We start from the raw sequence: 57,671 nt of genomic DNA on the forward strand, positions 1-57,671 counted from the left end.
AAAAAAAAATCGAGTGTGATTTTCTCTTTGCTGTAGAGATAAGCGTCGGAGTCGAACAGTCCTGCACGGAACTTATATCTCAGCACGTCTTTCACTGCACGCTCAAAGGCTTTTTTGTCAACCTTGCCATTGTCGAGCCCCTCTTGCAGGAACTTGTAGTTGGCTCCATGGGGGAAGTCGACATCGTTGCCGGCATTGATGGCGGCAGCAGCTTTCTCGAGCGGGGTCTCAAGGCCTGGTATCTGGTCGATGGCGGTATAGTCGCTCACCACCATTCCGTCAAATCCGAGATAGCCACGCAGTATGTCGGTGAGGATCCAATGGTTTGCCACGCAGTTGGTGTCTCTCACGGCATGGTAGCCAGGCATGAGGGCACGGCAATTCTCAAGTCTTATCATTGTCTCGTGAGGCAGTATTATCTCTTCCATGAGTTCTTTTTCCTCAGCGTCGCCTCCTCCGCCATATCCGAGATAGTGTTTTGCACAAGCACCCACACCCTTCTTCAGGTCGCCTTGCTGTAGTCCACGCACGAAGGCTGTTCCCATCATGGCTGAGAGGTATGCGTCTTCGCCGTAAGACTCTTCAAGCCTGTTGAAGCCAGGATTCTTCACCACGTCGACCATTGGCGACAGCGACAGCACTCCTCCCATCTTTCTGAGGTTGGTGGCCGTCTGCCGTGTCTTCTTCTCTGCCAGAACATGGTTGAAGGAGCAGGCTTGTCCTATCTGTTGTGGATAGATGGTGGCATCCTTGGTGTTGATGCCCGAGAGCACCTCTTCGTGAAAGAGAGCCGGTATGCCGTTGGGGGTGTTATGTATTAGCCAGTCTTGCACTGCCGCCACACGGTCGCGGAGCACATTGGCATCAGTAGGTTTTTGGCTTGCATACTGCGAGAAATGCCCAATGCCGTATGGAATGAGTTTTCGGCATTGTACGGTGTCCAACTGTCCTTTTTCGTTGAACAGCTTGTCCATGTATGTGCTTCTCAGTTGTGCTACACGCTCCTCTTGAGACATTTTTTCGTAGAGAGCGTCCACTTGTTGTTCTATTGTCATATTATTGTCACAATTAGTCAGGAACACTGAAGAAAACATGATTAACGCGACTCTACGCACTTTAAGCGCAAGTCGTCTTCCGGTTAAGTTTCTATACATAATTTGGTTCATTATAATTAAAATTTATTCGTGGCAAAAATAATACTTTATTCTTAAATAGCCAAAAATAATGCAGGAAATTAAGAAAAGCATAATATTTTTTTAATAAAGTAACAAAATTCTTTGTCAAATTAAACAAATTGTATACCTTTGTACCAAAATTACATAATAGTGAATATCCTATATTAAGCATTTATGGCAGAAAATAACATATTCAATTCACGTTCGCTTGAAGCACTCGACTCAAACGACGACATATTTGAATCGGCAAGAGTGACAAAGCCGTCGCTCACTATCGTTCTATGCGCCATGGTGGTGATGTGTGCCGTGGTAGCGTATTGGTGCATCTTCGGCACCATGAACTACAAGGTTTCGGCACAGGGGGTGGTGTTCCCTCACGGTGAGCCTACACCAATGGCACTGCCCTATGAAGGTACGGTGGAACGCGTGGTGACTGCCCACGGCAGACAGGTGAAGGCGGGAGAGACCCTCATGGAAGTGAGGAGCGACCTTGCCGCCACTGACGTGAAGGCGGCCAACGACGGAGTGGTGCTGACCTACAAGCAGGAAGGCGAACAGTTTAAGGCTCACGAGGCTGTGGTGTGGATGATGCCACAGGCAAGCGAGCGCCTCAACCGCGAGATGCTCGTCTATGCTTCGTTCAACGATGTGCGAAAGCTGAAGATAGGACAACAGGCACAGGTGACACCGGCAAACATGGAGCGAGAGAAATGGGGATATGCCAGCGGAAAGATTATCAGTATCGAACGCTATCCCACTGCACGGAAGGAAGTGGCACAGAAGGTGAAGATGGAAGCCCTCGCTGCGTTCCTGCCTGCCGACGACGCCATCTACGAGGTGAAGGTGCTGCTCGACAAGGCCCCTACCCCATCAGGACTGAGATGGAGCCGACAGAAGGCTGAAAAGATTGAGATTCCTACTGGCACGTTCTGCAACGTACAGGTGATCACGTCGAGAAAGAAGGTATACGAGGTGCTCATAGGCAATATTGAAGACGGTGTTGACAATTTCATAGGAGAGTGACTCTATGGCGATATTCAAGAGAAGCACAGTAAAGAAAGTACCGGTGGTAATACAGATGGAATCGGTGGAATGTGGCGCCGCCTCACTCGACATGATACTCGCTTACTACGGCAAATGGCTGCCTCTGGAGGAGGTGAGGACGGCATGCGGAGTGTCGAGAGACGGTAGCTCTGCCAAAAGCATACTCAGGGCGGCAAGGGGGTATGGTCTCGATGCCGCCGGATACAAGGTGGAGCCAGAGCATCTCGAAGGCATGCAGCCTTGCATCATACACTGGAACTTCGAGCACTTCGTGGTGTTCCGCGGTTTCAAGAGAGGCAAGGCCTGCCTCAACGACCCTGCAATGGGACCTGTGGAAGTGCCCATGGACGAGTTTTGCAAGTCGTTCACCGGTATTGCACTCGAATTCTCTCCTACAGAGAAATTTGAGAAAGGAGGAAGCAAGACCAGCATACTGAAATACGTAAGACACCATCTTAAAGGGGCGGCAGGGGCTTTCTGGCTCACGATGACCTTCGGACTGCTCACAGCCGCCGTGTCGATAGCCGTGCCGATGTTCACACGCATCTTTGCCGACGAGATACTCTCGGGAAGAAACAGCGACTGGCAGACAAAGTTTCTCATTGCCATTGCTGCCGTGGCCTTGTTCAACTTCGTGCTCGTAATGCTACAGGAGAGATACAACAAACGCATAGCAGGACTGCTGGCACTGAAAGGCAACATCAGTTTCCTCAAGCATCTGCTCGCACTGCCCATGCCATTCTTCGCCATGAGATATGTGGGAGACCTGCAGCAGAGGCAGCATCTCAATCAGAGCATCACCCACAGCCTTGTCTCCGTGCTTGCGCCTCAGATAATAAACGTGGGACTGCTGTTGCTGTATCTATTCCTGATGATTACCTACAGCATGCCCTTGACCATCATAGGTATAGTGGCAGTGGTGGTAAACCTCGTGCTGCTGCAATATTATTCCGAGCGGAGAGTGAACCTTGAAAGAAGCCAACAACGCACGCTCGCACAATACTACAACACCACGGTGTCGTGCATCGACAACATGGAAAGCATAAAGGCGGCGGGAGCTGAAACAGGATTCTTCGAATACTGGAGCGGACTGTGGAGCAAGAAGTTCAATGTGGAAGGTGACGCCACGGTGCAAGAGCTGAAGATGGGACTACTGCCCACACTCGTACTCACATTAGTTAACTCCACCGTGCTCATACTCGGTGCATACTTCATACTCACCGGCGACCTTACCATAGGTATGCTCCTTGCCTTCCAGGGATTCATGACCTCGTTTATGACTCCAGTGAACTCTGTGGTCACGGCAAGCCAACAACTCATAGAGATGCGCTCACAGATGGAAAGCATAGAAGACGTGATGAAATATCCGGAGGACAAACGCGACACAAACGGTAGCGTGGCGGAAGGAAAACTACGCGGCGAAGTGGAACTCAGAAACGTGACCTTCGGCTACAACCCGCTGCAGCCACCGCTGATACAAGACTTCAACCTACACCTTATGCCAGGAAAGAGCGTGGCTTTCGTGGGGTCAAGCGGATGCGGAAAGTCTACTCTCGCTAAACTCATATCAGGACTATACAAGCCTTGGAGCGGTGAGATACTGTTCGACGGACGTCCAATAGACACCATAAGCAAGGAAGAGATGACAAACTCGGTGGCTGTAGTAGACCAAAACGTGGTGCTATTCGACGACACCGTAGCACAGAACATTAAGATGTGGGACCAGTCGATAGAGGACTTCACAATGGTGATGGCATGCAACGACGCACAGATAAGAAAAGACATCGTAAGCAGACCGGAAGGATTCGCCACACGTCTCGTAAAAGGCGGACAGAACTTCAGCGGCGGACAACGACAGAGAATGGAAATAGCCACAGCACTGGCCAAGGAGCCTGTGGTGCTGATAATGGACGAGGCCACCAGCGCCCTCGACCCAACCACAGAGGAACAGGTGATGGAGGCTGTGAGAATGATGGGGGCAACGCAGATAATAGTAGCCCACCGACTCTCTACCATTAGAGACTGCGACGAGATAATCGTGATGGACCAAGGCAAGATAATGCAACGGGGGACACACGACGAACTGATAGAACAAGAAGGTATGTATAAGGAATTGATGAAGAGCGTATAGTATTATGTCAATATTCTTAGACCAAATAGAAAAAAGAAAGCGACTGGAGGAAGCTACCTTAGTCGAGACTTTCGAAAAAGGCGCCCGACGCTTAGGCATCGAGGGCAAGAAAAAACATGCCGTACCGCCTACAGACCATACTGCCGTGAGAAGAGTACTCGACGCACTCGGAGTTACGGGATATGAACTATCAGACGACGGAATGACAACTCCATTTGAACAGTTATCGACAATACTCAGCCCTAAAGGCATCATGATGAGAAAGGTGAGACTGAAAGACAACTGGTGGAAAAATTCTGTGGGACCTATGCTCGGATATGACAAGGAGGGTAACGTGACGGCTCTCATTCCCACACGATGGGGATTCGGATACACCTTCATCGACAAAGACGGCAATAACCAGAAAGTGAACAAAAAGGCCATGAACTCTGCACTGAGCCGACACGCTGTGGCGTTCTGCATGCCATTGCCTAACAGGGTGCTGACCATTGCCGACCTGATGAAATATGCCGCAAAAGCCATGTCGGTGCCTAACGCACTGCTGCTGTTCGCCACAGCGCTGGTGCTCGCCCTATTCGGCATGTTCACACCAATGGCAAACAAGATGATATTCGACATGGTGATACCTACAGGCGAGGCGCGCGACCTTCTGCCCATCTTCGGACTGCTCGCCGGTGCCGGCATAGGCACGATGCTTTTCTCACTCACCCGCAACCTCTGTACCGAGCGCATCAGGAGAGTGGTGGAAATGCAGGTGCAGAACGCCATAATGGCAAGGACGTTCTTCCTAAGCCCCAACTTCTTCTCCAAGATTTCGTCGGGTGAGTTGGCAATGAGGATAAACAACGTGTGGAACGTGTGCAACCACATAAACGACACCTTGGTTGGAGCCCTGCTCACACTCTTGTTCTCTACTGTATACCTCGTACAGGTATTCATCTACGCGAAATCGCTCCTCGTGCCCACACTGCTCATCATTGCCGTGGAGCTCACCGCCCTCGCCATCTACTACCACAGCATAGTGAAAGCCCAAGAGGAGTATACCGAGAAGTCGGGAAAACTCAGCGGTATAGAATACGGCATGCTGGCTGGTATACAAAAGCTGAAACTCACCGGAAGCGAACGAAGGGCTCAGACTCTTTGGTTAGACAAATATACCGACGCCACCAAGTCGATATACAATCCTACACTCGACAGAATACTGATGCCGGCACTGCTACAGCTGTGCAATGTGGGCGGCTTGGGAGTCATCTTCTACTTCATCATGGCAAACGGAGTGACCACCAGCGACTATATCGCATTCTCTTCTGCCTACGGCATGATATCAGCAGCCATCACCACACTCATATCCATCATACCCGAAATAGCACAGCTGAAACCGCAGATAAACAGTCTGAAACCAATTCTCGAGGAAAAACCGGAGATGGAACAGAACGCGCCACAGGTGGACGAGCTGTTCGGCAGCATAGAGATGACCGACGTCTCGTTCCGTTATGCCAACGACGGACCAATGGTGCTGGAAGACATCAATCTCTCAATAGCTCCAGGAGAATATGTGGGAATAGTGGGAAAGTCGGGATGCGGCAAGTCTACACTCATGAGACTGCTTTTAGGATTCGAAAAGCCCATAAAGGGAAGCATCTACTACGACAACCACGACCTCTCGAAGGTGGACAAGACAAGCCTCAGACGAAAAATAGGATGCTGCCTACAGAACGGAAGCCTCTTCACCGGCGACCTCTTCCACAACATCACCATCACAGCCCCATGGGCTACACACGAAGACGCTTGGGAGGCGCTGAGAATGGCTGACATGGAGAAGGACGTGAAACGAATGCCGATGGGACTGCACACCGTGGTGGTGGAAGGAAGCGCGGGATTCAGCGGCGGACAAAAGCAACGACTACTCATTGCACGTGCTCTGATAGGACACCCGCAGATAATATTCTTTGACGAGGCAACCTCTGCACTCGACAACATCTCACAAAAGCAGGTAAGCGACAACCTCGACTCGCTCAACTGCACACGACTCGTCATTGCACACAGGCTCTCAACCATACGACATTGCGACCGCATAATCGTACTCGACAAAGGTCGCATAGCCGAAGAAGGCAACTTCGATGAACTAATGGCAAAAAAAGGATTGTTCTACGAAATGAGCCTGAGGCAGATGTAGGGGAGGAAAGGAGTTAACTTCTGAAAAGAGCACATAATAATATATAAGGTATGAAGATAAAAACAATGATAATAGCTGCAGCAGTCACCGTCATGACAGCTTGCTCTAACGGGAACAAAGCTGACAACAGCGACAACACAGCAGACACCGTGACAGTGGAGGCGCTGAAACGTGGCACCTTCGACGAGCCTTTCATGGCTAAAGGCAAGGTGAAAGCAAGCAAATATGCCGACGTGGCCTTTGAACAGGCACTGCCGGTAAAGGCGGTATATGTACACAACGGACAGACCGTGGCAAAAGGACAACGCATAGCTGAACTCGAAGTATTCAAACTCCAAAACGCTATCGACCAGGCAAAGAAAAACGTGGAACAGGCAAGGCTGAACATGCAGGACGTGATAATATCTCAAGGATACGACCCTGACCACATAAACTCCGTGCCGGCAAACATCAGACAGTTAGCCGAGGTGAAAAGCGGTTATAGCCTCGCCATCAGCCAACTGGAGGCTGCCCGACACGAGATAAGCGTAGGAACAGCCACAGCTCCCTTCGCAGGAGTGATTGCCAACCTCAATATTCAGCATCAGACCATAGCACAACCCGGGGTGGCCATCTGCCGAGTGATCTCCACAGACGAGATGGAGGTGGAATTTAAGGTGATGGAAGCTGACCTCGCCATGATAAAGACAGGAACGGAAGTGAACGTCACACCTACTGCCACCAAAGCCAACACTTATATCGCAAAGGTGATGGACATCAACCCACTGGTGGAAGAAAACGGGTCGGTAAGCGTAAGGGCAAAGCTAAAGGCCGACAAGAACCTCTTCGACGGCATGAATGTGGAAGTGAGCTTCAACAGACATCTCGACAATGTCACCATAGTGCCAAAGGCTGCCATAATGATAAGAAACGGACACCATGTCGTATTCTCTTTCAACAACGGCATTGCCAAACAGCATAACGTCTCGATAAGAAACGAGGCTAAGGGACTTTGCGTTGTGGAAACCGACGACAACTTAGACAACAAAACACTTATCATTACCTCCGGACACGAAACAGTGACAGATGGAGGGAGAGTGGTGAAGAAAAATTAATTGCACAAAAAATGAGAATTAATTTCATTATATTAGCACTTGCGGCATCTATACTTACAGCCACAGCACAACGGAAGGTCACACTCGACCTCGACCGTACGGTGGCTCTCGCCACAGACAGTTCACTCTCCGTGGAGAAATACCGCAGTGTGCTCGACACGTGGCGCTTCGCCTTCCTCTCCTGGAAGGCAAGCCTCAAGCCACAGCTTTCACTGGAGTCTACTCCCTTGGATTACGAACAGTATATGGTGCAACGATACATCAGCGACGAAGACCGAGACATCTACCGCGAACAACAGATGGTTTACGCAGAAGCTGCCGTGGCACTTACACAGGACATAGAGGCCCTCGGCGGTACACTGTATGCATCGACAGGACTCGGACTTCTGCATACCTTCGGAGGAGACATCAACTACGACCAGTTTACCACCATACCAATAAAGGTGGGATACAGACAAGACCTGTTGGGCTTCAACCAACTGAAATGGAACAAACTGTTGCAACCCATGAAACTGCAACAGGCTGAGAAGACATACGCCTACAACGTGGAAGCTACGGCAGGACAGGCTGTCAGCCTATTCTTCCAACTCGCCCTCGCACAAGACCTGTTGCGCATGGCTGAGGAAAACCTACAGACATGCGACACCATCTACGCCATAGGATGCCGAAGGTTTAAGATTGCAAGCATATCGAAGGCGGAACTGAGCATACTCGACCTGCAACGTGCAAATGCACTGAACGCTCTCGAAAACGCAAGGATTTCGCAAAGCGAAGCGGCAAAAAGCCTCGCCTCATACCTCGGAATGGAACGCAACACTGACATAGAACTCATAATACCTACCGTCTACTCACCAATGAAGGTGAACGCTGAAGAGGCTGTGGCATTCGCAAGGGAAAACAACCCTGCATTCATCGAGACAAGACAAGCTGTGGAAGAGGCGCGCATGAACATGGAAAAGGCGAAGGTGGAAAGACGACTCAGCATGAACATCGACGCAAGCATCGGTCTGAACCAAGTGGCCAGCAACTTCTTCGACGCTTACCATAATCCCCTGACACAAAAAAAGGCAATGGTAACCGTGTCTGTTCCTCTGAAAGACTGGGGAAAGAGAAAAAACAACTATCTGCAGGCTAAAAGCCAACTCGAAGAGGCGGAAAAAAACCGCGACGAAACCATAAGGGACACGGAACTCGACGTGGTGCTTTGTGTGGACGACTTCAACAAACGGCATGACATCACCGAGAACTCACGCCGTTCGCTCAACATCGCGCAAGAGGCATACGACGCCATGCTCACAAGGTTTATTAAGGGACAGGCCACCGTCAACGACCTCTCTCTTGCACAAAACTACTGGCAGACGGCACGCCAAAACTATACACAAAGCCTCCAAAACTACTGGACTGCTTTCTACAAGCTGCGTCAGCTCACTCTCTACGACTTCAACAAGCGGAAGACAATAGAACATAACAAACAATAAACACAAAACATAGATTATTATGGACATAACAGTTTACATAGCAGTAGCACTGGCACTATTGTCTGCCATAGCCATTCTTCTCGTGGTTCGCTCACGAAAAGTGTTTGAACAGAAAACAACAACACTTACCACCCTCGTAGACACCTGGGCAGAGCAAAAGCAACAGGAGAGCGAGACGGTGGCAAAAGAAGCCGAAGAAGAAGAGCCACAGACCGACACACAGGAAAAGTCAAATGAGCTATTCTCGAGAATAGTAAAACTCATGGAAGATGAAAAACTATACACCAACGAGGAACTCTCGCGCGACATGCTTGCAGGTAAACTGTGCACTAACTACAAATATGTGGTGAAGGCAATAAAAGACTCCACCGGAAACTCCATAACCATATTTATCAACGACTACCGACTGGGGCACGCCAGCCGACTACTGCGTGAAACAGACGAAAGCATAGCAATAGTAGCGGAGCTTTCCGGTTTTTCCCACCGCTCGCTGACACGCCATTTTCAGGCAAAATTCGGCATCACCCCTTCTGAATATAGGCGAAACCACAGAAAATAGTGGCCAAAACGGGGAAAAAGCACTTTTTTCCCGAATTGACCATCATTTTTCCCGTTTTGTCTCGTCGATTTGAAAAAATAAGCATAATTTTGCAGCAGAATTCAAAACAACATGTCTAACATTAAAAAATTACAATTATGGAAAACAAAGAAAAGATCGTTCTCAACGAAGAACAATTGAAAGAGGCTAACGGCGGTAGCTTGCGTAAAAATCGAGTAGCTACTAATGACGACGAACTCGACAGCGTATGTGGTGGAGCTGGTAAAAGATGCGAACTTAAGAAGGAGAATCTCAGTATTCTTTGATTTAGTAACATACAACGACAAGAAAGCCACATTAATAAAAAGCATCAGTATGATTTCAGTCATTTTCATCTTATCATTCGTTACAATGGCAGCTATCGCAACCCTTGCATACTACCATAGGCGTATCGCACAGGCGGATAAGGCCATCAGGCGACTTGAGGCTGACATTGCAGAGATGGACGCCAAAACTGCAAAAAGGAAGCATGCTGATAGCTCGTGCAAGAAGATTTGCCTCAACGACTCGTCACTGTCTATGGCTGCAGCTGCCGGCGTTTTCAACAAAGGCAAAGATTTTATTAACAACAACGATAAAACTATTTGATTATGACAGACAACAAGAATTTTGACGAAAAGAAAAAAGTTCTCAACGAGGAAGCTCTTGACGAAGTGGCTGGTGGTAAGGTTGTTTTGGCAGGACTTAACACAGGTGCAAAAAAAGTACCGCAACCAGAAATCCTCAAGACAATAAAAGTTTAACCATTTACACAAAGAAGCGGGAAAAGCACTTTCCGCTTCTTTTTTTATAAATAAACCTTGCACAAAGTATAAGTTTTGTGCACAATTTTTTATCGAATGTGCATAAAACATCTCTTTTTCTTTGCCAATTGAAAAAAAATCAGTAATTTTGCAACCAATTGTGTAGAAGCAAATAACAAATAACAATCAATTATATCAATAATGAGTTTAAAAATCGTTGTACTTGCCAAGCAAGTACCTGACACAAGAAATGTGGGCAAGGACGCCATGACTGCCGAAGGCACTGTCAATCGCGCCGCTTTGCCTGCCATCTTCAATCCCGAAGACTTGAACGCTCTCGAACAGGCTCTTCGCCTGAAAGAGCAGAACCCTGGTTCCACCGTCGGCATTCTGACGATGGGTCCTCCCCGTGCAGCTGAGATAATCCGCCAGGGTCTCTATCGTGGTGCCGACACCGGTTGGCTTCTGACTGACCGTCTCTTCGCTGGAGCCGACACTCTCGCCACTTCATACGCTCTCGCCACCGCCATCAAGAAGATTGGTGATGTGGACATCGTAATTGGTGGTCGTCAGGCTATCGACGGCGACACAGCACAGGTAGGTCCGCAGGTGGCACAGAAACTTGGTCTCAACCAAGTGACTTATGCTGAGAACATCGAGAAATGTGAAGACGGAAAGCTCACCATCCGCCGACTAATCGATGGTGGTGCCGAGACTGTTGAGGCTCCGATGCCTGTCGTAGTTACAGTAAACGGAAGTGCTGCACCATGCCGCCCATGCAACGCCAAGCTGGTAATGAAATACAAGCGTGCCACAGCACCAATGGAGCGCACGGAGGACATGCCATACAAGAACCTCTACGAAGAGCGTCCTTACCTGACTCTCAACCAGTGGTCGGTGGCTGACGTTGACGGCGACCCACAGCAGTGCGGTCTCAACGGCTCGCCAACAAAGGTTAAGGCCGTTAAGAACATCGTCTTCCAGGCAAAGGAGAGCAAGACTCTCACTGGCAGCGACACTGATGTTGAAGAGCTCATAAAGGAATTGTTGAACGAGAAGATAATTGGCTAAGGAAATATGAACAACGTTTTTGTATATTGCGAAATCGAAGGCACACTGGTGCAGGAGGTTTCACAGGAACTTTTAACAAAGGGCCGCAAACTGGCCAATGAACTTGGTGTTGAGCTGCATGCTATAGTAGCAGGAACGGACATAAAGGGCAAGGTGGAAGAGCAAATCCTACCATACGGAGTTGACAAACTCTTCGTCTTCGACGGAGAAGGTCTCTTCCCTTATACCTCTGCTCCCCACACCGACATTCTCGTAAACCTCTTCAAGGAGGAACAGCCACAGATCTGCCTTATGGGAGCTACGGTCATCGGTCGCGACCTCGGTCCACGTGTGTCGTCTTCACTCACCAGTGGATTGACCGCCGACTGTACCGAGCTTGAGATTGGACCGTATGAGGACAAGAAGAACCAGAAGACCTACGACAACCTGCTCTATCAGATTCGTCCTGCATTCGGTGGTAACATCGTGGCTACCATCGTCAACCCCGACCACCGTCCACAGATGGCTACCGTGCGCTCAGGCGTGATGCAGAAAGCCATTTATGAAGGACAGGCTAAGGGAGAGGTAGTTTATCCCGAGGTATCAAAGTATGTATCTGCCGAGGCTTACGTCGTTAAGGTTCTCGACCACCACGTGGAGGCTGCCAAGCACAACCTCAAGGGCGCGCCAATAGTTGTTGCTGGTGGATATGGTGTAGGTTCGAAGGAAGGTTTCGACCAGCTATTCCAGTTGGCAAAGGTACTTCACGGCGAAGTAGGTGGCTCGCGTGCCGCCGTAGATGCCGGATGGATTGACCACGACCGTCAGATAGGCCAGACCGGTGTCACCGTACATCCAAAGGTATACATCGCCTGCGGCATCAGCGGTCAGATTCAGCACATCGCCGGTATGCAGGACTCAGGCATCATCATCTCAGTGAACAGCGACCCCGAGGCTCCAATCAACAAAATAGCCGACTACGTGATAGTAGGCACCGTTGAGGAAGTGGTACCGAAACTGATAAAGTATTATAAGCAGAATAATAAATAACTCAACTTTCGGAAGTTATTTTAAACCACAGAGTTTAAGAGATATAGAGTATTTATACTAATGAAAGAGGTTGAATGCCAAGGCATTTAGAGCTCATAGAGAGCTGCGCATTATGTTTGCCGTATGGAAACTCTGTGTCCTCTGTCGCTTGCGACCTACTCTATAAAACTACAAATCTCTTTTTCTCTTTAACTCTGTGGTTTAAATAAAACCCTTATACATTGAGAATTTTCACATGCGAAACTTAAGTAAATAAAAAACATGGCAAACTATTATAGTGACCATCCGGAATTTGAATTCTATTTGAATCACCCGGAAATGAAACGTATCGTTGAACTCAAGGAACGTGGATTTGTGGATGCTGCAGAATATCCCGACGCTCCCGTTGACTTCGACGACGCTATAGAGAACTACAAGCGTATGCTCGAGATTACTGGCGACATCGCCGCTAACATCATCGAGCCTAACTCGGAGGATGTTGACCTCGAAGGACCACACCTCGTGGACGGACGTATGGTTTATGCTTCCAAAACTTTCGAAAACCTCGACGCCACACGCAAGGCTGGTCTTTGGGGTGTTTCGATGCCTCGCCGCTACGGTGGCCTGAACATGCCTATCACTCCGTATTCTATGGCTTCGGAGATTGTTTCGGCTGCCGACGCCGGTTTCCAGAACATCTGGAGCCTTCAGGACTGTATTGAGACACTATATGAGTTTGGCGACGAGGAACAGCGCAAGAAGTACATTCCTCGTGTTTGTGCTGGCGAGACTATGTCGATGGACCTCACCGAGCCTGATGCTGGTTCTGACCTCCAGCGCGTAATGCTCAAGGCTAGCTATGACGAGGAGAACAAATGCTGGCGACTGAACGGTGTGAAGCGATTCATCACAAACGGTGATTCTGACATACACCTCGTGCTCGCCCGTTCTGAGGAGGGCACTCACGACGGACGTGGTCTCTCAATGTTCATCTACGACAAGCGCGACGGTGGTGTGACCGTTAGACATATTGAGCACAAGCTTGGTATACACGGCTCTCCTACATGCGAGCTCGTATACAAGAACGCCAAGTGTGAACTGTGCGGTAGCACTCGCTTGGGTCTTATCAAGTATGTGATGGCTCTTATGAACGGTGCCCGCTTGGGTATTGCCGCACAGTCAGTGGGTGTGAGCCAGGCTGCATACAACGAAGGACTGGCATACGCCAAGGAGCGCAAGCAGTTTGACACTGCCATCATCGACTTCCCTGCCGTTTACGACATGCTCTCACGCATGAAGGCAAAGCTCGATGCCGGTCGTGCCATACTCTATCAGACAGCTCGCTACGTGGATATCTACAAGGCTCTCGACGACATAGCACGCGAGCGCAAGCTTACTCCAGAAGAGCGCGCCGAGCAGAAGAAATACACTCGTCTGGCTGATGCCTTCACACCGTTGGCAAAGGGTATGAACTCTGAGTATGCCAACCAGAACGCATACGACGCCATACAGATTCATGGTGGTTCGGGCTTCATCATGGAATACAAGAGCCAGCGACTCTACCGCGACGCACGTATCTTCTCCATCTACGAGGGTACCACACAGCTGCAGGTGGTTGCTGCTATCCGCTACATCACCAACGGCACCTATCTCTCAATAATGAAGGAGATGATGGAACGTCCTATATGCGAGTGTGCACAGCCAATGCGTGAGCGTATAGCAAAACTCATCACCATGTATGAGGATGCCATCAACTATGTCAAGGAGCAGAATGACCAAGCTCTGCAAGACTTCCTCGCACGCCGCCTCTACGAGATGACAGCCGACATCATCATGTCTATCCTGCTTCTCGAGGATGCCACACGCGCCCCGGAACTCTTCAAGAAGAGCATCAACGTCTTCATGCGTCATGCCGAGGCAGAGTGCACAGCTCATCACGCCTATATCAAGGCTATGAAGGCTGAAGACCTGGAGAATTTTAAAGCAACTCTTTAAATGAAGAATGAAGAATGAAGAATGAAGAATGGGCTGCGCATAATCAGCGTTTATCTTATTCTTCATTCTTCATTCTTCATTCTTCATTCTTCATTCTTCATTCTTCATTAATAAATAATCATGGAATGTCTCAACTGCCACACCGAATTCATCGGCAACTACTGCCCATCCTGCGGACAACCAGCATCAACAAAGCGGTTTACGGTAAAAAACGCTCTCATGTCGACACTCGAAGTGTGGGGTATGGGCAATCGCAGCCTTCCACGCACTCTGTTTAATCTCTTCACCCGACCGGGACAGATGATAGGAGAGTATCTCGACGGAAAGAGAATACCGTTCTTCCCGCCGGTGAAGATGCTCTTCGTATTGTGCGTGTTCATCACTGTGGAAAATATGCTCATTGGTAGGGAAACAGTGAAAGACGAAGTGGCAAAGATGGACGTATTTGACAATAATGCCACACCCGAACAGAAGAAAGCCCAAAAAGAGCAAACTGTCATAGATTTCAACGGAATGAAGGTGTCGGCGGGAGATGCTATCGAAGGTCTTAAGAAAACCGTAGAGTGGTTTGAAGAGCATAAGGCTATAGAACTCATCTGCCTACACTCTTTCTTTATGTTTTTCACATGGATGCTGTTCAGAAAGTCGCCATTACGACCAAGGAGCACTCTGGCAGAAAATTTCTATGCGCAGGTGTTGATTAGTTCTCAGATGGTGGCTCTCTCTATCATCTACCTGCCATTTGCCAACAACGAGACTTATACGTTCTATCCCCTACCCTCATGGATTCTCTTTGCCCTTTTGGTTTGGGACCTGAAATATCTCTTTGGGTTTAAATGGCGCAAGACCATCCGCCTCACCATTTTACTCCACCTATTGTGTCTTTTCTCTTTCATCCTCATTCTTTCCTTAACCATAGGCTTGATAGGATTCTTTACTGGACTATTTGAAAACCTGCCCAAATAAACCCAGCTTCTCTCTCCCCCAATCGAGTAGGAGGTAAACACTAATCGCAGATGTTTATCTCCTGCTTTCGTGTTTACCGACCTCTCACACCACCGTACATGCGGTTCCGCATACGGCGGTTCCTATTTTGGATTCCATTCGAGGTACGAATCAAGCATACAAAACGATAGCCCTCCATCTTGTGATGGGGGCTATTATTTTTTTGATGATAAACGCTTATTCGTCCTTGTTAATCGTGAAGAAATGACCACGTTTACGGCGTTCCCGCTCCTGCTTCATCTCAGCCGTGAAATTGAGCACAGCATAGGATATCACACCCACGACAATGCCATCGCTGATGCTTCCGATAATTGCCATCACCAGGATGACCAGCACCGAGGGGATGGCCTCCACAGGATTGGTAAAGTTGATGTGTTTGATGGCTGCAAACATGTGGAAACTGACCACCAAGAGAATGGCACCTGTAACCACGGGCGGAATGGCCAGGAAAAGGGGTGAAAAGAAGAGGGCAAAGAGGAAGCATATCACTGTCACCAAAGAGGTGACACCTGTCCGGCCACCTTCGGCCACACCCGCGGCACTTTCCAGATAACTGGTACAGGTAGTGGTGCCCATCAAACCGCTCAACGTTGAACTGATGGCATCCACTTGGAAGATATGAGACATGCGGCTGATGCGCCCATTGGTACGGCTCAGATTCGTATTGCTGAGTACACCTGAGACAGTACCGATGGTGTCGAAAACATCGAGGAAGAAAATAGACACCACACACACAAACATATCTATAGAGAATATGTCCTCACTCCACTCCATCTGCATAAACAGGGGTGCAGGCGATTCGGGTATCGTCATCACTTCGTCGAAACGGGTCAATCCCAAGGGAATGCCAATAATTGTGGAGGCAATGATGCTCAAGAAGATAGCTCCCTTTACCCTGTAGACAATCAGCACGCCTGACAGCATCACGCAGATGGCAAAGAGTTGTTTCTCTGGCTCGGTAACGATACTGGCCAGAGAGACAATGGCAGCTCCCGATTCGGTCATACCTGCACTCTTGAGTCCAAGCGAGGCCAAAAAGAAACCTACTCCCACTGCCGTAGCACTGCGCAGCGAGAGGGGGATGCTCTCCATAATTAGGTAGCGCAACCTGGAGAAGGCAAGAACCGTAAACAAGACACCTTCCAACAGGATGGCCGTGAGGGCGAAATGCCAGGAATAGCCCATCTGCATACACACCGTACCACTGATGAAAAAAAGCAGTCCCACACCAGGAGCCACTGCCAGAGGACGCTTGGCATAGACCGCCATCAAGAAGGTACTCACAGCACTTACTAGTGCAGTGGCCGTAAACAGAGCTGCCGTTGGAAAGGGGTCGGCCGTCCCGCCCACTCCTTCAAAAGCCTTTGGGGCCAAGGCGAGGATATAAGCCATGACAATAAAAGTACTTATCCCGGCAAACACCTCGGTTCGCAACGAATGCTGGCTACTATTGAATCCGAATATCTTGGCTATCTTTCTCATATATCTTGGATTTATATTTCATGCTTGCGGCTTTTGGGGTTCATCATGATGGTCGGCAAGGCCTGTGGGGGACGAAACATCTTCGTCAGAAGCATGCTCTTCCTGGGGAGTCAAAGCTGCTCGATTGGGAATGGCCAAATGGAGAACCAGTCCCGTGATAAAGGCAACGGTGATGGATGTGAGCCTGATACTGCCTACCCGAAGGCCTCCATCCAAGAGGAGTGCAGTAATGGCGTATGCAGCGAGTGTGGAGAAGATGATGACGAGCGACCTCGCATTCCGGTTCTTTTTCTCATGGAGTCTTGCCGTACACCAACCTACCCAGATGACCATGATATACATGATGAACGTGATACCCCCGATGACAGCTACAGGAATACTACTGATGAGAGCTGTGAGTTTGGGACAGCAGGAAAGCACAATCATCATCACTGCCACCATACGCAGGAGGCTGGGGTCACAGATGCGGTTAAGCCGAATCAGTCCCGTTGTCTGCGTATAGGCTGTGGTCTGAGAAGCCCCAAACACAGCAGCAAGCAAGGTGGCAAGTCCGCTGGCACTGATGCTGCGCGGTAGTCCGATGATTCGCAGATAATTCTTTTTCGCAGTGCATGAGATAACTATCATATCCGCCACATGTTCGCTCAAGGCGATGACTGCCAGCGGCAACACCGTCACGAAGACGATTCCCGCCATGTCTACATCCCAATGTTCGAGTACTCTGAAAGCCATGAAATCACTGTCGAAAGGAGATGCTAACCAGTGTGCCCCCCGGAGTGCATCCAGCGAGAATGTGCCCCTAACGAGAGACAATACCAATCCTGCCGCCATACCAATAAAAATGGAAAACAATCTCACCCTTCCCTTGAAGAACAGTTGCGCCAAGGCCACAGCCACTATCGTGACGATGCCCGCCAGCCAGTCGGTGCGGATGGAATAGGTGGAGGAGAAAAGCATGTCGATGCCAATGACCATAATCAGCGGCGCTGCCAACGTCGAGGGAAAGAGTCTGATGACCTTCTCCCGCGGCACCATCCGGAGCAGCTGGCCCACCAACAAATAAATAACACCGATAAACAGTGACCCGAGACAGACGTAACAATCGGCCAGCACATCAGTCATCCCCCTGCCGACAGCCTGATGATGTATGAACGTCATGCCAGCGAGTATCGTAAACGAACTGCCATAGTAGAAGGGTATCTTACCCGATGTAAAATAATGAAACATCAGGGTGGAGACACCCGAGAAAAGCAGGGCCAAAGGGATGGACAAGCCCAAAACAATAGGTACAAACACGGTACCTGCAAAAACCGCTAACAGATGCTGCAGCGAGAGAGCCAAACGCATGGCCAGTGGGTGATGGGATACATTTCGTATCATACGGGGACCTCCTGATTGCTATGACTATTTCAATACTGACTCTACCTTCATGAGCGAGTCCATCTCGTCGAGTTTGGCCGCCACCGTATCTATCTCATGCACCACCCGGGTGAGTTGTTCACAACCTTCATGGATGGCCTGTATCACCTCACGCCGCTGCTCATCATCGAGCGGCATAGATTCGTCGGACAGAAGCTGCACAAAACCATACATCTGGTTGAGCGGGGTGCGTATCTCATGAGCCAGGTTTTGGGTATAGACGGTCTTCTTCTTCGACAGCCGCTCAGCCTCATCTCTGGCTTCCTCCACCAACCGGTTGGTACGCTGCAGTGCTCGGTTCTTGCGCTCCAGCAGCATCATCGCCTGACGGTGACGCACCCTCAAACCCCATATAAAGAAAATCATCATCACGCAGATGACAACACAGAGGGAGAGGAAATTCACCTTAGACCTCACTTGCAACAGTTCGTTCTGTGCTTGCAATTCTGCCAAGGTGGTGGCCGCGGATGTCAACACATTTACACATGTCAGCACAATGGACAAAAAACAGATTTTGGCCAAATGGAAACTACTGGCGGAGAGGGAGAATCTCATGGGGCTCATATATCTCATATATCTTATGATTGGGAAGATAAATTATGTATCAGAATGTTGCGAATACCTGAAAGACAGGAAAGTGATAAGCGAAAAGACACTACTAGCATCAATTCGCTGCAAAATTAATCATAATAATTGATTTCCCAATCATTTTTCAATAAAAATCACAGAGAAAACTTCAGAGCCAATGTCGGGTTTACATAAAATGACTTCTTGCTATTAGAGGCACGGTAAATGAAATTGTTTGAAATCTCCCATTCAGAACCAATGCTGACCGTCTTACAGATGTTATACCAGATTTGCGGTTCGGTAAACAGTACCAGTCCCTTCTTCTGTCCCTTGGCATCCCATTCGGGAATATAGCCTGTCCAGAGGTCGGCAAAACCGGAGAAAGTCCATTTGCCTTGTCCGAAGGTAAGGCCCCATACACCCGTGAGCTGCACGCCCGCCAGTGCCTTATTGGTACCGCCCTTGAGCGTCTGCTTGTACATGAGTTGCAGACTCCATGTCTTGGAGAAGTCAGAAGAGTGGCCGTTGTAGGCGGGACCGATGAGCAGCGCATTCTGATAAGAACCGTAGAGGTTGAGTCCACCGTCAAACTCGATATGGGCGGCAAAGGGCGACTTGCTACCCAAGCGGAACTCCCTGCTCACCTCGGTATAGGCCGCACTGGCTCCATCGTTGCGCACATCTACATCCACAAAATAGTACCACGAACCCAAGCCATCGGCCTTGAAGGTCTCGTAAGTGAGTGTCAGTTTCTGACGGTCGGCTTCCTCCGAGGAGTAGAGTTGACGGCCAAAGTCATAGTGAACCTGGAAATTCTGGCCGAAAGCGGCAATCGGCAGCAGCAGTGCCATCAGTACAAGGGTGATACGGGGCATCCGAGATGCTCCAAACATTCTTTTGTTCTTCATTATAAAGTATATTCAATAAAGTGAATGCAGTTCTGTCTACAAAGGTAATTGTATTTTTAAAAACAGCAATGAAGGAGAACCTGATTATGTGGAGAATTAAAAATCTTTAACAAAAAAAAATGGTGAATCGGAAATTATCTTTCATTTGGTAGCTTCCAGTTACTATCGTTTAATTAAGAGCACTGTCTTTCCATCTTATGTCTGCTTGATTTACTATGTATGTTCCGGATAGTTATAGGACTTCAGTGCTTTTTGCCACCTTATCCACATACTTTAGCCTTGTATCAACTTTCTGTTCGTCAGACCAGATGTTTGCCGCTGACTTCTTTCAGATTCCACCTCGCGATGGACACCCTTGTCTCTCTGGCTATACGATTCCCACTACCGGGGCTCGTTAGGGACTTACACCCGTTAGACATTACTCATGCCGAGCATACAAAAAAGACACTCACGCCAAACAGCGTGAGTGTCTTTTTTTATTCTTATTCGACTTTATTAGTCAGTGACGCAGATAGAGACGCGGTTCATGTCGTTCTCAGCGAATGGCTGAACGCGGCTACCCTTGCTGTCGGAAGTGATGCGGCTTGCAGAAATGCCATACTTCTCGGTAAGCATCTTAACTACAGCAGCAGCACGCTGAGAAGCAAGACGGTCGTTGATCTTGTCGTTACCAGTACCAGCATCAGCATAACCAGTAATAGTCAGCTTCTTTTCTGGATACTTGCCAAGATACTCAACGAGTTCCTTCACCTTTGCCTCCTCCTGGGCAGATACCTTGCTTACGTTGATGGTGAAGAACACGTCGATACGCAGAGGCTCAACAACCTTCACTTCTTCAACAACAGGAGCTGGCTCTGGCTCAACAACTGGCTCTGGTTCTGGCTCAACAACAACAGGAGCAGCTACAGGAGCAGCAACCTTCTCGTATGACTTGCCTAGGTTGATCTTCAAACCGGCAAGTACGTTGAAATACCAGTCGGTATTGCCTGCCTTCTTAGAGTTGTACTTGTCAGAGATGATGTTGGCATTACCCTCGATACCCAAGGCAACAGCGTCGCTGAGACGGAAATCAACAGCAAGACCAGCCTTACCTACAGGGCGAACCTTTGTTCCGTCCCAAATATAGGTCATGTTGTAACCCTTAGCTACAATGTCGTTAGCCTCGTCATTAGAGAAACCGATGTTAAGACCACCACCTACGAAGGCCGAAACGTTCACAGTGCGAACGGGGTTGTAACCACAAAGCAGGTTTGAGAGGTTGAACATGAAGTCAACTGTAGGAGAAATGTACTTATACTTGTACTGAACATTTCCCGGGTTTGCACCATCAGACTCTCTATAGCCATTATAGCCACCCTTGCTCTGCCAGCCGTTGAATGCAACACGGGTACCAAACACCGGGCTGAACTGATAGCCAAGAGCCACCTGCAGGTTTGGAGAAAGAAGATCACTGAACTTTGCTTCACCAAGAGTGTGCTGAACACCACCCTGAAGCTGCAGGAATGCGTGCTTCTTGAATGTATATTCAGAAGCCTCCTGCGCATGTGCTGCAAAACCTACTGAGAGTAATGCAGCAACGAGTAGAGATTTCAAAGTTTTCATACGCAAATAATTAATTTTTATAAATATCTGACTTCTCTAAGCCTTATGGTTAAGGGTTACGGGAAAACTCCAGTATACACATTATAATCCATAGGCTCCATATTATCTATGCTGCAAAGATAATGCAAAAATTCGAAACTTACAACCTTTTTCGATTATTTTTTCGTCTTTATTACATTTTCATTACATATATCATAACTATTTCAACTATTTTCATCTATATAACCTCCTCTATTATCATTAGTTAACAAACAACTCAAGAGACGCTGAAGTCTGTACTACAAGTAGAGTAAACGAGTATTATAAATAATAGATTTACTTGTCAACCTCTTATATAAATAATACGATAAGTAGACAACCTAAATAGTTAAACTACAATTAACCTACAGAAACGGAATAAGAACAGCTTTTGGGACAGTCGTTCCATAACTTGTATCACGACCGTTCCAAGCCCTATGGAATGGTCGTAACACCAACTATGGTACGACCGTGATACTACCCTATTCAGATACGAACTGAATACGGCGGAAGACTTACATAAGTCCTCCGCCGTATTTATTTGTCCAAATATGTTATGGCTATATTAGCTAAAGCGATTCTATCTCCTCGGCAGAAAGGCCAGTGGCAGCAATGATGGTTTCTACTGGTATAGTCGGTTATCACCTTCGACACGCCATACAACATACGGTGGAAGTATGACAACTCACGGTTGTTCTGTATCTCGAAGATGATGAGTTCGCTACGGTCGCTCTCTGCAAGAATGTCGACACGGTTGAACTTGTCTTCTTCGTCAGTCTGATTGCCTTCGCTCTCAAGGAACTTCACTATCGTGAACTTCTCGCCTAGTAGAGTCGTCATCAGCCCCTCAAGCACAGCATGGTTTGCCTTGTCGCACAGCATGCGCTTCATAGCCCAGTCAAATCGTATATAGTTTGCCATAATCGTCAATAATTGCGGGTATTGTAGATACAAATCATTATTTCTTGCTGCAAAAGTAATAATAAATAAACTAACGCACAAGCATTTAAGATATTTTAATCCATATTATGCCTTATATTTCCCACACAAGCTTAGTCAGACACTTACGCCATTTTGCTTAAGTACAAGCCAAATGTAAAAATTAAAGCGGAAGGCTTTCACAAGCCCTCCGCCTTCGCGTTGTTACCTTATTTAAAGGATGTGTACATAATAATTATTCTTTAATAAACTTCTTTGCGTTGATATGTGCCAATCGGTATTATTTCTTGAATGCAGAGTATATTGAATATTCATCACTGCTTTTGAAAGGAGTAACGAGTTTTGCCTTAGAACTGTGACTCCAAGTTATTGGAGAGGAGATATAATCACCATCCTCAAAGACTCTGAATACACCTTCTTTCATCAATAGTCCTTGCGGATCAGCGCCCTTCTCCACCATGATAAAGGCGTACTTAAGATTCTTTATACCATTGGAAGTTTTCTCTCCAGAAATCACCAAAGCAGTCTTTGTTGAAATATTGTGACTTTCTCCTATTGTATTGAAGAAAATGGTGAAATAGTTACCATAACCACTGATGAAGGCACCCTCACCCAAAGCATAACTAGACCCACTAACTGTATATCCCTCATAGTTAATGGTATTATTGATTTTGTTCTGGCCATAAAGTCTAATATCCTCTGATGTTACTTTAGTACCAGGATTAAATCCTCCATTACCTTCATCTTCGCAATAAACAGTTAGCATTGGGTCTATTCTGTAGGCACCCTCCACGTTTGGAGGATTAACGCCGCGATAGATTGTTATATATGGATCCAATTTTTTAACAATATCCTCAGGTACGACATCTTCGATTCTATTGTCTGGTTCTTCATAGCTGCCACCAGTAACTTTTATGACATTGGTTATAGTCTGGTCGCGGTTGCACAGGAACACAAGCACCTTGGTGTCTGAGTCTATGTCGCCAGTCTGTGTAATGGTAATAGTACCATAGTAAGAACTTGAAGCATTAACAGTCGACTTGACGTTGCCCTTGTCCACGGTCTCAACAAATGTATATCCATCAGCACCTGAAATGCTGTAAGAAATAGTGACAGGATGGTTATCCAGATTGACTGTTGTATTCGAAAGGGTCATGTACATTCCCTTATAGATGGGGCATCGTATCTCCTGCCCATTGTAGAGCACAAACACAACATAGTTGTCATACTGATATGTTGTCTTAATATATGAGACATTCGAATCTCCGCCTCCATTAATTGGCACCATGTTGCCATTGTCATCGTAGATGTACACGAAGGTAATACCACCATCATAACTGATAACCCAGTAACCGTTAACGTCTATCTTGATTATCGGTGTTATCACGTTTGGACCGGAAATGGAAATCTTGTTTCCGTCACCATCTATGATATAGTTGGTCACTCCATTAATTGTGACGGTCCAATAGTAATTACCGTCGATGTCAAGGCTTACGCCGATAATTGGCGTTTGTCCATCCTTTCCGTCCTTACCGTCAGTTCCATCTTGTCCATCTTTTCCGTCTTCACCATCTTTGCCGTCTTTTCCATTCTTTACGTCAATACTTGTACCATCGGTAAAGACTATTCTATATCCGTTTTCAATGGATATATAGCTTTGGATAGAGATGTTTGCCTGAAGCTTCTCTACTATCACCTTAATCTGGTTAATTTCGACATTCAAGGCGTTTACTGTTTTCTCCATTGCCGACACACGTTGGTCAAGACTTGAAATCTGTTGCTTGATTTCTGTGTCGTCATAATCGTCTGAACTACATCCTGTGAAGGATGTTCCTGCAATTGCCAAAATGCAGGCGACAAGCCAAATCTTAATTCCTTTTACCATAATAGATGTTTTAATTAATTGTTATATATAGAAACTTTTCTATTTCATCGGTTATAAAGCCATGAGCAAGGTTCAGAAATATAGTCACCATCCTTAAACACCCTGAACACGCCTTCACGCATCAGAAGATTACTCGGGTCACTGCCTTTCTCTACCATAACAAATGCATACCTTAAATTCTTTATGCCATTGGATGACTTTTCACCAGAAATAACCAATGCAGTTTTAGTCTGTATTCCATGGCTTTCACCAATGGTATTAAAGAACACAGTGAAATAATTGCCATATCCGCTGATAAAGGCACCATCGCCTTTTGAATAACTATCACTATTTTCTGTGTAATGCTCGTAATTGATCGTGTTATTTGATTTATCCTGACCATGTAACCTTATCACTATCGGATTCACTTGTGTTCCTGGAACAAAACCGCCATTACCATAGTCTTCGCAGTGGACTGTTGTTAATGGCTTAACGCTGTACACTCCTTCAACATTAGGCGGGTTAAATCCTCTGTATATATCTATATACGGACTTATTGGAATATCTTCTGGAATAACATTGTCAAATCTCTCGTCATAATCCACATCGTCGTACGAATAGCTTATTCTTATGAAGTAAAAAAAGATTGTTCCGTCATAGCTGTACATCTTCCAATGGTCTACGTCAATGACCTCAATCCAATAAGACGCATTCTCCAACCAGATTATCCATCTGTGATTACCTGTCTTTTCCTCTATTCTCCACTTATACTTATTGTTTGGCATTTTGGAGTCAAAATAATTGCCATCCGGACGAAATACGAACTTTCTGCCATTTTCTCCATCAGGATTCCATGTACCGACAACCATCTTCACGACATCATCATACTTTATGTCGTTTACATCAATGTCGGGGATGTTGTTTTCCTCGTCATCATCACCGCCACTGCTACATGAAACGCTAAACAAAGCGAAAACCAGCCCTAATAGTACTGGAAAAAAACGTTCAATTGTTAATTTCATATTTATACATTTTCTATGTTCGGCATTAGCGGATTATTAGTTCCGCTAATGCCAAAGGGGTTAATAATTCAGATATTTCTTACCATTAATGATATACAGGCCACCTTTTGCCATTTTTGATACTCTACGACCTTGTAAATCAACAATTACATCTTCCTTATTCTTATCAATCAAGACATCATCGATGCCGGAAACGTATGTGTTATCAATATCTATTCTAATTCTGTATAAAGCGTTGACCCTACATTGAGAAGGAGATACAGATGTCTTGTCTTCAAGGTACTTCCTGAAGTTGGCATCTCCGAAAGTTCCCTTTTCAAACACTACTGCATAAAGTCCCTTAGCTAAACTTCCTTCAACTATTGGCGTTTCAAGTGCTAAACGATAAGCCGGGGTTTCTGGCATTTCTTCTATTACGTAGGGAACAAACTTGCCTTTGTAGAGCTTCTTGTTGACATTATCGTAATTAGAAATCCATACTTCTTTATTGGTGTCAACCGCAAGGTCGTTTTCACGTGAATATTGATAGATGATGATATTGTTCAGTTGAGAGTCTTTCTTTGGCTCAAGTATATCTCCGAAACCATAAATATTCACTGCACTATACGAATAGTCAAATCCACCATCGTCGCCGGAACCGCCACCGCCGTTTATTTCAAAGTTGTGACGTATCTCCATTATGTTCTGTATTTCGTCACCGACAGTGATTGTAAATGTTCCCTGTGGCAATACAACGATGTACTTGTCATCCGACAATCCAGCTAATGATATTGTGAACATATTGTCACTTGTCCTTGTCAAAGTGGCATAGCCTTTGTTTACGCCACTGTTGGTAATGAAATATGGCTTGACACTTTCCGATACATCAACGAAAGATTCCTCAGGGAATGTCAAAGTCAGCACCTCGGTATTCTTCTTAACAAGGTCTGGACTAATGCTATAATTCACCTCTGCAGGCACGTCAATTTCGTTAATTGCAAATGCGTTTGTCATGTCTGCCTCGAAATATGAGGCATTGTATTCTGCTTGTGTGAGAACAGAAGCGGTGCTATGGTCTACAAGTGCGTATGCAGTCTTGTCTTCCTTGGACACTTTGTCCTTACCCAAACCGCCGTAAAGCGTTACAAGTCCAAGCATGTCCTTAGCTTCCTTACCTTCTACGATAAACTTCTGAAGCATAAGGTTGTTGACTGTAGAACTATATTCGTCTGTAATATTCCTCTCCGATGTCCCGGCATACCTTGAGTCAGATGCAAGTACATGGAGGTATTTGCCATTAACGGCAAACGTTGTCGTTCCGTCCTCGTTGGCAGTTGCCTTAAATGCTGTCGCCTTTGACGCATCAGTTGTAAGGGTAACACTGCCATCGTTGTAAGTCAGCCACAACTTGCTGCCATTGGCGTTCACGCTCGAAATCTGATAATATTTCTTGCTTACAGGTTTTGCTATATTTGGTTCCTTGTAGAATGCGTCAATCGCAGATGCAAGGGCTTCGTCTGTCGGAACTTCCTCTGATTCTGTCAAGGCTTTAAGAGATGCGCGCGAGCTGCTTTCTTCTGTAGGATAGCCAATGCCAATTAATGCGAGCAAGGACTTTGCTACCTTCATTGTCTCACTTTCCTCAGGCTGAGGGTCAGGTTCCGGTTCTGGATCAGGCTCTGGCTCGTCAGTTTCAGAGGTTACAATATATGTTATATTGTATTCTTCGTTATGTCTCTCATAATCCGTACCATACAGTGCATTGGAGATAGCACCTTCTTTGATTTTCAGTGTATATGTACCTTCTTCAGTAATGTCTGAGCTTGTGCCATTAATAGTGAGATTCACCTTGTTTTCATCTGAAGTAAGCTTAAGTGTTCTATGAGGTTCGCCGTCTTTGAACAATACGATGATTGCATCCTCATTCACATGACCTATAATATCGGGAAATACGAGAGAGATAGTATTTGGTATCATCTTCACCTTACCAATGGCTGGGATTGCTTCTGTATAGTTGAAGGTGTTTCTTGGCTCAACAACTTTGAAACTATACGTTAATTCCGCGTTTTGGTAGCCGTCGTTGCTTGCAAATGCCCTGGCAGGAATAGTCAGAAGCAAATCGCAATCCTTTGTGATTGGCTTGGATAGTGAAACTACAATATTTGAGTTTGTCTTGCTTACGGAAACATTACCGGCACTTGTACCATCCGAATATGTAAGTGTTATACCAGAAGTATTGACAATATTCATTTCACGGTCAAACGTCAATCTGAAAGATTCAAATGAAGGGACAGTTTGACCGTTGTAGATACTTGTTGATATTGGTGTCAGCACATCCGATGGAGTTGTGTAATATACATACAACTGAGGGATCTGTGCCATAGCAAAATTGTTGTAGAACGAGACTTTGCCAATGTTGTTGTCGCCGTTCTTTGTCCACAACTTTCCGTCTGAGGAATCGAATTTGCCTGTATTGTCGTTAACCGGGAGACCTAATTCACCCATTATGGTTCCAGCAGCAAATCTTATTGAATCCAAAACAGAATTATTCTGGGCACTTATTGTCATTGTAGTTGTAGTGAATACACGCAAATAATAAGATGTAACGCCCTCAGTAATGATTGTAGCAATGCCGGCAGAGCCACGCAAGGATCCACCATCAAATGAAAGTTTGATGTTTTTCTCCGTAAAAGTCTTGCTGGTCACAGGTTCAACCTGACCATTTGTCTCAAGCGGTGTTATTGCCGGATTTAGCTCTAAAGGCTTGGTGAAATCAAAAACAGCACATTCATGTTTCTGTGCAAACATCTGGCACGAGAAAAGAACAGACAATAGCAAAATAAGATTCTTCATATAATATATTGTTTATTTTATGGTTCTGTCAATTTCATCAGCAGCTGTCTTGACACATAACTTCCATTCACCATCAATTTTTACCGGATTAAACATGAAATGTGTTTTTGCAGGTTTGCTGTTTCCTACCTGCTCTGCTGTGGCAAATACTATTTCATACTTAACATCGTTGCAACCTTCCAAGGAAAATGTGAAATAGTTCCTCTTATATTCTAATACGGGGAACATCGTGAACATACGCTTATATCGTTTTGCTGTTGCTTCAGTAAGGGGCTTCACCTCTTTTGTTGAGTCTGTATATTCAAACAGAGACAAAAGGACATTGTCTATCTCCTTACGCTTAAGTTTCTCCATTGCGTCATCACAAAGTTTGAGCATCGTAACGGTATCCTCAGAAGTAAGAGTACTGCGAAATTCCTCGATTTGCTGCTGACGGCTCTTTTTCTTGCCACTGGTGCATGATGCAATGGTGGCAAAAGAAATAACTAAAAGGAAAAGAAATAAAATGTTTCTCATTTTTTATATACTTTAGTTTACTCAAAAAGAGGGTGTGCCGCTCTGTTAGGCACACCCTCTAATTAGAGCTTATTTACATGATAATTTAGTTACCAAGTGTTGTGTTAATCTTCAGATTCAATGAAGTCCAGTAGTAACCCCATGCATAGTCAATACGCATTGGTATTCTTACTCTAAACTCTGTTACATTGTCACCATTGTTCTCATAGCAGATAACACCATATCTGTACTTGCCAGGAAGTGTTGTCATGTCAGCTACAAGCTGGCTGTTCTTATCTGAACTGTTATACTTTCTGCAATTGAAGTTGTATGTCTGCAACCATGTAGCTTCGTCGAAGTCCTGAGAGTTAATTACATAATTGCCATCAACGTCTGCGAGATTGCCATCATCCTCACGGCTTGAAACATTATACCAAGGATAACCATATTCGTTAGTTGTAATTGTACCATCCTGATACAGAGCATACAGTCTTGCCATTGTAGTGATAGAGCTTAACTTCTGCCATGTTCCAGTGTGCATATCGGTATATACGTGAGCTGGGTTGAGGTCAAGAGTGATGGCCTTTACGTCATAGTAACCCCAGAACCACTGCTGGTCACCGTTCATATATCCTGCAGCCTCACCACGCCAGTCATACAACTCATCCTTCAAGTAGTCGATTACGAAAATCTCTGTCTTGTTGGTGCGAGCATCAATTGTATGCTCAGCGAATGTCTTGTCGAAGTTAACTGGACGCTCCCAGCTTACAGTGAACTTGTGCTCGTTAACGATTTCAGCAATGTGATGAGTGTCACCACATTCATCAGTACAATTGCGGTATGATACTACACTTACAAATGCACGCATCTGCTTGTCGATATTTACACGATTAGCTGCATAACCGATTGCATTCAGTACACGCTTGCACTCTTTATTGTTATTTAGTGTAATCTCACCAGTAGTCTGGTCGAGTGTAGCGATTTCAATTGGCGCACCATTATTGATACGAACATACAGTTTGTCATTAGCAAAAGCACCACGGTCGGCATCAACTGCACAAGAATTCAGTATACTATTAAGTGTTGCATCAGCATACTGATGAGAATCTGTAACAAATGCACAGAAGAGCTTGTCGTATGTAGTTGCATTTGGATTACCCTTAGCTGTCAACTCAAATGTTGTGTTAACCTTGGTGTCAGTTGTTGGGTTGTACTCCTGAGCATTAACAGTCTTTGTTTCTGGATCGAAGTAGTACTTTGTTCCGTTGTTTACAAAGAAGCTGTTTTTGTTTTGATACTGAACATAGTTCTGAACCAGTGTAGATGGTACATTACGTCTGAATTGAGTCATTACAGAGTTGTTGATAGGCTCCTTAGCATCAAATACGATAGCATCCCATCCTGTAGTTGAACCATCAAGACCAAACCAATAGTTGTCATTCTTTACGGCAAATGTTGCTTCACCATTAGGCTGACGTGTGATAACAGCTGTCATCTTAATAAAGATGTTCAGATAAGCTGCCTCGATGTTAGTACGGTTGAAGCATATCCAACGTGTTACTGTTGTAGTCTGACCAGGAGCAAGACCTTCTGTAAGTCTTTCAAGTTCGTTCTCGTCGAGATACCACGTGAACCTATGGTTTGTTGTACCCTGTGTATCATGGAAGTATTCTACCCAGCCTAACTGTGTTGCAGGAACCTGTGGGAGACCACGACCTGGAGCCTGATCATATACGTTCAAATAATAGCCCTGATTTCCATTAGCATCCAGGAATGGAGCAGCTGGCAGCCAAGTCCTTGGCGTAGAAGATCTGAGATCTGCAGCATAATGAGCATCAAAATACTCTTTAGTCATATTGTTAAGGCCTGTTGTCAATACATACTCATTGAACATAGCCCAGTTTGTATCAAAGACTGACATTGAACCGCAGAGATCCCATGTCTTGCTCTGCTCAGGATATTTAATCTCGTGGTTTGGCTCCAAGTCACGGCAAATGTGAATAAGGATGTAACCATCGAGAAGAACGTTTCCAGCTTCATCCTTAACGAGAACCTGCATCAAAGGCATACGGTCGATAGAAGTTTCTGACTGACCAGCCCAGTTACCCTCGTTATCTACGTTCTGAGCGATAATCTGACCATTATCCCTGTTAACGAACTTAACATAGTGGCCATCGCGTGTTACGTTACCATCGATAGAGTAGTCAACAATGTTGAACTCATAGTGGAGACCCCACTGACGCATTTCAGCGTCAGTCATCACGCCGAGAGAAGTCTTGCGTGTCTGATAGTTCTCACGTACGATGTGGATAGCCATGTAATCCTTAAGTGTAATACCTGTTGCACTGTTCCAAAGAAGCTCGAGAGCAGCACCATCAGGATCAGAAAGAGCCTCCTGTGGAGAATCCCAAACATGGATACGCTTGTTACACTCAGGTGTACCTACCGTACCAATATTGGTTCCATTCGGTGTCCATATACAACCTTTCTCGTCACCCCAGTCAACATTGTTTCTTGTTGAGGTTGCTACTCTTTCCTTGTATTCAGGTGCTTTCTTCCATACCAGACCTTCGAGATAGTAAAGAGTAGGCATTACAAGTGCATAATCAGATGTAACTATTGCCTCTTCATTGTTGTCAGCAATTGTCTTTGCCTGAAGTGCAATTACATTGTCCTTGTTCTTGTCTGTTGTACCTGCTAAGTCACCAGCCCAGTCTGTATAAGCAGAGGAATTAGCACCACCATTGATGGTAAGGTCTGTTGGATAACGACGGAGATAGTCTGGTCGCTTAACTTCCAAACCTGCAGTCAAAATACCATTTGAGTTGTTAAACAACATGGTTCCATCAACATACTTCTCAGGTGAAACAACTTGAAGCTGACTTGCAGTTGCGCGAGTATTCATGTAAACAACGTCTGGCTCGAGTACTGAATAACCTGTAATATCACTGTATACAGTATTTGAATTAGACGGGTTCAGATGATAGTCTACGCCAATTCTTGCACCAATATATATATGGCTTGCCTTTCCATTGTCAGACTGACCACCATAAATCTTATTGGTAATTGCAACAAGCTGAGGCTGATTTGCATTGTAGTCTGGTATATAGTTCTGATTCAGAGCATAACCAGCATCAGAAGTACAAACAATAGGATGACCATTTACAATCTGTCCTTGAGTACATTTCCATGCGTCAACATACTTGCCAGCCAGTCTTGGGCTTGCAGTAAGAGGAATCTGCCATGCAGCTGTTGGATAAGCCTCTTTCTGGAGAGTAGTGTCGCTAAGGATTGGATACTCAATTGTCTCGATACCGTCAAGATAGAGCTTTGGTATGAATACCATGCTACGCAGATTGCCTGACAATGAGATTGAGATAGGAGCAGATGAACCCTGAACTCCATAGAGAACGAGGTTGTCGCCAGTCATAAGGGCAGAAACTACTACCTGTGGCTGCTGGTTGTTACCATTGCCAATGAGAGTCTCGATGCTTACCTTCTTACCGGTAGCAACACCATCCTTATACTCGATAAGTTCGAGAAGGTCATCGCTGAGTACCCAAACGTGAGCTGTGATGATTGCATCCTCACCGTCTGCGCCTGGAACTCCAGGATCGCCCTGGTCACCCTTATCACCTTTGTCGCCCTTGTCACCCTTAGGACCTTGAGCAGCCATACCAGTATCCTTACCATCGATGAACCAGTTGCCATTGTCGCCTATGGTAATTACGCTACCGTCCTTACCATCCTTGCCATCAGCACCATTGGCACCATTGGCACCATTGGCACCATCCTTACCGTTGGTAATGTTGAACGAATTGCCATTACTCAATGTAACCTTAACACCATTGGTGATAGGGTCAACACCTGTAATGACACTACCTGATTGGATTAACTTCTGAATCTCTGCAATAGCCTTCGAGTTTGCGTCAATTTTGGTCTGCAAGTTCTGGATGTCGTCATCGTAGTCCTTACAAGACACAAAAGTGCTAGTCGAAGAAGCTACAAGAGCTCCAAAAAGCAACGCACTAAAAAGTTTTCTTTTCATACGATAAATATTAAATTAATTAAAAATTTGTATAGTTACAAGCTAAAGTATTCCCTCAAATGCTTTTTCTGTATCTCTTGCGGTGAGATGCATTTTCGGTGCAAATATAGACATAAATCTCAAATCTTGCAAATAAATCGAAAGTTTTTTTCTGTTTTTATTGAAAAAAATATCGTAGCAAGCCTATTTTGGCCTTTTTTACTGCTTATTTAACGAGATTTTAGCCTTTTTTTGTATTTTCAGAACTCTGCCGTTTTCGGTGTTCTTGGGAACGGGATAACGTCACGAATATTCTGCATTCCTGTTACGAAGAGAATGAGCCGCTCAAAGCCTAGTCCGAAGCCGCCATGTGGACATGTACCGAACTTTCTTGTATCGAGATACCACCACATGTCTTTCATAGGGATGTTGCGACGTTCTATCTCTGACATGAGTTTGTCATAGTTCTCCTCACGGACTGAACCTCCGATGATCTCACCTATTTGCGGGAATAGCACGTCTGTACCCTGGACTGTGCGGTCGTCGTCGTTTATCTTCATGTAGAACGCCTTGATGTCCTTCGGGTAGTCGGTCATGATGACCGGTTTCTTGAAGTGCTCCTCGACGAGGTAGCGTTCGTGCTCTGAAGCGAGGTCCATTCCCCATGATACCGGGAACTCGAACTTGTGTCCATCCGCCACTGCCTGCTCAAGGATTTTTATTCCTTCGGTGTAAGGAAGACGAACAAACGACTCGTTGACTACTGAGTTAAGACGCTGAAGGAGGGTCTTGTCCACCATCTTGTTGAGGAAGGCGAGGTCGTCGGCACAGTTGTCGAGCGCCCACCTTACACAATATTTAATAAAGTCCTCTTCGAGATCCATGAGGTCGTTCAAGTCAATGAACGCTACTTCCGGTTCTATCATCCAGAACTCGGCGAGGTGACGCGGAGTGTTTGAGTTCTCGGCACGGAAGGTGGGGCCAAAGGTGTATATGGCTCCGAGTGCCGTTGCTCCAAGTTCTCCTTCAAGCTGTCCACTCACGGTGAGAGACGTCTGCTTTCCGAAGAAGTCGTCGTCGTAGATAATCTTACCGTCTTCCCCTTTTTTCAGATCGTAAAGGTTTTTGGTTGTCACTTGGAACATCTGTCCTGCTCCCTCGCAGTCGGATGCCGTAATGATGGGTGTGTGAAAGTAGCAGAACCCATGGTCGTGGAAATACTTGTGAATGGCAATAGACATGTTGTGTCTGATGCGCATCACACAGCCAAACGTGTTTGTGCGCAGACGCAGGTGGGCGTACTGTCGCATGTACTCGAATGTCTGTCCTTTCTTTTGCATGGGATAGTCGGAAGGACATGCTCCTAAAAGCTTCACCTCTTTGCACTGGAGCTCCACAGCCTGTCCAGAGGCGGGACTCTCGACCAGGAGGCCTGTGGCGGAGATGCAGGAACCTGTTGTGATCTGCTTCAGGAGTTCTGCATCGAATGAAGATGGGTCAACGACTACTTGAATGTTGTTTATCGTCGAACCATCGTTCAGTGCAATGAAGTCAACGGCTTTTGACGAGCGGTGGGTCCTTACCCAACCTGCCACGGTCACTTCCTGATTCTGAGCCTTCAGTTTCAGGGCGTCGACAATTCTAGTTCTTTTCATACCTTTAATATAATAGATATTGTGTCAAAGTGTAGGTTTCCCTAGTATTATTCGTAGGCACCCATGCGCAGGCGGTCTACCTCTTCCTCTGTGAGGTATCTCCAGTCGCCACGACGAAGGTTCTTCTTTGTCAGTCCGGCAAACTGTACGCGGTCGAGCTTGGTAACCTTATAGCCGAGAGACTCGAATATACGTCTAACAATACGGTTCTTGCCGCTGTGAATCTCTATGCCTACCTGCTTCTTGTCTATAGGGTCAGCATACTCACATGCGTCGGCCTTGATTTCTCCATCTTCGAGTGTGATTCCATCACGTATTGACTGAATGTCATGAGCTGTGACGTTCTTGTCGAGGTAGACGTGATAAATCTTCTTCTTGAGGAACTTTGGATGTGTGAGCTTTGATGCCATGTCTCCGTCGTTGGTGAGGAGAAGCACTCCGGTTGTATTTCTGTCTAGACGACCAACAGGATATATGCGCTCCTTGCAGCAGTTTTTCACAAGGTCCATAACAGTCTTGCGCTGCTGTGGGTCGTCGGAAGTAGTGACATAGTCCTTTGGCTTGTTCAAGAGGACGTAAACCTTCTTTTCGAGGCTTACCGGCTGCTCGTGGAATTTCACCTCGTCGGTTCTCAGTACCTTTGTGCCGAGTTCAGTCACTACATTACCATTGACGGTTACGACACCTGCCTGTATATATTCGTCGGCTTCTCGTCTACTGCAAACACCTGCATTTGCAAGATACTTGTTAAGACGAATCGGCTCGTTTGGATCGTAGTTCTCCTCCTTATATTCAATACGTTTCTTAAGGCTGTATTTTGCGTTTGGATCATATCCCGGAGTGTGTCTGCGATATCCGCCCTGCTGAGGACGACCGTAACCGCCCTGCTGAGGACGACCATAACCACCCTGCTGAGGACGACCGTATCCGCCTTGCTGAGGACGACCGTAGCCAGCCTGCTGAGGACGACCGTATCCGCCCTGCTGAGGACGACCGTATCCACCTTGCTGAGGACGACCGTATCCACCTTGCTGAGGACGACCGTATCCACCTTGCTGAGGACGACCGTAACCGCCCTGCTGGGGACGGCCGTAGCCACCTTGCTGACCATATCCGCCCTGACCTTGTGAGCGACCATATCCGTTCTGTGAGCCATAACCGCCTTGCGGACGCTGTTGATAGCCGCCTTGCGGACGCTGATAACCTCCTTCTTGATTATTATAGCTGTTGCGTGGACGATAAGAAGAGCGCGGCTGTTGTGTTCCGCCCTGCAATGCAGCTCCAAAGCCTTCCGGTCTGAAGCCTTCTTCCTCGCCCTGCTGATTTGACTTGTACTGATTGCCAGCCCCTGTGTTGGCATAAGGGCGCGGCTGATTAATGCGTGGACGTGGAGAACGTCCTGCCTGAGGGCGGAAATTAGGCTGATAACCACCCTGTTGTGTCTCTTGTTCCTGTTTCTTTTCGTTTTCTTCCATGATTATTGGATTTTTTAATTTACATTAGGGCCTCGCGGCCTATTGAATTTTATTCACCAGTATAGTTATGTGGTGTAATAGCACGTAGTTCTTCTTTTACATCTTCAGGCACATTCAATGTCTCGATGAACTCATGTATTAGTTCCTTGTTCATTGGTTTGTTTGTGCGAGTGAGCTGTTTTAGTGCCTCATAAGGATGAGGATATGCCTCACGGCGCAGTATTGTCTGAATAGCTTCTGCTACTACAGCCCATGTGTTGTCAAGGTCTTCAAACAATTTTTGTTCGTTGAGTATAAGTTTGCCTAACCCCTTCAGTGTGCTTTCAATGGCAATGATGCTATGACCGACAGGCACTCCAACGTTTCTCAAGACTGTAGAGTCTGTAAGGTCGCGCTGCAAACGGCTAACTGGCAGTTTTGCCGCAAGGAATTGCAAGATGGCATTAGCAATACCAAGGTTTCCTTCACTATTCTCATAGTCGATGGGGTTTACTTTGTGTGGCATGGCACTTGAGCCCACCTCACCAGCCTTTATGCGCTGCTTGAAGTACTCCATGGAGATATACATCCAGAAGTCGCGGTCGAGGTCTATTATGATGGTGTTTATTCGTCGCATAGCGTCGAAAATGGCCCCAAGCCAATCATAATTTGATATCTGAGTTGTGAATTGCTCACGTTTTAATCCAAGCTTCTCAGCCACAAACTTATCGGCAAAGGCATGCCAGTTATATTGTGGATAAGCCACATGGTGAGCGTTGAAATTTCCTGTTGCACCGCCGAACTTTGCAGTGTAAGGCAATGCCTTCAGCGAATCTATCTGTTGTTCCAGTCTGTATACGAACACCTGAACTTCCTTACCGAGTCTTGTCGGTGAAGCTGGTTGGCCATGAGTCTTTGCGAGCATAGGCACATCAGCCCATTCTTCAGCCTTTTGCTTAAGATCATCAACAAGGCGCTGCAATGTTGGCAGATATACCTCTTCGATTGCTTCTTTTAGCGACAGAGGCACAGAGGTGTTGTTGATATCTTGCGATGTAAGTCCGAAATGGATAAACTCCTTATATTGCTCAAGTCCTCCGATGGCATCGAATTGTTCTTTAATATAGTACTCTACAGCCTTTACGTCATGGTTTGTTGTTTGCTCAATAGTCTTCACCCTTGACGCTGCCTCTTCGTTGAAATGACGATAGATGTCTCTCAGTGTCTCGATCTTGTCTACTGGGAAACTGGCGAGTTGAGGCAAGGGCAGTTCAACGAGTGTGATGAAATATTCTATTTCAACACGCACGCGATATTTTATCAAGGCAAACTCGGAAAAATAGCATGCCAAAGGTTCTGTTTTACTTCTATATCTGCCATCTATAGGCGAGATAGCGGTGAGTATATCCAATTCCATTCCTATAATATATAATAAGGTGTAATTTCTACGCTTTGTTCTTTTAGGCTGCAAAGGTACGTAGTTTTTTCGGAATAACCAAAGAAAAAGAATAAAAAAAACAAAAAAAGCATGTTGAAATGACATGATACAAAAAAAGAGGTTTCATTAAGAAACCTCTATCCTTGTGGGCGCTGAGGGATTCGAACCCCCGACCCTCTGCTTGTAAGGCAGATGCTCTAAACCAGCTGAGCTAAGCGCCCTTTTATTATTGCGGGTGCAAAGGTACGTACTTTTTTTCATTCCACCAAATTTTTCTCAGACTTTTTTTAGATTTTTTGTTCTTTTTAGAAGTTAAGGAGTTATTTTGGGCGTTAACTCCTTAACTCCTAAAATAATTATATGATCTTATCGAGAGAAGCTACGTTTTCACGTATTTCCTTATCGGTAAGGGCATAGTTCTGCAGGTCGCCGTTGATGTATCTGTCGTATGACGACATGTCGATAAGACCATGTCCTGAAAGGTTGAAAAGAATAACTTTCTTCTCTCCAGCCTCCTTGCAACGATTGGCCTCACGTATGGTAGCAGCTATGGCATGGCAACTTTCCGGAGCGGGAATGATGCCTTCGGTACGTGCGAAAAGCATTCCGGCCGCGAAGGATTCAAGCTGAGGGATGTCGACACCATGCATCATCTTGTCTTTGATAAGTTGGCTTACGATGCTACCTGCTCCATGGTATCTCAAGCCGCCAGCATGAATGTTTGCCGGCTTGAACTTATGTCCGAGGGTAAACATCGGGATTAGCGGTGTGTAGCCAGCCTCATCACCAAAGTCATATTGGAACACGCCTCTCGTAAGTTTCGGACAAGAGTCAGGCTCTGCTGCAATAAATTCAGTTGTCTTCCCGTCTAGAATGTTATGACGCATGAATGGGAAAGCCAGTCCACCAAAGTTTGAACCTCCGCCGAAACAAGCTATGATAGTGTCAGGGTATTCACCTGCCATTTCCATTTGTTTTTCTGCCTCAAGACCGATGATGGTCTGGTGAAGGGTGACATGACTCAATACAGAGCCGAGCGTATATTTACAGTTTGGAGTTGTTGTGGCAAGTTCTACGGCTTCTGAAATTGCAGTTCCGAGAGAACCAGGGTGAGTAGGATCGACGGTAAGGATATCTTTTCCTGCCCTTGTCGACATAGACGGCGAACCAGTTACAGCCGCGCCGAAAGTGCGCATGATAGAGCTGCGGTAAGGCTTTTGCTCCATAGAAATCTTCACCTGGTATACGGCAGCGTCAAGTCCGAATACCTTTGCGGCATATGACAGCGCGGCACCCCACTGTCCGGCACCTGTCTCAGTGGTGACATTTGTCGTGCCTTCCTGCTTGCAGTAATAGCATTGAGGTATGGCGGAGTTGACTTTGTGGCTACCGAGTGGGTTGACAGACTCGTTTTTAAAATAGATGTGAGCTGGAGTGCCGAGAGCTTCCTCCAATGCATAGGCACGTACAAGAGGAGTAGACCTATAGTACTTATACTTTTCAAGCACAGGTTCTGGAATGTCAATCCACGCGTTTGTAACATCAAGCTCTTGCTTGGCGCATTCCGACGCAAAGACATGGCTGAGATCATCGGCGGTAAGAGGCTGGTGAGTGGCTGGATTGAGTGGGGGCAGAGGCTTGTTGGGCATGTCTGCCTGAATGTTGTACCATTGTGTTGGGATTTGTTCCTCAGTAAGGATGAATTTCTTTTGTTTTGACATATTTTTATTATTCAAGTTTATGTAATATTTCCTACTTATTATATTCAGCAGCTATTTGGCAAATCTTCACGATTACATTCATTGCCTTTTCCATAGACTGGACGCTGACAAACTCATAAGGGCCATGGAAATTAACTCCACCGGCAAAGATATTTGGACATGGTAATCCGCGGAAGCTAAGCTGTGCTCCATCCGTGCCGCCGCGAATAGGCTGCACCTTAGGTTGCACCCCACATTCTTGCATAGCTTTGAGAACGATGTCAACCACATGCATTTGAGGCTCTACCATCTCCTTCATGTTATAGTATTGGTCTTTTACTTCTGCAATAACCGTACCGTCGCCATATTTCTTGTTCAGGACTTCTGCACATTCTGCAATAGTCCTTTTTCTGGCTTCAAAGCGTTGCCTGTCATGGTCGCGTATAATATAAGAAAGGTTGGCTGACTCAGTATTAGTATGCATGCCTATGAGATGGTAAAATCCCTCATAGCCTTCCGTTGTCTCCGGAGTCTCGTCTGCCGGCAACATCGACGCGAACTCTACGGCGAGTTTATTGGCATTAATCATTTTACCCTTAGCGTATCCAGGATGCACGCTTACACCCCTTATTTCCACTTTTGCGGAAGCAGCGTTGAAGTTTTCGTATTCCAATTCTCCCACATCACCTCCGTCGATGGTATATGCCCATTCGCAACCAAAGTGTTCGACATCGAAGTTGTGTGCTCCCAATCCGATTTCCTCGTCAGGGTTAAATGCGATGCGTATGTCGCCATGTGGTATTTCCTTATGGTCACGTAGGTAGCACATTGCCTGAACGATTTCCGCGATACCGGCCTTATCGTCGGCTCCGAGCAGCGTGTGGCCATCAGTAACGATAAGATCCTCGCCCACATGACTGAGCAATTCAGGGAAGCGTTTAGGTGAAGAAACAATACCTTCAGAAAGTTGAATATCTGTTCCGTCGTAGTTTTTCACAATACGAGCTTTGATATTTGCGCCACTGCAATCAGGTGAAGTGTCGTAGTGACTGATAAATCCTATTACTGGTGCGTTGAGATTTTTGACATTAGCCTTCAAAGTAGCATAAAGATAGCCTTTCCCGTCAAGAATAACGTCATCAAATCCTTCTCGCAGAAGTTCTTTTTTCAGATACTCTGCAAACACCAATTGCTTTCCTGTACTTGGCACCGAAGAGCTTTCTTCAGAAGACTGGGTGTCAAATTTTGTGTATTCGATAAATCGTTCTGTTAATTCCATTATAAGATAAGTTTTCAGTTTTTGTTGGCAAAGATAATGATATTCGAGCGAAATACAAAATAAAAGTCCAAAAACTTTTATTTTTATTCATATTTATGGGAGATGAGGAGTTCAGGAGATGAGGAGTTAAGGAGTTAAGCCTAGGGAAAATGAAAAGAGGTTTCCGTATTGGAAACCTCTTTGCTTGTGTGGGCGCTGAGGGATTCGAACCCCCGACCCTCTGCTTGTAAGGCAGATGCTCTAAACCAGCTGAGCTAAGCGCCCTTTCTTTATTGCGGGTGCAAAGGTACGTACTTTTTTTCATTCCACCAAATTTTTCGGGAACTTTTTTACTTTATTAGTGAAAAAAGTTCCCTATCCTATCATTTATCCACATTTTCATCCTTTGATTCGAGTTGTTGTCGAAGATTTTCGTTTTCCATTCGCTCGTCTTCAAGTTGTGCATTGATAGCTTCTATCTCCATCTGGTACATCTCATGTAAGGCTTCAGCGTCGGGTGCTTTTTTCCATTTGCCTCCACCTATATTATATGATAGTCCAATTTCCATGTTCAGCGTGGAGAATGGAACAAGGCGAGATGCCGTCTTCTGCGCCCTGCTGTAATTGATATCCAGGGAAAGAGACAACTTTTCGGACAAGGAAAGACTGTTAAGCAAACCAAGAGAGTAACTAAGTGAGTTTTCGTTGTGGCTAATATTCCTTGAGAATCCGAATCCAATGTATGGTACGAAGTTGTATTTTCTCGAAGGATTATATCCGTATACCATGTTGCTAAGATTGAATAACGCCTGTTCTTGTAGCGCCAGATAGTTAATGGAATTATCGGATGCCTTATCTGAAATGACGTTTCTTCCCCAGAAGCCGTTCATCTTTGTTCTAAGTCCCAATCCTGGTGTAAACCATTTGCCGATGGCAAATGACAGTCCGAGGTTGTTTCTGAACTCCTTGAGTGGGCTTCCTGACAGCGCTTCAGGCTCATTGTCGGAATAAAAAGCCGAAGCTGTCGCAGAGAGAGATACAAACCAGTTGCTAAAGAACGAGTTGGTGATGACATTATTATGCTTTACAGCATTGGTGTTCCATCCAGACTGCTGTTCCATCTGTCCGTCATCCTCAAGCGATGAAATATCGATATCATCCTGAGCTACTGCGCCAATAGCGACAAGAAGACCAAAGGTTATTAAAAAAAATTTTTTCATATTCATTTTTTATATTTATCCCATTAATTGTTCGATTTCACTTTGAGGCAAGATGCAGAGTATGGCCTTTCCGTCAGGGGTATAGTTGACATTGGAGCAGGCGAAAAGCTCATTTACAAGCGACTCCATCTCAAGATTTGTCAGTATTTGTCCTGTTGGAATTGCAGCAACGCGTGCCATGGTGAGTGCCAGCGACTTATGTATGGTTTCTAATGAGGGAGAGCCTTTTTCCACTGCCTCTGCCACCATATTCACCAGCAATGTCCTGTAGTCAATGCCTTCCATACCCGCAGGAACACCATTAATAGAGTAGCTACCTTGTCCAAGGTCAGACAAATCAAAACCCATTTTTGCCAGTTCTGGAAGTACTTTGTCTAGAATCACGGCTGATGAAGCCGGGAAATGTACTACTTCAGGAAACAACACCTGTTGGACATGTGCTGACTGCGTGCACATCTGCTGAAGATATCGTTCATATTTTATCCTCATGTCTGCCCTGTGTTGCTCGATAATCATCAAACCCGACTTTACTGCGGTCATGATGTATGTAGCCTTGTACTGATAGTGTGCGGGTGAACGGTCTGTGAGTTCGTTGTTTTCATAAACAATCTGTTGTCCGTTGTCATGTGGCATAATCTCTGTGTAAGAGTCATCGTCAGACATAGGGAACAATTGAGGTTCTTCTTGAGTGTTAGAGTCAGAACCTATATTTCTATACAGGTCTTCCCATTTGTCAGGCACGTTATGACGCCTCTCTGTCTCAGATGGCCTAAAAGGATTATAGTCGGCATTGTATTTCGGTTGTGGTGGGGCGATGATTTCCTGAGATGGGTCGAAGAGAGGCATATCAGGTTGTCCCTCTGTGTCAAAGTCAATTGACGGTATCTCACAGAATTTGCCAATAGCATCGTTGATAGCCGCTGTGAGGATCTGCCATATCGGCTGTTCGTTTTCAAACTTTATTTCTGTTTTTGTAGGATGAATATTGACATCGATGTCGCCTGGGTTGACATTAAAGTATATAAAATAAGGCACCTGCATGCCAACAGGAACAAGTCTTTCGAAAGCATTCATCACCGCCTTGTGGAAGTACGGGTGCTTCATATACCTTCCGTTGACAAAAAAGAATTGTTGTGTACATTTTTTCTTTGCCGACTCTGGTTTTCCCACAAAACCAGATATGTTGCACATTTGAGTGTTCACTTCCACAGGCAGCAGGTCGTGGTTGAGTTTTTTGCCGAAAACGTCAACGATACGTTGTCGCAGATTTCCTGGCCTGAGATTTATTAGTTCCGTTGTGTTACTATGAAGAGTGAATGCTATCTCAGGGTAAACGAGTGTTATTCTTTCAAATGCAGTCAAGATATTATTGAGTTCCGTGCTGTTGGTTTTCAGGAACTTTCTTCTTGCAGGCACGTTGAAAAACAAGTTTTCCACCATGAAGTTAGACCCGACAGGGCACGATACTGGTTCTTGTCTGACTATCTTCGAGGCAGAGATTTCTAGTTCGCTGCCTATCTCATTGTCCTTATGACGCGTTTTCAACTTCACTTGCGCCACAGCGGCAATAGAAGCCAGGGCCTCGCCTCTAAATCCCATTGTGTGAAGGGCGAAGAGATCGTCAGCCTTATTTATTTTCGACGTGGCATGACGTTCAAAGGCAAGGCGTGCATCGGTTTCCGACATACCTTTTCCGTCATCAATGACTTGTATAGAAGTTCTTCCGGCATCGACAACGACGACGTCTATAGATTTAGCTCCTGCGTCAACAGCATTTTCCACAAGTTCTTTTATTACGGAGGCCGGTCGTTGTATCACCTCGCCTGCCGCAATTTGGTTTGCCACTGAGTCTGGAAGAAGTTGTATTATGTCTGACATAGATTATTCTGATTTTTTGTTTTCGGACGATGTAGACGATTGTTCAAGAGGCTTCAGGTGCTGCAGAGGTGCGGAGCGTCGCTTTTCCGGTTTTATTTCCGAGCCGCCTTTCTTTGGCCGCCAATTGAAGATATCATTTTTGTCAAGCGGGCGTATATAGTCAAACCAGGCATAGTTTTGCAGGAAGAACTTACCTGGCGGTACTTGCGGGAGAGGATATAGTGTACCTGTGGCCTTTGGCATCCATATCTTTTTCATCTTCCTGTTTTCCAGAAACATTCTCATTTTTGTTGTCTCTGTATAATTGAGTCCAATGATTGTACTGTCACTATCGTCGATTGGATAGTATATAATCTGCACGTTGTCGATAGACTCCACCTCATTGAGTTCCCCGTTATTGAAGTACGCCAACATTTCCTTTGATGAAATTTGGTTGTAATGTATCGTGTCCGGCATTTGCTCTACCGACAGGGCCTGTCCTATTACATGGGCGCGATTGACAGTGGAATCTTTCATAAATACCTTTATCTCCTCACCCAATAGTTGTTGGTTGCCATTCCATACTATTGGGTCACGGTACATAGTCATGCATGAATCCTTTGAGTTGTAAACCAACGAGTCGCATACAGCCTGTACGTCGATGCGGTATGCCCTTACATGGTTATAAGCATGTATTTTCCTATATACCGAGTCAGTGTTGATGTTGAAAGTATAGATTTTGAAAGTGTCGGCATGCATATACAATGAATCCTTCTGTGAGAAGTCGATGGCCACGGCACGTTTTGTTGCCATGGCATATCCGGTATTTTCGTCATACCAGCAATAATCTCCTGTTAGTTTATTCTTGTTTATTGAATCAGTGTATATAACATTTCCGAAAGCTTCCGACGTGCCTTTTTTGCTGTCGTAATACACGCTGTCTCCAATGACCGACTTGCCTTTGTCTTTCATTACCGACCGTCCAAACAATTCAGAATAGTCCGTCTTGGTATTGTAGTATCCATTTTCGGTGTATATATGACTATTGCCTGATGTAATGTTTGAAGGTCCGATTACATGTGCCAGAGATTTCCCCGTGTCGTAATACAGAGTGTCTGATGTAAGATAGAATTTTTTATTTCTCAATCTTACATCATAGTTAAATACCGCCATACGGGTCTTTGTATCATACTCTCCCCAGTCAGATGTGAGGACACTTCCGTTGTCAACAAGTTTTCCTCCTTCGAAAAAATATCCAATATTGTAAAGTCTATCGAAGTTAAGACTGTCGGTATATAATTTGGATTTTCTATGTGTCAGCACCACATTGAATCTTGCCTCTGCCATCTGCTCGTTGCCGTCATAGTAGGCATAGTCAGAGAAGAGAGTCAAGGTGTCGCCTTGATACATCTTAACATTGCCAAAGGCCTCGAAAGAATTCGAGGCCTCATAGAAATGAGCGCTGTCGCAGAACAGTTTGGCTCCATTATGTTTGAACTGCACATGTCCGTTAAGGATTTGTGCGTCAGGATTTTTATATTGGTCATAAGACAACATGTCCGAGTGTATGAGATACACCCTGTTGTCTTCCGTCTTCTGTACCTTTCGAGTTCTTTTCTTTTTCTGCGGTACTATGGCGAACGTTAGTCCGAAGATACAGAAGGCAGTCAGGAAAATTACACTTCTTTTTGACATATCGCCTATCTTATCCAACCGTCATATTCAAACTTGCAGTCCTTGTATCTTGGATTAATGCGCACATATGTGACCTTAATCTTGTCTACCACCCACTTATGTAGTTTCTCTGCCCTGCGTTTATTCTCCACCACCTCTTTCATCACCTGAAAGTCTTCTGTGATTTTTGCTTTATGACCATCAACGCGGTTCTTGAGTTTCACTATGGCACACACCTGCTTGCCTCTGTTGTTGATAAGTGAGAAAGGAGCCGAGACCTCTCCCACCTTCATGGTGTCTACCACAATAGCTATTTCAGATGGAAGGTCTTGCATACGGAATTTGGAAGTACGCGTCATCTCTGTTGCGTTCGACATCAATCCCTTGTTGTTTTTTGTGTCTTTGTCGTCAGAGATGTAGCTTGCACCTTCCTCGAATGTGAATTTGCCGGCAGTGATGTCGTTGCGTATTGAGTCCAGGCGGTTGAGGCAGTTCTCTACGGCTTCGTCAGACACCTGTGGCTTCATGAGTATGTGTCGTACCTTAATCTTGTCGCCTCTCTTGTCAATAAGCTGAATGATATGATAACCGAATTCAGATTCTACAATTTTTGATACCTTCTTCGGGTCGGTGAGGTTGAAGGCCACATTGGCGAATGCAGGGTCGAGCATGCCTCGGCCTGTATAGTCAAGTTCACCGCCCTGCCTTGCAGTTCCGGGGTCTTCCGAATACAGGCGCGCAAGGGTTGTGAATGACGATTCGCCTCGTGTTATTCTATCGGTGAAATCTCTAAGAGTCTCCTTCACCCTGTTTATCTCTTGCTGTTCAATTTTTGGTGTCTGTGTGATAATCTGCACCTCCACCTCCGTTGGTACGTATGGAATGCTGTCTTCAGGAAGGGTGCTGAAATATTTTCGCACTTCGGCGGGAGTTACCGATATATCCTCTACGAGTTGCTTCTGCATCTTCTGGGCCATTAGTCGGTCTTTTACCACATCGTTGAGCTCGTTACGCATTTGAGTCACAGTTTGCTTTTTGTATTCCTCCAGCTTTTCTTTTGAGCCAATCATCTGTATCCATCCGTTTATCTGTTGGTCAACCATCTGTGACACTTCCGACTGCGACACTTCAATACTGTCTATTGCGGCTTGATGGAGGTAAAGTTTTTGTACTGCTATCTGTTCTGGTATCACGCAGTCTGGATCCCCGTTCCATCTCAGTCCATCCTGTGCAGCTTGAAGACGCATAGCTTCCACGTCGCTTTTCAGTATGGCTTCGTCGCCTACGACCCATATCACTTCGTCAACGATGGCTGTTTCCGGCACTTCCTTCACGGAGTCTACGGTTGTAGTGTCTGTTGCTTCAGTATCGCCAGCCATCTGTCCTTTGGCCATAGATGCGATACCGATAATGGCAAGGAAAGCTAATGAATATAGTCTAATACTTGTTTTCATTATTTATGTCAAATTTATCGAATAGTTTTCAATGCTTCTTTGTTTATGCTTACAGGGTAGCGTCTTCTCAATTCTGCTATCCATTCCTTTTCGAGTTTTTCCTGTAAGTCAGACACGACAAGACCTTCCACGTCGGTATAGTGTTTTGGAGCTTTGAGTTTCTTGCCATATACGGCAGCCTCAACAAATCCATCTGGCATGCTAAATGTAGTGTCGCATTTGAACACCATTTTGTCTACCACTGCATTTACACCCTTTTTAAAGATACCTTTTTCTGCCTTTATCCGTTTTAGGCTATCGGCATTAAAGGTAGAACGCAATGCTTCATTCCAGTCGGCAAAGTCAAGATTTTTTATACAGTTCTTCACTTTCTTCACATCCTCGCCATTTCTCACGAAGTATGCTATTCCCTTATATCTTGGTTCTGTCCATTTGTATTTCTTTTTGTTAGCCTTGAAATATGCCTCCAAGGCCTCCTTGTCCTTTGCTGCTTTCTCCCACACGGTTCGGTTGCTGATTTCATATAGCAGTAGTCCGTCGTGATATTCTTGGAACAGATATTTCATGTCTGAGTCCACGGCACATACAGAATCGGCTATCTGCTCTATTGCCTGTACTTCTGTAAGTGAACCATTTGAGTTCTCTACCATAGCATTGACTTTTCTCATTGCTATTGACTCTCTTATGTTTCTTTTCTCCATAAACTGAAGAATATCGCTACGAAGCGTGTCAAAGGGTTCGAGTTGCTTTCTGTCTTTCATTTGTATGATATGGTAACCTACTGGTGACAGGAAAGGTGTGCTCATCTGTCCTGTCTGCAATGCAAACGCCTGTTCTTCAAATTCCTTCAGGGTTTGGTTCTTGGCAATCCAAGGCAGTGTACCGCCGTTGCGTGCCGACCCAAGGTCATCAGAATACTTACGTGCCATATCAGAAAAATCAGCCCCTTTTATCAAGGCGTCGTATATGGAGTCTATACGCGTCTTTGCTGTTTGCTGTTCCTCAGCAGAAGCCTGTTGGCTAAGCCTCAGCAGGATATGTGCCGGTTTTATGAGCCCTTCCGGCCCTATACGGTTTTTCTGGTCTTCATATATTCTCTTTGCCTCTTCGAGCATCTCGTTGTCGGTAACAATCTGCGGCATCAACTGTTTGTTTCTGTAGAGAGCATATTCTTTTCTGAATGACGTTAATGTGTCAAGACGTGCATCGAGAGCGGCAGCCACTTTCAGTTTGTAGTTGACATACAAGTCGGCATATTCCTCTACGGTTTTCTTGTCAATCACACCATCGCCATTGTTCTTGGAGTAGGAATAAACAAATTCCGAACGGCTGACAGGTATGCCGTTGACAGTCATTACCACTGGATCACCAGCAGTTTGTGCATTGGCGGCAATAGCCACCAATATTGAGACAAAGGTGAATAATATCTTCATAATTCGCAAAGTGGGCGGACACAGATGTCCATGTCCGCCCTATATTTCAATTTTTCGTTTTCTGCTCAACCTTATTAAATAATAAAAGCTAAGTTCATTACTATATATCAGTCGTTGGGACGGGAGTAGTTAGGAGCCTCGCTAGTGATTGCGATATCGTGTGGGTGGCTCTCCAATACGCCAGCATTGGTAATGCGTGTGAACTTAGCGTTATGCAGCGCTTGTATGTCATTGGCACCGCAATAGCCCATACCCGAGCGCAGACCTCCCACAAGCTGGTAGATAACCTCCTGCACTGTGCCCTTGTATGGCACACGTCCGGCAATACCCTCTGGCACGAGTTTCTTTACGTCCTTTGTGTCGCTTTGGAAGTAGCGGTCCTTTGAACCGTTCTTCTGTTCCATGGCCTCGAGCGATCCCATTCCCCTATAGCTCTTAAACTTACGTCCGTTGAAGATAATGGTCTCGCCTGGGCTTTCTTCTGTTCCAGCCACGAGTGAACCAATCATTACGCAACTTCCTCCTGCAGCCAGTGCCTTGACAATGTCTCCAGAATAGCGTAGTCCACCGTCAGCGATGAGTGGAATGCCTGTGCCTTTCAGTGCGCTATACACGTCGTAAACGGCCGAGAGTTGCGGTACTCCTACACCTGCCACTACACGTGTGGTGCAGATAGATCCAGGGCCGATGCCCACCTTCACGGCGTCAGCGCCATTGTCCACGAGCATTCGTGCAGCTTCACCTGTAGCCACATTGCCAACGACGATGTCAACTTTCGGGAACGATTTCTTTGCCTCGACAAGCTTTTCGATGACATATTTAGAATGTCCGTGAGCAGTGTCGATGATGATGGCATCAGCACCTGCGTCAACAAGCGCCTGCATGCGGTCAAGTGTATCAGCGGTCACACCCACTCCTGCCGCAACACGCAGACGTCCTTTCTCGTCCTTGCATGCCATTGGTTTGTCTTTGGCCTTGGTAATGTCCTTATATGTGATAAGTCCTACAAGATGATTGTCCTTGTCGACTACCGGGAGCTTTTCAATCTTGTTCTCCTGTAGAATCTGTGCAGCGGCAATGAGGTCGGTCTGCTGATGTGTGGTTACGAGGTTATCCTTTGACATAATCTCGTCAACCTGCTTGTCGAGCCTACGTTCGAAACGCAAGTCACGATTGGTTACGATACCCACGAGATGGTTTTCTTCGTCCACTACAGGTATACCTCCGATATGGTATTCAGCCATCATGTCGAGTGCATCCTTGACAGTAGAGCCACGGCGTATGGTCACGGGATCATAGATCATACCATTCTCCGCACGTTTCACAATGGCTACATGACGTGCCTGGTCCTCGATGGTCATGTTTTTGTGTATTACTCCGATACCGCCTTCTCTTGCTATGGCAATAGCCATCTGCGACTCGGTCACTGTGTCCATGGCAGCAGTGACGAATGGCACGTTTAGTTCAATATTACGAGAGAACTTTGTTTTCAACTCTACCGATTTTGGCAGTACCTCAGAGTAAGCCGGAATAAGCAGGACGTCATCGAAAGTCAAGCCGTCCATTACGATTTTGTCTGCAATAAATGATGCCATAAATGTTCTTTTCTATTTTATTGCGTGCAAATTTAGCACAATTTTCTTATATAAAGAGCGTTATTAAGATTTTTAACTTTAATTTGCCATTTCAGAAATAAACTTTATCCTTACCAGACGAATTTCATCTTCAGAATAGTCTTCTCCCAACTCTTCTATCGCTGTTTCGAGGTCATCAGTGTCGGAGTCGAGGAAGTAGTCGTATATATCGTCTACATGTTCCTCATCCATTACCTCCTCGAGGAAATAGTCGATGTTAAGTTTTGTTCCAGAGTATACGATAGCCTCCACCTCGTCCAGCATCTCGTCAAAGTCTATACCCTTGGCGTTAGCGATGTCGTCGAGAGCTATCTGACGATCGATGCCTTGTATGATGCTAACCTTAAGCATAGACTTCTTTGCCACTGTACGCACCCTCAGGTCTGCCTGTCTGACAATATCGTTTTCTTCGCAGTAGTTCTTTATCAAGTTGACAAATTCTTTGGCATACGGCTGCCTTATCTTTCCCTCTCCCACACCCTGTATGCTTTTCAGTTCTTCTAACGACACGGGGTAGTCGGTGGCCATTTGGTCAATGGATACATCCTGGAATATGACATATGGAGGACGCTCCATTTGCTTTGACACCTTTTTACGAAGGTCACGCAGCATAGCGCATAGTGTAGGGTCGAGGGCACTGGTGGTCTCGCCTCCTTCCTCTGGATAATCATCGTCAAACTCCTTGTCTTCAACGATTTCAAACGACTTAGGATTCTTAATGAACTTCTTTCCGTCTGAAGTGATTTTCAACAGCCCATAGTTTTCCACATCTTTCTTCAGATAACCGGCAATGACAGCCTGTCTGAGCAGTGGATTCCAGATTTTCTCGTTTTCATCCTCGCCAGAGCCAAACTCCTCAAGGTTCTGGTGTTTGTGGGCGAGTATCTCATTAGTTTCTTTTCCGGTGATGAAATCCACGACATAGTCAGCGCGGAAGTTTTCCTTTATGGCAATAATGGCTTTCAAGGCTATGACCATTTGGTTCATAGCTTCAATCTTCTTCCGTGGATGGAGACAGTTGTCGCAGTTGCCGCAATTGTCTTTGTTATACTGCTCGCCAAAATAGTGCAGCAACATTTTTCTTCTACAAACGGAAGTCTCTGCATATGCGGCAGTCTCCTGTAGCAGTTGTCGGCCGATGTCTTGTTCTGCCACCGGTTTTCCTTCCATAAACTTGTCGAGCTTTTGAAGGTCCTTATAGCTATAGAACGCCAAGCAGATGCCTTCTCCTCCGTCGCGTCCGGCCCTGCCTGTTTCCTGATAGTATCCTTCCAGGCTTTTCGGTATGTCATAGTGAATCACGAAGCGCACGTCAGGCTTGTCTATTCCCATTCCGAAAGCTATGGTCGCCACAATCACGTCGATGCGTTCCATAAGGAAATCGTCCTGGGTTTGCGATCTTGTATTGGAGTCAAGGCCGGCATGATATGCGGCTGCTTTTATATCGTTAGCTTTCAATATGGCCGCAAGTTCTTCCACCTTTTTCCTTGACAGACAATAGATGATGCCGCTCTTTCCAGAATGTTGTCTTATGAACTTAATAATATCTTTGTCAACATCCTTTGTCTTCGAACGTATCTCATAATATAAGTTAGGACGATTGAACGAGCTTTTGAACTCATCGGCCTCCACGATACCAAGGTTTTTCTTTATGTCGGTACGAACCTTGTCGGTGGCAGTGGCGGTGAGTGCTATAACAGGAGCTTGGCCTATCTCATTGACTATTGGACGTATGCGTCGGTATTCTGGTCTGAAGTCATGTCCCCATTCTGATATACAATGAGCCTCGTCAACGGCATAGAATGATATTTTCACAGTCTTCAGAAACTCGACATTGTCTTCTTTAGTCAGCGATTCAGGAGCTACATAAAGCAACTTTGTCTTGCCGCTCACGATGTCTTTTTTCACGCGGTCAATAGCAGCCTTGTTGAGCGATGAGTTAAGGTAGTGTGCCACACCTTCCTCCTCGCTCAGTCCATTCATAAAGTCGACTTGATTTTTCATGAGTGCTATGAGTGGAGAAATGACGATGGCCGTACCTTCCATTAGCAGTGATGGCAATTGGTAGCACAAAGACTTTCCTCCGCCTGTAGGCATGAGTACGAAAGTGTCACGGCCTTCAAGTACGTTGCGTACTATAGCTTCCTGATCGCCTTTGAACTTGTCAAAGCCGAAATATTTCTTCAATTCTGCGGTTAGATTCATATTTTCACATTTATATCTTCAATGATATTTAGGGGCAGCCGTCATCCTACATTCTGCAACCTTGATTTCTCAAGTTGTTGCTTTGCATAATCGGCTGTAATCTCAAATTTCTTTACTCTCTTCGAAGGTAGTTCAAACATGGCATCGGTCATTATGCTTTCAACTATTGAGCGTAGTCCGCGGGCACCGAGTTTGTATTCCACCGCCTTGTCTACAATCACGTCAAGAGCATCCTGGCTAAATGTCAATTCTATACCGTCCATTTCCATCAGTTTCTTATATTGCTTGATAATGGAGTTTTTTGGCTCGACGAGAATCTTTGCCAAGGCTTCCTTGTCAAGTGGATTGAGATATGTAAGCACTGGCATACGTCCGATGATCTCCGGTATGAGTCCGAACGACTTCAAGTCTTGTGGCACTACATATTTCATGATATCCTTCTTGTCAATCTTCCTTACATTCTGTACAGAGTTGTAACCGACGGTATGTGTGTTCATGCGCTGAGCAATCTTCGTCTCAATACCATCGAAGGCACCACCGCAAATAAAAAGAATGTTTCGGGTATCCACATGAATGTAATCCTGATCGGGATGCTTACGTCCACCCTTTGGCGGCACGTTGACCATGGTTCCCTCAAGAAGTTTCAATAATCCCTGTTGCACACCCTCTCCGCTTACGTCGCGTGTTATCGATGGGTTGTCGCCTTTTCGAGCTATCTTGTCTATCTCGTCGATGAAAACGATACCCCTCTGTGCCGCTTCCACATTGAAGTCGGCCACCTGTAGCAGTCTTGAGAGAATACTTTCCACGTCTTCACCCACATATCCGGCCTCAGTGAACACTGTGGCGTCGACAATAGTGAACGGCACATCGAGCAACTTCGCGATTGTGCGTGCCAAGAGTGTCTTTCCGGTGCCGGTGCTTCCAACCATTATGATGTTGCTTTTCTCTATCTCTACACCGCTATCGTCGTCGGGTTGCTGCAAACGCTTGTAGTGGTTGTACACTGCAACAGAAAGGTACTTCTTCGCTTCGTCCTGACCTATTACATACTGGTCGAGATATTCTTTTATCTTGGCAGGCTTAGGTATTCTCTTCTGCTTAAGACCTTTGTCGTTGTCTTTTTTGTTAGACTGCGACTGCATTTGTGACTCCATGATGGAATAGGCCTGTTGAATACAATTGTCGCAGATGCATCCATTGATGCCGGTGACCATTAGGCTTACCTGTGACTCGGATCGACCGCAAAAACTACATTTCTTCATATATCTTTATCCTTCCTCGCCTGTCTTTCTTTTCAGCACCATATCAATCATTCCGTATTCCTTTGCCTCATCGGCAGTCATCCAATAGTTACGGTCAGAGTCCTTCCACACCTTTTCATACGGAGTGTGAGAGTGTTCGGATATGATCGTATAAAGTTCCTTCTTGAACTTCATTATTTCTTTTGCTTCGATTTCGATGTCGGAAGCCTGTCCCTGCACCCCTCCGAGTGGTTGATGGATCATCACTCGGCTATGGGGCAATGCCGAGCGTTTGCCCTCTGCCCCTGCCACGAGCAAGACGGCCGCCATTGAAGCTGCCATGCCTGTGCATATTGTTGTCACATCACTTGAGATGAACTGCATGGTGTCGTAGATGCCTAATCCTGCTGTCACGCTTCCGCCAGGAGAATTGATATATATAGACACATCCTTGCCAGGGTCAACCGAGTCAAGATATAGAAGTTGTGCCTGTAGGGTGTTAGCTGTATAGTCGTCTATTTGTGTGCCAAGGAAAATGATACGATCCATCATCAGTCGTGAAAACACGTCCATTTGAGTTACGTTCAGCTGACGTTCCTCAAGAATATATGGGTTAAGGTACTGAGCCTGTGAGCTCACCACTTCGTCAAAAACAAGGCCGTTAATGCCTAAATGCTTTGTAGCATACTTTCTAAAATCGTTCATGTCTTATATATATAAATATGGTATAAAAATAGAGGTTATCGACCCTCTTATACTCGTTCGTGGAACAAAGTTAATAAAAAAAGTCGATAACCTCTATTTTTTAGAGGTTTTTTTTCAAAAAAACCTTATTTTTCTTGCATCATCTTGTTGAAATCGTCCAATGAGATGGTTTTTTGGTTCAATTTAACCACTTTTTTCACTGCATCTGCAAGTTTGACATCAATAGCGCGTTCAACGAGATTGTCTATGTAGTTCTTGTCCTTCAGCATGTCGTTAGCATACTTCTCAAGATACTCCTCTGGTACGTTGTTCATACCATACTGTGCAAACTGGATGCGTGCTGCCTCAACGGCTACAGCTTTCACGTCTGCATCTTCAATCTTTATCTCGGCAGCCTTCACAAGCTGGTTTTTGATAAGGCTCCACTTCAGTTCCTTGATGCTTGCATCGAAATGCTCATTTACGAATGCCTCGCCTTTCTCCTGGTTGTTGTTGAGCATGATGCGCTTCAACAATTCATTGGGGAATGTCAGTTCTCCAACCTTATTTTCTGCGTATGCGCGCACGTCGAGGAGGAACTTGTAGTCTGTATCGCTCTTCAGCTGGTTCTTTATGCCCTCAGCTATCTTCTGACGGAAGTCTGCTTCGTCCTTCACGTTGTCCTTACCATAAATCTGGTCGAACAGTTCTTGGTTTACCTCAGCCTTTGTATAGCGTGAAATCTCTGTCACGAGGAATGTAAAGTCTGAAGTCAGTTCCTCTGCCTTGGCATCGTCAATCTTCAGCAGCGACTTTATCTCTGCGTTGCTTTCAGGATATGCCTTCTTGGGGTTGAAGGTGATAACGCTACCGAGCTTTGCGCCGTCGAACAATGCACGCTGGTCGTCAACCTTTATATATTCTGGCATAAGCACTGCAGCCTCAACCACGATACCATCTTCCTTGGCATTGCCGTCAGCATCAAGTTCGCGGAGATCACCCTTTAGCATATCGTTTTGTGAACCATCGTATTCTTCAACCTTGTCGTAGTGGCCTGCACGCGACTGGAACATCTCTACCTGCTGGCTAACGAGTTTGTCGTCAACGTCAATATCATAGTAGTCTATGCTATCGTCGGCTGTAAGCTCTATTTTGAACTCGGGAGCTACAGCGATGTCGAATATGAAGGTGTATGGACCATCAGCTTCGAGGTCCTGTGGCACCTGGTTGGCATTTGCCAACGGCTCGCCGAGCATGTCGATATTATTGTCTTTAATGTAATCGTTAAGGTTCTTGCCGATGAGTTTGTTTACTACGTCGGCCTTTACCGATGCACCAAACTGGCGCTTGATGAGTCCGATAGGAGCCTGTCCTACGCGGAAACCAGGTACATTAGCCTTTTTACGGTAATCCTTAAGAGTCTTGTCTACTTCTGCCTGATAGTCGTCTTTCTCAATGGTCAGTGTCAGTACGCCATTGACTTTGTCGGGGTTTTCGAATGAAATATTCATTTGTTATTATCTATTATTTTGTTTGTAATCACATTTTGGGCTGCAAAGATACATATAAAAGGTGTAACAGCCAACTTTTTTTCTATTTTTAACTCTTTATCCAATATTTTTCTACCTTTAATCTTTAATTTTTAATTTTTTAATTCTTTAAATTTTTAATCTTTACTCTCCTCCCTCTGAAACTCTTTCTTTCTGAGAACGAAACTGTTGCTGAGATACTTCTCTCTTACAATTTTGTTTTCAGCAAGTTCCTCCGGACTTCCCTGAAACAATATCTTGCCTTCGAATAGAAGATATGCCCGGTCGGTAATACTGAGTGTCTCCTGTACGTTATGGTCGGTTATGAGAATGCCGATGTTACGGTCCTTAAGTTTCCACACTATCTGCTGGATGTCTTCCACCGCAATGGGGTCGACACCTGCGAAAGGCTCATCTAACATGATGAATTTCGGGTCGATGGCAAGACAACGGGCTATTTCCGTACGTCGGCGCTCACCGCCTGAGAGCTGGTCGCCTTTGTTCTTGCGCACCTTCTGCAGTCGGAACTCCTTTATCAAACTTTCAAGTTTTTCCCGTTGGTAATCACGAGGTTTGCCCGTCATTTCCAGCACCGACATGATATTGTCTTCCACACTCATTTTCCTGAACACGCTCGCTTCTTGCGCAAGGTATCCGATACCGGCACGCGCACGCTTGTAAACAGGAAACTTTGTGATTTCCAGGTCGTCGAGATATATGTGGCCGGCATTGGGCACAATAAGTCCTGTGGTCATATAAAATGACGTCGTCTTGCCGGCACCATTAGGGCCTAACAGTCCGACTATTTCTCCTTGCTTCACGTTTATCGAAACGTCGTTCACCACTGTGCGCTTTCCATAGCGCTTCACCAAGCCTTCGGTGCGCAGCACCATGCCAGTTTCGTTATTTGTTGTCTCGTCCATGTCGATTATCTGAAATTTTGTGGCAAAGGTACTGCTTTTTTTCCATCTACAATCCCTTTACTCCCATTTTTTCAGTACTTTTTCAATAAATAAACTAAAAAACTGCATCTTTATTATGAGTTTCTCACATCTTTTGTATATCTTTGCAAGCGAAAACGTATCAAATTTTGATAAACCATAACGAAGAAATAATATTATGTTGATAAACAAATGGCTTAACACACTCGGACGTTACCTGATTCTTATGGGCAGGACATTCCAGCGTCCGGAACGTATGCGCATGTTCATAAAGGAATATGTGAAAGAGATGGCCCAGCTTGGTGTCAACTCTATAGGCATTGTGCTTCTCATCTCGTTTTTCATTGGAGCGGTGATATGCATACAGATGAAGCTTAACATACAGAGTCCTTGGATGCCGCGTTGGGTAACAGGATATACCACACGAGAGATATTGCTTCTCGAGTTCTCTTCATCTATCATGTGCCTTATCTTGGCTGGTAAGGTAGGGTCAAATATCGCTTCCGAAATAGGCACAATGCGCGTAACACAACAGATTGACGCTCTTGACATAATGGGAGTGAACTCTGCATGCTACCTGATACTGCCGAAGATTCTCGGCCTTATCACCATCATGCCTTTTCTTGTGATATTCAGTTCCGCCACAGGCATCCTCGGCGCTTATGCCACGGCATACATAGGCCATGTGTTATCGCCCGATGACCTTACCGCCGGTCTTCAGCATGCCTTCAACCCCTGGTTTGTGTGGATGAGCATCATCAAGAGTCTTTTCTTTGCCTTCATCATCTCCAGCGTACCCTCGTTCTTCGGATATAACGTCGAAGGTGGTTCGGTGAATGTTGGCAAGGCGAGTACCGACGCTGTGGTTTGCTCCTCGGTGCTCATTCTATGTAGCGACGTCTTCTTGACGCAGTTGTTGAGTGTTTAGAAAAAACGGAGTATGATTGAAATAAAGAACCTTTGCAAGTCGTTTGAGGAAAAAGAAGTACTCAAAAACATATCGGCTACTTTTGAGAACGGGAGAACAAATCTCATTATCGGACAAAGTGGTTCGGGAAAGACCGTACTGATGAAAAACCTCGTTGGTCTGCTCGATCCCACGTCTGGGCAGGTGCTATACGACGGACGAGACTTTGTGACCATGTCGAAGCGCGAGAAGATAGAACTGCGACGGGAGATGGGAATGATATTCCAGTCGGCAGCATTGTTCGACTCCATGACAGTGCTCGAAAATGTCATGTTCCCGCTCGACATGTTCTCAAACATGAACTATCGGGAGCGAGTGAAAAGGGCTCAGACCTGTCTTGACAGAGTAAACCTTATAGATGCCGAGACAAAGTTTCCTGGAGAAATATCAGGAGGCATGCAGAAGCGTGTGGCCATTGCAAGAGCCATAGCGCTAAATCCTAAATACCTCTTCTGCGACGAGCCAAACTCAGGTCTTGACCCAAAGACATCACTCGTCATCGACGAACTGTTGCATAGCATCACCCACGAATACAACATCACCACCATTATCAACACCCACGACATGAACTCCGTAATGGGTATTGGCGAGTCGATAATATTCATATACCAAGGCCACTTGGAATGGCGCG

At 45.7% G+C, this 57,671-nt stretch carries 42 protein-coding genes, 2 tRNA genes and 1 pseudogene (1 of these 45 running past the window's edge); 15 read left to right on the top strand and 30 right to left on the bottom strand.

Features of this window, described 5'->3' with window-relative positions; translation table 11 throughout:
* A partial coding sequence (locus CIK98_RS06900) for a glycoside hydrolase family 3 protein (RefSeq protein ID WP_305775636.1) occupies window positions 1-1,055 on the bottom strand: 1,055 nt, incomplete at its 3' end.
* A 294-nt stretch (window positions 1,056-1,349) separates the two neighbouring features.
* Here CIK98_RS06900 and CIK98_RS06905 point away from each other — a divergent pair.
* The 13 genes from CIK98_RS06905 (at window position 1,350) to CIK98_RS06955 (ending at window position 15,479) form a co-directional block, all read left to right on the top strand.
* A complete protein-coding gene (locus CIK98_RS06905) occupies window positions 1,350-2,198 on the top strand; it encodes a biotin/lipoyl-containing protein (RefSeq protein ID WP_094383531.1) in 849 nt (282 codons plus the stop codon).
* A 4-nt stretch (window positions 2,199-2,202) separates the two neighbouring features.
* Window positions 2,203-4,350, top strand: coding sequence for an NHLP family bacteriocin export ABC transporter peptidase/permease/ATPase subunit (locus CIK98_RS06910; RefSeq protein WP_094383532.1), 2,148 nt, complete (start codon window positions 2,203-2,205; stop codon window positions 4,348-4,350).
* A 4-nt stretch (window positions 4,351-4,354) separates the two neighbouring features.
* A complete protein-coding gene (locus CIK98_RS06915; protein WP_094383533.1) occupies window positions 4,355-6,526 on the top strand; it encodes an ATP-binding cassette domain-containing protein in 2,172 nt (723 codons plus the stop codon).
* Between the two features lie 50 nt (window positions 6,527-6,576).
* On the top strand, window positions 6,577-7,620 hold the full coding sequence (locus tag CIK98_RS06920; protein ID WP_094383534.1) for an efflux RND transporter periplasmic adaptor subunit: 1,044 nt from the start codon (window positions 6,577-6,579) through the stop codon (window positions 7,618-7,620).
* An 11-nt stretch (window positions 7,621-7,631) separates the two neighbouring features.
* A complete protein-coding gene (locus CIK98_RS06925) occupies window positions 7,632-9,098 on the top strand; it encodes a TolC family protein (RefSeq protein WP_094383535.1) in 1,467 nt (488 codons plus the stop codon).
* A gap of 19 nt (window positions 9,099-9,117) precedes the next feature.
* Window positions 9,118-9,657 carry a helix-turn-helix transcriptional regulator gene (locus CIK98_RS06930; RefSeq protein ID WP_094383536.1) on the top strand — a complete coding sequence of 180 codons (540 nt, stop codon included), beginning with the start codon at window positions 9,118-9,120 and terminating at the stop codon, window positions 9,655-9,657.
* Between the two features lie 137 nt (window positions 9,658-9,794).
* Window positions 9,795-9,962 (top strand): hypothetical protein, encoded by a 168-nt coding sequence (locus tag CIK98_RS18040; RefSeq protein WP_172409851.1) that lies wholly within the window; start codon window positions 9,795-9,797, stop codon window positions 9,960-9,962.
* 49 nt (window positions 9,963-10,011) lie between these two features.
* Window positions 10,012-10,284, top strand: a complete 273-nt coding sequence (locus CIK98_RS06935) for a hypothetical protein (protein WP_141210454.1) — start codon at window positions 10,012-10,014, stop codon at window positions 10,282-10,284.
* 2 nt (window positions 10,285-10,286) lie between these two features.
* Entirely contained in the window at window positions 10,287-10,439 is a 153-nt protein-coding gene (locus CIK98_RS18045) for a hypothetical protein (protein ID WP_172409852.1), read from the top strand.
* 201 nt (window positions 10,440-10,640) lie between these two features.
* Window positions 10,641-11,510 (top strand): electron transfer flavoprotein subunit beta/FixA family protein, encoded by an 870-nt coding sequence (locus CIK98_RS06940; RefSeq protein ID WP_094383538.1) that lies wholly within the window; start codon window positions 10,641-10,643, stop codon window positions 11,508-11,510.
* A gap of 6 nt (window positions 11,511-11,516) precedes the next feature.
* Window positions 11,517-12,539 (top strand): electron transfer flavoprotein subunit alpha/FixB family protein, encoded by a 1,023-nt coding sequence (locus CIK98_RS06945; RefSeq protein WP_094383539.1) that lies wholly within the window; start codon window positions 11,517-11,519, stop codon window positions 12,537-12,539.
* Window positions 12,540-12,800: 261 nt separating this feature from the next.
* Complete coding sequence (locus CIK98_RS06950) at window positions 12,801-14,513, top strand: acyl-CoA dehydrogenase family protein (RefSeq protein ID WP_094383540.1); 1,713 nt, start codon at window positions 12,801-12,803, stop codon at window positions 14,511-14,513.
* Between the two features lie 120 nt (window positions 14,514-14,633).
* Window positions 14,634-15,479, top strand: a complete 846-nt coding sequence (locus CIK98_RS06955) for a DUF3667 domain-containing protein (protein ID WP_094383541.1) — start codon at window positions 14,634-14,636, stop codon at window positions 15,477-15,479.
* A gap of 216 nt (window positions 15,480-15,695) precedes the next feature.
* On the opposite strand, the gene CIK98_RS06960 is transcribed toward CIK98_RS06955, so the two are convergent.
* From CIK98_RS06960 to lptB, 29 genes and pseudogenes are all read right to left on the bottom strand, one after another.
* Window positions 15,696-17,000: an NCS2 family permease gene (locus CIK98_RS06960; protein ID WP_094383542.1), complete on the bottom strand. Its 1,305-nt coding sequence runs from the start codon at window positions 16,998-17,000 to the stop codon at window positions 15,696-15,698.
* 18 nt (window positions 17,001-17,018) lie between these two features.
* Entirely contained in the window at window positions 17,019-18,380 is a 1,362-nt protein-coding gene (locus tag CIK98_RS06965; protein WP_094383543.1) for a uracil-xanthine permease family protein, read from the bottom strand.
* 24 nt (window positions 18,381-18,404) lie between these two features.
* Window positions 18,405-18,896, bottom strand: coding sequence for a histidine kinase dimerization/phospho-acceptor domain-containing protein (locus CIK98_RS06970; protein ID WP_172409853.1), 492 nt, complete (start codon window positions 18,894-18,896; stop codon window positions 18,405-18,407).
* Between the two features lie 245 nt (window positions 18,897-19,141).
* On the bottom strand, window positions 19,142-19,894 hold the full coding sequence (locus CIK98_RS06975) for a DUF5020 family protein (protein ID WP_094383545.1): 753 nt from the start codon (window positions 19,892-19,894) through the stop codon (window positions 19,142-19,144).
* A 495-nt stretch (window positions 19,895-20,389) separates the two neighbouring features.
* Window positions 20,390-21,496 (bottom strand): OmpA family protein, encoded by a 1,107-nt coding sequence (locus tag CIK98_RS06980; protein ID WP_094383546.1) that lies wholly within the window; start codon window positions 21,494-21,496, stop codon window positions 20,390-20,392.
* Window positions 21,497-22,135: 639 nt separating this feature from the next.
* Window positions 22,136-22,435, bottom strand: a pseudogene (locus CIK98_RS06985) (PD-(D/E)XK nuclease family transposase); the annotation flags it as partial.
* A gap of 298 nt (window positions 22,436-22,733) precedes the next feature.
* On the bottom strand, window positions 22,734-24,338 hold the full coding sequence (locus CIK98_RS06990; protein ID WP_094383548.1) for a PL29 family lyase N-terminal domain-containing protein: 1,605 nt from the start codon (window positions 24,336-24,338) through the stop codon (window positions 22,734-22,736).
* Between the two features lie 44 nt (window positions 24,339-24,382).
* Window positions 24,383-25,285, bottom strand: coding sequence for a hypothetical protein (locus CIK98_RS06995; RefSeq protein ID WP_094383549.1), 903 nt, complete (start codon window positions 25,283-25,285; stop codon window positions 24,383-24,385).
* A 114-nt stretch (window positions 25,286-25,399) separates the two neighbouring features.
* Entirely contained in the window at window positions 25,400-28,171 is a 2,772-nt protein-coding gene (locus tag CIK98_RS07000) for a hypothetical protein (RefSeq protein WP_141210455.1), read from the bottom strand.
* Window positions 28,172-28,183: 12 nt separating this feature from the next.
* Window positions 28,184-28,687 carry a hypothetical protein gene (locus tag CIK98_RS07005; protein WP_094383551.1) on the bottom strand — a complete coding sequence of 168 codons (504 nt, stop codon included), beginning with the start codon at window positions 28,685-28,687 and terminating at the stop codon, window positions 28,184-28,186.
* An 85-nt stretch (window positions 28,688-28,772) separates the two neighbouring features.
* Window positions 28,773-32,714, bottom strand: a complete 3,942-nt coding sequence (locus tag CIK98_RS07010) for a hypothetical protein (protein ID WP_094383552.1) — start codon at window positions 32,712-32,714, stop codon at window positions 28,773-28,775.
* A 239-nt stretch (window positions 32,715-32,953) separates the two neighbouring features.
* The gene (gene asnS, locus CIK98_RS07015; protein WP_094383553.1) at window positions 32,954-34,348 is read right to left on the bottom strand and encodes an asparagine--tRNA ligase; all 1,395 of its coding nucleotides are present in this window, start codon (window positions 34,346-34,348) and stop codon (window positions 32,954-32,956) included.
* A 47-nt stretch (window positions 34,349-34,395) separates the two neighbouring features.
* On the bottom strand, window positions 34,396-35,823 hold the full coding sequence (locus CIK98_RS07020) for a pseudouridine synthase (protein WP_094383554.1): 1,428 nt from the start codon (window positions 35,821-35,823) through the stop codon (window positions 34,396-34,398).
* A 49-nt stretch (window positions 35,824-35,872) separates the two neighbouring features.
* Window positions 35,873-37,219, bottom strand: coding sequence for an adenylosuccinate lyase (gene purB / locus CIK98_RS07025; RefSeq protein WP_094383555.1), 1,347 nt, complete (start codon window positions 37,217-37,219; stop codon window positions 35,873-35,875).
* A 167-nt stretch (window positions 37,220-37,386) separates the two neighbouring features.
* A tRNA-Val gene (locus CIK98_RS07030) sits at window positions 37,387-37,461 on the bottom strand.
* A gap of 135 nt (window positions 37,462-37,596) precedes the next feature.
* Window positions 37,597-38,961, bottom strand: a complete 1,365-nt coding sequence (locus CIK98_RS07035; RefSeq protein WP_094383556.1) for a TrpB-like pyridoxal phosphate-dependent enzyme — start codon at window positions 38,959-38,961, stop codon at window positions 37,597-37,599.
* A gap of 31 nt (window positions 38,962-38,992) precedes the next feature.
* Window positions 38,993-40,219 carry a peptidase T gene (gene pepT, locus CIK98_RS07040; RefSeq protein ID WP_094383557.1) on the bottom strand — a complete coding sequence of 409 codons (1,227 nt, stop codon included), beginning with the start codon at window positions 40,217-40,219 and terminating at the stop codon, window positions 38,993-38,995.
* A gap of 189 nt (window positions 40,220-40,408) precedes the next feature.
* Window positions 40,409-40,483: transfer RNA gene (locus CIK98_RS07045), tRNA-Val, on the bottom strand.
* A gap of 98 nt (window positions 40,484-40,581) precedes the next feature.
* Window positions 40,582-41,418: a hypothetical protein gene (locus tag CIK98_RS07050; protein WP_141210456.1), complete on the bottom strand. Its 837-nt coding sequence runs from the start codon at window positions 41,416-41,418 to the stop codon at window positions 40,582-40,584.
* A 15-nt stretch (window positions 41,419-41,433) separates the two neighbouring features.
* Window positions 41,434-43,296 (bottom strand): DNA mismatch repair endonuclease MutL, encoded by a 1,863-nt coding sequence (gene mutL / locus CIK98_RS07055; RefSeq protein ID WP_094383559.1) that lies wholly within the window; start codon window positions 43,294-43,296, stop codon window positions 41,434-41,436.
* 3 nt (window positions 43,297-43,299) lie between these two features.
* Window positions 43,300-44,970, bottom strand: coding sequence for an OstA-like protein (locus tag CIK98_RS07060; protein ID WP_094383560.1), 1,671 nt, complete (start codon window positions 44,968-44,970; stop codon window positions 43,300-43,302).
* Window positions 44,971-44,975: 5 nt separating this feature from the next.
* On the bottom strand, window positions 44,976-46,403 hold the full coding sequence (locus tag CIK98_RS07065; RefSeq protein WP_094383561.1) for a peptidylprolyl isomerase: 1,428 nt from the start codon (window positions 46,401-46,403) through the stop codon (window positions 44,976-44,978).
* A 14-nt stretch (window positions 46,404-46,417) separates the two neighbouring features.
* Window positions 46,418-47,836: a peptidylprolyl isomerase gene (locus tag CIK98_RS07070; protein ID WP_094383562.1), complete on the bottom strand. Its 1,419-nt coding sequence runs from the start codon at window positions 47,834-47,836 to the stop codon at window positions 46,418-46,420.
* Window positions 47,837-47,943: 107 nt separating this feature from the next.
* A complete protein-coding gene (gene guaB / locus CIK98_RS07075) occupies window positions 47,944-49,431 on the bottom strand; it encodes an IMP dehydrogenase (RefSeq protein ID WP_094383563.1) in 1,488 nt (495 codons plus the stop codon).
* 78 nt (window positions 49,432-49,509) lie between these two features.
* Window positions 49,510-51,675, bottom strand: coding sequence for a DNA helicase RecQ (gene recQ / locus CIK98_RS07080; protein ID WP_094383564.1), 2,166 nt, complete (start codon window positions 51,673-51,675; stop codon window positions 49,510-49,512).
* A 41-nt stretch (window positions 51,676-51,716) separates the two neighbouring features.
* A complete protein-coding gene (clpX, locus tag CIK98_RS07085) occupies window positions 51,717-52,940 on the bottom strand; it encodes an ATP-dependent Clp protease ATP-binding subunit ClpX (protein WP_094383565.1) in 1,224 nt (407 codons plus the stop codon).
* A gap of 6 nt (window positions 52,941-52,946) precedes the next feature.
* Complete coding sequence (clpP, locus tag CIK98_RS07090; protein ID WP_094383566.1) at window positions 52,947-53,624, bottom strand: ATP-dependent Clp endopeptidase proteolytic subunit ClpP; 678 nt, start codon at window positions 53,622-53,624, stop codon at window positions 52,947-52,949.
* A 125-nt stretch (window positions 53,625-53,749) separates the two neighbouring features.
* Window positions 53,750-55,114: a trigger factor gene (tig, locus tag CIK98_RS07095; protein ID WP_094383567.1), complete on the bottom strand. Its 1,365-nt coding sequence runs from the start codon at window positions 55,112-55,114 to the stop codon at window positions 53,750-53,752.
* A 155-nt stretch (window positions 55,115-55,269) separates the two neighbouring features.
* Window positions 55,270-56,055 (bottom strand): LPS export ABC transporter ATP-binding protein, encoded by a 786-nt coding sequence (lptB, locus tag CIK98_RS07100; protein WP_094383568.1) that lies wholly within the window; start codon window positions 56,053-56,055, stop codon window positions 55,270-55,272.
* 196 nt (window positions 56,056-56,251) lie between these two features.
* Between lptB and CIK98_RS07105 the strand changes: the two genes are divergently transcribed.
* Together CIK98_RS07105 and CIK98_RS07110 are read left to right on the top strand one after the other, a co-directional pair.
* Window positions 56,252-57,001, top strand: coding sequence for an ABC transporter permease (locus CIK98_RS07105; protein WP_094383569.1), 750 nt, complete (start codon window positions 56,252-56,254; stop codon window positions 56,999-57,001).
* Between the two features lie 12 nt (window positions 57,002-57,013).
* Window positions 57,014-57,671: the 5' portion of an ABC transporter ATP-binding protein gene (locus CIK98_RS07110; RefSeq protein ID WP_094383570.1), read on the top strand. Its footprint extends 104 nt past the window's final position; the window shows 658 of its 762 coding nt (coding positions 1-658); the start codon lies at window positions 57,014-57,016; its stop codon lies off the right edge, out of view.

The organism is Prevotella sp. P2-180 (assembly GCF_002251435.1).
In the GTDB taxonomy this organism is placed as follows: domain Bacteria; phylum Bacteroidota; class Bacteroidia; order Bacteroidales; family Bacteroidaceae; genus Prevotella.

Coding starts and splice junctions, on each gene's coding strand:
- CIK98_RS06905 (WP_094383531.1), top strand. CDS start 1,350: ATGGCAGAAAATAACATATTCAATTCACGTTCGCTTGAAGCACTCGAC.
- CIK98_RS06910 (WP_094383532.1), top strand. CDS start 2,203: ATGGCGATATTCAAGAGAAGCACAGTAAAGAAAGTACCGGTGGTAATA.
- CIK98_RS06915 (WP_094383533.1), top strand. CDS start 4,355: ATGTCAATATTCTTAGACCAAATAGAAAAAAGAAAGCGACTGGAGGAA.
- CIK98_RS06920 (WP_094383534.1), top strand. CDS start 6,577: ATGAAGATAAAAACAATGATAATAGCTGCAGCAGTCACCGTCATGACA.
- CIK98_RS06925 (WP_094383535.1), top strand. CDS start 7,632: ATGAGAATTAATTTCATTATATTAGCACTTGCGGCATCTATACTTACA.
- CIK98_RS06930 (WP_094383536.1), top strand. CDS start 9,118: ATGGACATAACAGTTTACATAGCAGTAGCACTGGCACTATTGTCTGCC.
- CIK98_RS18040 (WP_172409851.1), top strand. CDS start 9,795: ATGGAAAACAAAGAAAAGATCGTTCTCAACGAAGAACAATTGAAAGAG.
- CIK98_RS06935 (WP_141210454.1), top strand. CDS start 10,012: ATGATTTCAGTCATTTTCATCTTATCATTCGTTACAATGGCAGCTATC.
- CIK98_RS18045 (WP_172409852.1), top strand. CDS start 10,287: ATGACAGACAACAAGAATTTTGACGAAAAGAAAAAAGTTCTCAACGAG.
- CIK98_RS06940 (WP_094383538.1), top strand. CDS start 10,641: ATGAGTTTAAAAATCGTTGTACTTGCCAAGCAAGTACCTGACACAAGA.
- CIK98_RS06945 (WP_094383539.1), top strand. CDS start 11,517: ATGAACAACGTTTTTGTATATTGCGAAATCGAAGGCACACTGGTGCAG.
- CIK98_RS06950 (WP_094383540.1), top strand. CDS start 12,801: ATGGCAAACTATTATAGTGACCATCCGGAATTTGAATTCTATTTGAAT.
- CIK98_RS06955 (WP_094383541.1), top strand. CDS start 14,634: ATGGAATGTCTCAACTGCCACACCGAATTCATCGGCAACTACTGCCCA.
- CIK98_RS06960 (WP_094383542.1), bottom strand. CDS start 17,000: ATGAGAAAGATAGCCAAGATATTCGGATTCAATAGTAGCCAGCATTCG.
- CIK98_RS06965 (WP_094383543.1), bottom strand. CDS start 18,380: ATGATACGAAATGTATCCCATCACCCACTGGCCATGCGTTTGGCTCTC.
- CIK98_RS06975 (WP_094383545.1), bottom strand. CDS start 19,894: ATGAAGAACAAAAGAATGTTTGGAGCATCTCGGATGCCCCGTATCACC.
- CIK98_RS06980 (WP_094383546.1), bottom strand. CDS start 21,496: ATGAAAACTTTGAAATCTCTACTCGTTGCTGCATTACTCTCAGTAGGT.
- CIK98_RS06990 (WP_094383548.1), bottom strand. CDS start 24,338: ATGGTAAAAGGAATTAAGATTTGGCTTGTCGCCTGCATTTTGGCAATT.
- CIK98_RS07000 (WP_141210455.1), bottom strand. CDS start 28,171: ATGAAGAATCTTATTTTGCTATTGTCTGTTCTTTTCTCGTGCCAGATG.
- CIK98_RS07005 (WP_094383551.1), bottom strand. CDS start 28,687: ATGAGAAACATTTTATTTCTTTTCCTTTTAGTTATTTCTTTTGCCACC.
- CIK98_RS07010 (WP_094383552.1), bottom strand. CDS start 32,714: ATGAAAAGAAAACTTTTTAGTGCGTTGCTTTTTGGAGCTCTTGTAGCT.
- asnS (WP_094383553.1), bottom strand. CDS start 34,348: ATGAAAAGAACTAGAATTGTCGACGCCCTGAAACTGAAGGCTCAGAAT.
- CIK98_RS07020 (WP_094383554.1), bottom strand. CDS start 35,823: ATGGAAGAAAACGAAAAGAAACAGGAACAAGAGACACAACAGGGTGGT.
- purB (WP_094383555.1), bottom strand. CDS start 37,219: ATGGAATTGGATATACTCACCGCTATCTCGCCTATAGATGGCAGATAT.
- CIK98_RS07035 (WP_094383556.1), bottom strand. CDS start 38,961: ATGTCAAAACAAAAGAAATTCATCCTTACTGAGGAACAAATCCCAACA.
- pepT (WP_094383557.1), bottom strand. CDS start 40,219: ATGGAATTAACAGAACGATTTATCGAATACACAAAATTTGACACCCAG.
- CIK98_RS07050 (WP_141210456.1), bottom strand. CDS start 41,418: ATGAAAAAATTTTTTTTAATAACCTTTGGTCTTCTTGTCGCTATTGGC.
- mutL (WP_094383559.1), bottom strand. CDS start 43,296: ATGTCAGACATAATACAACTTCTTCCAGACTCAGTGGCAAACCAAATT.
- CIK98_RS07060 (WP_094383560.1), bottom strand. CDS start 44,970: ATGTCAAAAAGAAGTGTAATTTTCCTGACTGCCTTCTGTATCTTCGGA.
- CIK98_RS07065 (WP_094383561.1), bottom strand. CDS start 46,403: ATGAAAACAAGTATTAGACTATATTCATTAGCTTTCCTTGCCATTATC.
- CIK98_RS07070 (WP_094383562.1), bottom strand. CDS start 47,836: ATGAAGATATTATTCACCTTTGTCTCAATATTGGTGGCTATTGCCGCC.
- guaB (WP_094383563.1), bottom strand. CDS start 49,431: ATGGCATCATTTATTGCAGACAAAATCGTAATGGACGGCTTGACTTTC.
- recQ (WP_094383564.1), bottom strand. CDS start 51,675: ATGAATCTAACCGCAGAATTGAAGAAATATTTCGGCTTTGACAAGTTC.
- clpX (WP_094383565.1), bottom strand. CDS start 52,940: ATGAAGAAATGTAGTTTTTGCGGTCGATCCGAGTCACAGGTAAGCCTA.
- clpP (WP_094383566.1), bottom strand. CDS start 53,624: ATGAACGATTTTAGAAAGTATGCTACAAAGCATTTAGGCATTAACGGC.
- tig (WP_094383567.1), bottom strand. CDS start 55,114: ATGAATATTTCATTCGAAAACCCCGACAAAGTCAATGGCGTACTGACA.
- lptB (WP_094383568.1), bottom strand. CDS start 56,055: ATGGACGAGACAACAAATAACGAAACTGGCATGGTGCTGCGCACCGAA.
- CIK98_RS07105 (WP_094383569.1), top strand. CDS start 56,252: ATGTTGATAAACAAATGGCTTAACACACTCGGACGTTACCTGATTCTT.